40 protein-coding genes and 1 pseudogene (1 of these 41 cut by a window edge) are annotated in these 40,944 nt (G+C 72.0%); 8 read left to right on the top strand and 33 right to left on the bottom strand.

Annotated elements, in window-relative coordinates; all coding sequences use genetic code 11:
- Positions 1-48 precede the first annotated feature (48 nt).
- From ACFP3V_RS06450 to ACFP3V_RS06430, 5 genes are all read right to left on the bottom strand, one after another.
- The gene (locus tag ACFP3V_RS06450) at positions 49-1,371 is read right to left on the bottom strand and encodes a polysialyltransferase family glycosyltransferase (RefSeq protein WP_380580668.1); all 1,323 of its coding nucleotides are present in this window, start codon (positions 1,369-1,371) and stop codon (positions 49-51) included.
- A 55-nt stretch (positions 1,372-1,426) separates the two neighbouring features.
- Positions 1,427-2,392, bottom strand: a complete 966-nt coding sequence (locus tag ACFP3V_RS06445) for a glycosyltransferase family 2 protein (RefSeq protein WP_380580666.1) — start codon at positions 2,390-2,392, stop codon at positions 1,427-1,429.
- A gap of 103 nt (positions 2,393-2,495) precedes the next feature.
- Entirely contained in the window at positions 2,496-3,809 is a 1,314-nt protein-coding gene (locus ACFP3V_RS06440) for a polysialyltransferase family glycosyltransferase (protein ID WP_380580664.1), read from the bottom strand.
- A gap of 13 nt (positions 3,810-3,822) precedes the next feature.
- Complete coding sequence (locus ACFP3V_RS06435; RefSeq protein ID WP_380580662.1) at positions 3,823-4,788, bottom strand: glycosyltransferase family 2 protein; 966 nt, start codon at positions 4,786-4,788, stop codon at positions 3,823-3,825.
- Positions 4,789-4,940: 152 nt separating this feature from the next.
- Positions 4,941-6,374, bottom strand: a complete 1,434-nt coding sequence (locus ACFP3V_RS06430; RefSeq protein ID WP_380580660.1) for a gamma-aminobutyraldehyde dehydrogenase — start codon at positions 6,372-6,374, stop codon at positions 4,941-4,943.
- A 173-nt stretch (positions 6,375-6,547) separates the two neighbouring features.
- Between ACFP3V_RS06430 and ACFP3V_RS06425 the strand changes: the two genes are divergently transcribed.
- The 4 genes from ACFP3V_RS06425 to ACFP3V_RS06410 all read left to right on the top strand — a co-directional run bounded on the left by ACFP3V_RS06425 (position 6,548) and on the right by ACFP3V_RS06410 (position 10,557).
- Positions 6,548-7,021: an Lrp/AsnC family transcriptional regulator gene (locus ACFP3V_RS06425; RefSeq protein WP_380580658.1), complete on the top strand. Its 474-nt coding sequence runs from the start codon at positions 6,548-6,550 to the stop codon at positions 7,019-7,021.
- A complete protein-coding gene (locus tag ACFP3V_RS06420; protein ID WP_380580656.1) occupies positions 7,018-8,385 on the top strand; it encodes an aspartate aminotransferase family protein in 1,368 nt (455 codons plus the stop codon). The genes ACFP3V_RS06425 and ACFP3V_RS06420 overlap by 4 nt, the downstream gene beginning before the upstream one ends.
- A gap of 175 nt (positions 8,386-8,560) precedes the next feature.
- Entirely contained in the window at positions 8,561-9,454 is an 894-nt protein-coding gene (locus ACFP3V_RS06415) for an ABC transporter ATP-binding protein (RefSeq protein WP_380580654.1), read from the top strand.
- Positions 9,436-10,557, top strand: coding sequence for a hypothetical protein (locus ACFP3V_RS06410; protein ID WP_380580652.1), 1,122 nt, complete (start codon positions 9,436-9,438; stop codon positions 10,555-10,557). Before ACFP3V_RS06415 ends, ACFP3V_RS06410 begins: the two co-directional genes overlap by 19 nt.
- A gap of 164 nt (positions 10,558-10,721) precedes the next feature.
- On the opposite strand, the gene rlmN is transcribed toward ACFP3V_RS06410, so the two are convergent.
- From rlmN to rpsB, 6 genes are all read right to left on the bottom strand, one after another.
- Positions 10,722-11,855, bottom strand: a complete 1,134-nt coding sequence (rlmN, locus tag ACFP3V_RS06405) for a dual-specificity RNA methyltransferase RlmN (RefSeq protein ID WP_380580650.1) — start codon at positions 11,853-11,855, stop codon at positions 10,722-10,724.
- 185 nt (positions 11,856-12,040) lie between these two features.
- Entirely contained in the window at positions 12,041-12,961 is a 921-nt protein-coding gene (locus ACFP3V_RS06400; RefSeq protein ID WP_380580648.1) for a phosphatidate cytidylyltransferase, read from the bottom strand.
- Positions 12,962-13,053: 92 nt separating this feature from the next.
- Entirely contained in the window at positions 13,054-13,611 is a 558-nt protein-coding gene (gene frr / locus ACFP3V_RS06395; RefSeq protein WP_380580646.1) for a ribosome recycling factor, read from the bottom strand.
- 29 nt (positions 13,612-13,640) lie between these two features.
- Positions 13,641-14,387 carry a UMP kinase gene (pyrH, locus tag ACFP3V_RS06390; protein WP_380580644.1) on the bottom strand — a complete coding sequence of 249 codons (747 nt, stop codon included), beginning with the start codon at positions 14,385-14,387 and terminating at the stop codon, positions 13,641-13,643.
- A gap of 174 nt (positions 14,388-14,561) precedes the next feature.
- On the bottom strand, positions 14,562-15,398 hold the full coding sequence (tsf, locus tag ACFP3V_RS06385) for a translation elongation factor Ts (protein ID WP_380580642.1): 837 nt from the start codon (positions 15,396-15,398) through the stop codon (positions 14,562-14,564).
- Positions 15,399-15,539: 141 nt separating this feature from the next.
- Positions 15,540-16,397: a 30S ribosomal protein S2 gene (rpsB, locus tag ACFP3V_RS06380; RefSeq protein WP_380580640.1), complete on the bottom strand. Its 858-nt coding sequence runs from the start codon at positions 16,395-16,397 to the stop codon at positions 15,540-15,542.
- A 354-nt stretch (positions 16,398-16,751) separates the two neighbouring features.
- Between rpsB and ACFP3V_RS06375 the strand changes: the two are divergent.
- A pseudogene (locus ACFP3V_RS06375) lies at positions 16,752-17,348 on the top strand (peptidoglycan DD-metalloendopeptidase family protein); the annotation flags it as partial.
- A 71-nt stretch (positions 17,349-17,419) separates the two neighbouring features.
- Here ACFP3V_RS06375 and ACFP3V_RS06370 read toward each other — a convergent pair.
- The 18 genes from ACFP3V_RS06370 to proS form a co-directional block, all read right to left on the bottom strand.
- Positions 17,420-18,028 carry a TetR/AcrR family transcriptional regulator gene (locus tag ACFP3V_RS06370; RefSeq protein WP_380580638.1) on the bottom strand — a complete coding sequence of 203 codons (609 nt, stop codon included), beginning with the start codon at positions 18,026-18,028 and terminating at the stop codon, positions 17,420-17,422.
- A gap of 251 nt (positions 18,029-18,279) precedes the next feature.
- On the bottom strand, positions 18,280-19,152 hold the full coding sequence (whiG, locus tag ACFP3V_RS06365; RefSeq protein WP_380580636.1) for an RNA polymerase sigma factor WhiG: 873 nt from the start codon (positions 19,150-19,152) through the stop codon (positions 18,280-18,282).
- 84 nt (positions 19,153-19,236) lie between these two features.
- Entirely contained in the window at positions 19,237-20,328 is a 1,092-nt protein-coding gene (dprA, locus tag ACFP3V_RS06360; protein ID WP_380580634.1) for a DNA-processing protein DprA, read from the bottom strand.
- A 764-nt stretch (positions 20,329-21,092) separates the two neighbouring features.
- The gene (locus ACFP3V_RS06355; protein WP_380580632.1) at positions 21,093-22,703 is read right to left on the bottom strand and encodes a YifB family Mg chelatase-like AAA ATPase; all 1,611 of its coding nucleotides are present in this window, start codon (positions 22,701-22,703) and stop codon (positions 21,093-21,095) included.
- Complete coding sequence (locus tag ACFP3V_RS06350; protein ID WP_380580630.1) at positions 22,703-23,074, bottom strand: YraN family protein; 372 nt, start codon at positions 23,072-23,074, stop codon at positions 22,703-22,705. The genes ACFP3V_RS06355 and ACFP3V_RS06350 overlap by 1 nt, the downstream gene beginning before the upstream one ends.
- A 172-nt stretch (positions 23,075-23,246) precedes the next feature.
- Positions 23,247-23,570 carry a DUF2469 domain-containing protein gene (locus ACFP3V_RS06345; RefSeq protein ID WP_380580628.1) on the bottom strand — a complete coding sequence of 108 codons (324 nt, stop codon included), beginning with the start codon at positions 23,568-23,570 and terminating at the stop codon, positions 23,247-23,249.
- Between the two features lie 13 nt (positions 23,571-23,583).
- Entirely contained in the window at positions 23,584-24,102 is a 519-nt protein-coding gene (locus ACFP3V_RS06340) for an NUDIX hydrolase (protein WP_380580626.1), read from the bottom strand.
- Positions 24,103-24,121: 19 nt separating this feature from the next.
- Positions 24,122-24,853 carry a signal peptidase I gene (lepB, locus tag ACFP3V_RS06335; RefSeq protein WP_380580624.1) on the bottom strand — a complete coding sequence of 244 codons (732 nt, stop codon included), beginning with the start codon at positions 24,851-24,853 and terminating at the stop codon, positions 24,122-24,124.
- 130 nt (positions 24,854-24,983) lie between these two features.
- Entirely contained in the window at positions 24,984-25,991 is a 1,008-nt protein-coding gene (gene lepB, locus ACFP3V_RS06330; RefSeq protein ID WP_380580622.1) for a signal peptidase I, read from the bottom strand.
- A 74-nt stretch (positions 25,992-26,065) separates the two neighbouring features.
- A complete protein-coding gene (gene lepB / locus ACFP3V_RS06325) occupies positions 26,066-27,028 on the bottom strand; it encodes a signal peptidase I (RefSeq protein WP_380580620.1) in 963 nt (320 codons plus the stop codon).
- Positions 27,012-27,725: a signal peptidase I gene (gene lepB / locus ACFP3V_RS06320; protein WP_380580618.1), complete on the bottom strand. Its 714-nt coding sequence runs from the start codon at positions 27,723-27,725 to the stop codon at positions 27,012-27,014. Before lepB (ACFP3V_RS06320) ends, lepB (ACFP3V_RS06325) begins: the two co-directional genes overlap by 17 nt.
- A gap of 47 nt (positions 27,726-27,772) precedes the next feature.
- A complete protein-coding gene (gene rplS, locus ACFP3V_RS06315; protein WP_380580616.1) occupies positions 27,773-28,123 on the bottom strand; it encodes a 50S ribosomal protein L19 in 351 nt (116 codons plus the stop codon).
- Positions 28,124-28,260: 137 nt separating this feature from the next.
- On the bottom strand, positions 28,261-29,076 hold the full coding sequence (trmD, locus tag ACFP3V_RS06310; RefSeq protein WP_380580614.1) for a tRNA (guanosine(37)-N1)-methyltransferase TrmD: 816 nt from the start codon (positions 29,074-29,076) through the stop codon (positions 28,261-28,263).
- Positions 29,076-29,624, bottom strand: a complete 549-nt coding sequence (gene rimM, locus ACFP3V_RS06305) for a ribosome maturation factor RimM (protein ID WP_380580612.1) — start codon at positions 29,622-29,624, stop codon at positions 29,076-29,078. Before rimM ends, trmD begins: the two co-directional genes overlap by 1 nt.
- A gap of 246 nt (positions 29,625-29,870) precedes the next feature.
- A complete protein-coding gene (locus ACFP3V_RS06300) occupies positions 29,871-30,110 on the bottom strand; it encodes an RNA-binding protein (protein WP_380580610.1) in 240 nt (79 codons plus the stop codon).
- Between the two features lie 2 nt (positions 30,111-30,112).
- Positions 30,113-30,559, bottom strand: coding sequence for a 30S ribosomal protein S16 (gene rpsP / locus ACFP3V_RS06295; RefSeq protein ID WP_380580608.1), 447 nt, complete (start codon positions 30,557-30,559; stop codon positions 30,113-30,115).
- 208 nt (positions 30,560-30,767) lie between these two features.
- Positions 30,768-31,376: a hypothetical protein gene (locus tag ACFP3V_RS06290; protein WP_380580606.1), complete on the bottom strand. Its 609-nt coding sequence runs from the start codon at positions 31,374-31,376 to the stop codon at positions 30,768-30,770.
- Between the two features lie 240 nt (positions 31,377-31,616).
- Positions 31,617-33,029 (bottom strand): proline--tRNA ligase, encoded by a 1,413-nt coding sequence (proS, locus tag ACFP3V_RS06285; protein ID WP_380580604.1) that lies wholly within the window; start codon positions 33,027-33,029, stop codon positions 31,617-31,619.
- A 128-nt stretch (positions 33,030-33,157) separates the two neighbouring features.
- Between proS and ACFP3V_RS06280 the strand changes: the two genes are divergently transcribed.
- A complete protein-coding gene (locus ACFP3V_RS06280) occupies positions 33,158-33,943 on the top strand; it encodes a class I SAM-dependent methyltransferase (RefSeq protein ID WP_380580601.1) in 786 nt (261 codons plus the stop codon).
- 177 nt (positions 33,944-34,120) lie between these two features.
- Here ACFP3V_RS06280 and ftsH read toward each other — a convergent pair whose 3' ends face one another.
- Genes ftsH through ffh form a run of 3 tightly spaced genes read right to left on the bottom strand, consistent with a single transcriptional unit; the run spans position 34,121 to position 38,257 of the window.
- A complete protein-coding gene (gene ftsH / locus ACFP3V_RS06275; RefSeq protein WP_380580599.1) occupies positions 34,121-36,049 on the bottom strand; it encodes an ATP-dependent zinc metalloprotease FtsH in 1,929 nt (642 codons plus the stop codon).
- 58 nt (positions 36,050-36,107) lie between these two features.
- Positions 36,108-36,635 (bottom strand): GNAT family N-acetyltransferase, encoded by a 528-nt coding sequence (locus ACFP3V_RS06270; protein ID WP_380580597.1) that lies wholly within the window; start codon positions 36,633-36,635, stop codon positions 36,108-36,110.
- A gap of 59 nt (positions 36,636-36,694) precedes the next feature.
- A complete protein-coding gene (ffh, locus tag ACFP3V_RS06265) occupies positions 36,695-38,257 on the bottom strand; it encodes a signal recognition particle protein (protein ID WP_380580595.1) in 1,563 nt (520 codons plus the stop codon).
- A gap of 92 nt (positions 38,258-38,349) precedes the next feature.
- On the opposite strand from ffh, the gene ACFP3V_RS06260 reads away from it, so the two are divergent.
- On the top strand, positions 38,350-38,865 hold the full coding sequence (locus tag ACFP3V_RS06260; protein WP_380580674.1) for a GNAT family N-acetyltransferase: 516 nt from the start codon (positions 38,350-38,352) through the stop codon (positions 38,863-38,865).
- Positions 38,866-39,116: 251 nt separating this feature from the next.
- On the top strand, positions 39,117-39,647 hold the full coding sequence (locus ACFP3V_RS06255; RefSeq protein WP_380580593.1) for a serine O-acetyltransferase: 531 nt from the start codon (positions 39,117-39,119) through the stop codon (positions 39,645-39,647).
- Here ACFP3V_RS06255 and ACFP3V_RS06250 read toward each other — a convergent pair.
- On the bottom strand, positions 39,560-40,944 hold the 3' portion of the coding sequence (locus tag ACFP3V_RS06250) for a [protein-PII] uridylyltransferase (protein WP_380580591.1). 1,048 nt of this gene lie beyond the right edge of the window; the window shows 1,385 of its 2,433 coding nt (coding positions 1,049-2,433); its start codon lies beyond the right edge, outside the window — the gene reads right to left on this strand; the stop codon is at positions 39,560-39,562. The genes ACFP3V_RS06255 and ACFP3V_RS06250 overlap by 88 nt on opposite strands.

The raw sequence follows: 40,944 nt of genomic DNA, 5'->3' as shown, positions 1-40,944 counted from the left end.
TGGTGGGTTGCTCGCGCAGTTCCTCGCGCCCCTGGCGGGAAGGTGCAACTACTTCCCTGCGACCACCTTGCGGACCGTTCGTGCGCCGCGCGCCGCGCGGCGGACCGCCGCGCTCTGCTTGAGCAGCCGCACCGCGTTCTCCTTGCTCACCGGCTGTCCCCCGGGCAGCCCCAACCCGCTCAACCGCCGCTTCGTGAAGTACCGCGCCGTGTCCGGCCCCAGATGTCGGGTCAGCCACTCCACCGCCTCCCCCCGCAGCGGGGCGTACAGCTCGGGCTGCATGCAGTAGCCCACCGTCCGTACCAACTCCCCTGCGTCCAGCGGGGCTTCCCCCTCCCCCAGCAGCAGGTGGGCCAGCGTCACCGGCACCCGGTTGCTGTTCTCGTACGGCTGCAGCCTGCGCAGCACCAGCTCCGTGCCGACGCGGGCGACCGGAAGGCCGTACAGCGCGCGGGCGGTGAACAGGCCGGTCGAGAAGCAGCCGACGACCAGCTCCGGCTTGAACACCTCGAACGCCGTCTCCGCCAGCAGCGGCTCGTCCAGCACCCGGAGCCGGACGCCCTCCTGCTCGGCCGCCGCGAGGAGCGACCGGGTCAGCGGCAGCGGCGCGCTCGGGTGCGGCTTGAAGACGACCTGCCGGTGCCCGGCGGCCACCGCGGCCCGCAGCATGTCGCCGTGGAGTGCCTCCTCCTCGTCCTCCTCGATCAGCCCCAGCGCGGACAGGTACTGGCCGAGCAGCAGCGCCCCGCCGGGCTCGACCTCTCCCAAGTCCGGTCCGCAGGCGGCGAGTTCGGTGAGCACGGCGCGCAGTTCAGGCCCCGGCACGGCCTCCTGCGCCACGCCGTACTCGGTCAGCAGCAGGGGTGTGAGCCCGGGGACGAGATCCACGTAGAGCAGCCGCTCCAGCCGCCCGTGCAGCAGGTCGGGCAGCTTGTTGCGGGTCGGCCCGTAGGACATGACGCCGTCGGCATACACGTGCAGCAGTGCCTCGGAGAAGATCGAGGCCAGCGCGCGGGCCGGGTTGACCTGGATCGACTCCAGCACCAGCTCGACGGGCGCGTCGCCCAGCTCCCAGCCGCGCCGCAACTGCCGTTCCCAGAGCTGGACATCGGCCAGTCGCGGGCCCCAGTCGCTGGGGTGCTGCGGGTAGATCTCCGCGTTCCAGGACCGGACCTCGTCGAAGCGGGAGCGCAGCGCCGCGAAGGACGGGCTCTCGTCGAAGGCCGGGGTGGTCTCCGGGACCACGGCGTTGTTGCAGACGAGGAGGATCCGCCGCGCCGCCGGGCCGAAGCGGCCGGCGTCGATCGCGGCGCACACGGTGGCGGCGCCGTAGAGGGTGGAGGCGGCGAAGATCTGGACGGGCCGGGTCACGGCGGCGGAACTCCTCGGGTCGCGTCAGCAGTGGTACGGGGGACGGAGGTCGGGGTCAGGCCGCGACGGGCGTCCGGCGGCGGAGCCTGCGCACCGCGCGGGCACGGTCGTCGTCGATCTCGCCGAGAACCCGTTCGAGGTGGTCCTGCGGCATCCGGGCCAGCGCGTCCGCGGCCCCGGCCCGCAGTTCGGCCGCGACCTCGGGCAGCAGCCGGTCCTGTCGCGACAGGTGGTGGGCGATGATGGCGACGTAGGTGCGGACCGCTTTGGGGAGCATCGCCTCGGCGTCACGATCCGCCGCGACCTGCGCGAGGACGTCGTCGAAGGCGCGCAGGAAGGCGAGTTGGCGGGCGTCGCCGATCTGCGTGAGCGAGTTGCTGACGGCCCGTCGGTAGAACAGTCCGTGCAGGCCGGCGACGACGTAGGAGTCGGCGTTGAGGTGCAGCCGCCAGATCCAGGGCCGGTCCTCGGCGGTGCGCAGCTCGGGGTCGAAGTGGAGCAGCCCGCGGTCGCGCAGCCGGCTGTGGGCCACGCCGGCCCAGGCGTAGGGGTAGTCCACCATGGTGCGGGTGTTGGCGGGCAGGATGCCGTCCCGCGGGTCGAGGACGACGTTGCGACGTGCCTGGGGGGCCCGGTGGACCACCCGCTTGATCGCCGTGACCTGGACGTGGTCGGTGCGCACGAAGTCGGCGTCGTGGCGCTCGGCGACCGCCAGGAGCTGGGGGAGGTAGCCGGGGCCGAGCCAGTCGTCCCCGTCGAAGAACATGATCCACCGGCCCTCGGCGGCGTCCAGGCCGAGGTTGCGTGCCGCGGACAGGCCGCTGTTCTCCGGTGTGCGCAGCACCCGGGCGTCCCGGCGACCGCGGGCCCAGGCGTGCAGCAGGTCGGGTGTGCTGTCGGTCGAGCAGTCGTCCACCAGCAGGAACTCGATCCCGTCGGCGGCGTTCCGGTCCAGGCTGCGCAGCATGGTCGGCGCGAACGCCGCCACGCGGTAGCAGGGGACGACGACCGACAGCTTCACGGGCGCTCCTGAGGCCTCACCAGATCATTAACGGCAAGACCCTAGACAGGGCGGGCTTACGAACACGCAGCCCTCGTTGACGCGGGAGCGAAGTCCGCGTGAACTAGCGGAGTGCACGCGTCACCGCCCTGCGCACGGTGCGGGCCTCGCGGACCGCGCGCCGCAGCGTGGGGTTCTGCCGCAGCAGCCGGACCGCGTTCTCCTTGCTGAGTACCTGGCCGCCCGGGAGGCCGAGGGCGCTCAGGCGGGCGGTGCCGATGTAGGTACGAACCGTCTCCTCCGTACTCGCCAACAGCCAGGCCTCGGTCTCGGAGCGCAGCTCCGGGTACGCCTCGGGCTGCATGCAGTGGCCGACGGCGCGCAGCAACGGGCGCACGTCCTGCGGCGGCTGACCGCCCATCAGGGCGTGGGCCAGGGTCAGCGGCACCCGGTTGCTGTTGGCGAAGGGGGTGAGCCGCCGCAGCACGGTCGCGGCGCCGACGCTGACCACCGGCAGGCCGAACAGGGCGCGGGCGGTGAACAGTCCGGTCGAGAAGCACCCGACGACCAGCTCCGGGCGCAGCCGGGCGAAGGCCGTCTCGGCGAGGACCGGCTCGCGGAGCACGGTGACCCGGACGCAGGCCTCCTCCGCGGCCTGTTCGAGCGCCCGGGTGAGCGGCAGCGGGGCGCTCGGGTGGGGCTTGAAGACCACGTGCCGGTGCCCGGCGGCCACCGCGGCCCGCAGCATGTCGGCGTGCAGCCGCTCCTCCTCGGTGCGGCTCAGCAGCCCGAGCGGGGACAGGTACTGTCCGAGCAGCAGCGCGCCGCCCTGCGGGACGCCGCCGAAGCGGTCCAGCGCGGCCAACTCGTCGAGGACGGCCCGGAAGGCGGGCAGCGGCACCCCCTGCCGCGGGACGCCGTGCTCGGTCAGCAGCAGCGGTTCCAGGCCGGGGAGCAGGTCGGGGTGGAGCAGCCGCTCGATGCGGCCGGGGACCAGCTCCGGCAGGCGCTTGCGGGTGGGCCCGTAGCTCATCACGCCGTCGGCGTAGACGTGCACCAGCGCGTCGCCGAAGATCCGGACCAGCGCCTCGGCCGGGTTGGCCTGCAAGGACTCGACGACCAGCTCGACCGGCTCGTCCCCCAGACCCCAGCTCCGCCGCAACTGCCGCTCCCACAGCGGAAGATCGGCGTTGCGTGGGCTCCATTCGGAGGGGTGCTGCGGGGCGGTCTCCGCGTTCCAGGAGCGGACCTCGTCGAAGCGGGGCCGCAGCGCCGCGAAGCCGGGCGCCCGGTCGAGGGCGGGGGTGACCTCGGGTGCCGTGGCGTTGTTGCTGACCAGCAGGATGCGCCGGTGACCGGTGCCGAAGAGTCCGGCGTCCAGGGCCGCGCCGAGAGTGGCGGCGCCGTACAGGGTGGAGGCGACGAAGAACTGCACCATGACGTGACTCCGTTCAGGCGGCCGCGGACTGACGGGCCGCCAGACGGCGGATGAGTGTCCGGCGGGCGGGGTCGCTGGCGGCCAGGACGGTGTCGAGGTGGGCGCGCGGCATCCGTCCCACCGCGGCGGCCGCCTCGGTGCGCAGCCGCCGGGCCACGTCGCGGTGCAGGCGTCCCGCGTTGCGCCAGTGGAAGTCGATCATCGCGGTGTAGCTGCGCACGGCCTTGGGCAGCAGCCGGTCCGCCTCGCGGTCGGCGGCGGCATGGCGCAGGACGGCGTCGAAGGCGGGGATGAAGTCGAGCTGCCGGGCGTCGCCGACCTGGGTCAGCGACCCGGCGACGGCCCGCCGGTAGTGCACGCCGGCCAGGCTGCTGACGGCGTAGGAGTCGGCGCCGAGGTACAGGCGCCAGGTCCACTCGCGGTCCTCGCAGGTGCGCAGCGCCGGGTCGAAGTGGAGCAGGCCGCGGTCCAGCAGCCGGCGGTGGTGGATGCCGGCCCAGGGGAAGGGGTAGTCGACCATGGTCCTGCGGTCGGCGGGGCCGATGGCCGCGCGCGGGTCGAGGCGCACGCCCCGGCGCGCCTGCGGAGCGCGGACGAGTTCGCGAGTGCGGCCGGTGACCCGGACATGGTCGGTGCGCACGAAATCGCAGTCGAGTTCCTCGGCCTGCGCGAGGAGTTCGCGCAGATATCCGGGAGCGAGCCAGTCGTCGCCGTCGAGGAACACGATCCAGCGGCCTTTCGCCCGATCGAGTCCGGCATTGCGGGCGACGGACGGTCCGCCGTTCTCGGCGAGCCGGATCACCCGGGTGTCGGACCGGCCGGAGGCGAAGTCGTGCAGCAGTTGCCCGGTGCCGTCCCGGGAGGCGTCGTCGACCAGCAGGAACTCGGTGTCCGTGGCCGCCGCCGCGGCGAGGCCGTACAGCATGGCCGGGGCGTAGTCCTCGATGCCGTGGAAGATGGCGACCACCGACAGTTTCACGTGCGCTCCTGTTCCAACTCCCGTTCCTTTCGCGACTCTAGAGGCCGGAAAGAGAAAGTGGGAACTCCGCACGAGAACTCACAGAAAGGCCCCGCAGACTGTGTCCGCGGGGCCTTTCCTTAGGAATTGACTGAGCGTCGGCCCAGGGTGCTTCAGCCGATGTTGGTCATCACGTGCTTGATGCGGGTGTAGTCCTCGAAGCCGTAGGCGGACAGGTCCTTGCCGTAGCCGGACTTCTTGAAGCCGCCGTGGGGCATCTCGGCGACCAGCGGGATGTGGGTGTTGATCCACACGCAGCCGAAGTCGAGCTTCTTGGACATGCGCATCGCGCGGGCGTGGTCCTTGGTCCACACCGAGGAGGCCAGCGCGTACTCGACGCCGTTGGCGTTGGCCACGGCCTCGGCCTCGTCGGAGAACTTCTGCACCGTGATGACCGGGCCGAAGACCTCGTTCTGGACGATCTCGTCGTCCTGCTTGAGGCCGGAGACCACGGTGGGGGCGTAGAAGTAGCCCTTGTCGCCGACTCGGTGGCCGCCGGCCTCGACCTTGGCGTGGGCCGGCAGGCGGTCGATGAAGCCGGTGACCTGGGCCAGCTGGTTGGCGTTGTTGAGCGGGCCGAACAGCACGTCCTCGTCGTCCGGCTGCCCGGTCTTGGTGTCTTGGGCGGCCTTGGCCAGCGCGGCGACGAACTCGTCGTGGATCGACTCGTGGACCAGCACGCGGGTGGCCGCCGTACAGTCCTGGCCCGCGTTGAAGAAGCCGGCGACCGAGATGCCCTCGACGGCCTCGGCGATGTCGGCGTCCTCGAAGACCACGACCGGGGCCTTGCCGCCGAGCTCGAGGTGGACCCGCTTGACGTCCTTGGCCGCGGAGCCCGCGACCTGGATGCCGGCGCGGACCGAGCCGGTGATGGAGGCCATCGCCGGGGTGCGGTGCTCGACCATCAGCCGGCCGGTCTCCCGGTCGCCGCAGATGACGTTGAAGACGCCGGGCGGCAGGATCTCGCCGATGATCTCGGCCAGCAGCACGGTGGAGGCCGGGGTGGTGTCCGAGGGCTTGAGGACCACGGTGTTGCCCGCGGCGATGGCCGGGGCGAACTTCCACACGGCCATCATCATCGGGTAGTTCCAGGGGGCGACCTGGGCGCAGACGCCTACCGGCTCGCGGCGGATGATCGAGGTCATGCCGTCCATGTACTCGCCCGCGGACTTGCCCTCCAGCAGGCGGGCGGCGCCGGCGAAGAAGCGGATCTGGTCCACCATCGGGGGGATCTCCTCCGAGGCGGTCAGCGCGATCGGCTTGCCGGTGTTCTTGGACTCGACCGCGACCAGCTCCTCCGCGCGGGCCTCGATCGCGTCGGCGATCTTCAGCAGGGCGCGCTGCCGCTCCGAGGGCGTCGTGTCCCGCCAGCTCTCGAAGGCCGCGGCCGCGGCGGCCATGGCCGCGTCGACGTCGGCCTCGGCGGACAGCGGCGCGGTGGCGTAGGCCTCCCCCGTGGTGGGATCGATGACCTCGGTGGTGCGGCCGTCGGCCGCATCGGTGAACGCGCCGTTGATGTAGTTGCGCAGCTTCAGAAGCTCGCTCACGAGGGGACCTCTTCTCGAATCCGGGACGTCCTTGTCGGACCCTGCCCAGCGTAGCCCCACACCTACGGTTATCGGCAGGGCTGAGCTGGCAACACGATGGATTCAGTTCCTGAATCCAAGATCTGCGACGGAATCACTTGCGAACGGGCGATCGGATAGTGCATGGTGACGACGTGGCCAACCGTGACCGGAACGGCAGCGTTCCTCTCGACTCCGTCTCCAAGGCGATCATCGAGCAGCTGCAGGAGGACGGGCGGCGTCCCTACGCGACCATCGGCAAGGCAGTGGGCCTGTCGGAAGCGGCGGTTCGTCAGCGCGTCCAGAAGCTGCTCGACCAGGGCGTCATGCAGATCGTCGCCGTGACCGACCCGCTCACCGTCGGGTTCACCCGTCAGGCGATGATCGGGATCACCGTCGAGGGCGACATCGAGCCGGTCGCGGACGCGCTGGTGGCCATGGACGAGGTGGACTACGTCGTCGTCACCGCAGGCTCGTTCGACCTGATGGCCGAGCTGATCTGCGAGGACGACGAACATCTCCTCGAACTGATCAACAAGCGCATCCGCGCGCTGCCCGGCGTGCGGAGGACCGAGAGCTTCGTTTACCTGAAACTCCGGAAACAGACCTACACCTGGGGTACCCGATGAGCGCCGACGCGGACCTTTCCAAGAAGGCCTACGACCATCTGTGGATGCACTTCACCCGGATGTCCTCGTACGAGAACAGCCCGGTTCCCACCATCGTCCGTGGTGAGGGCAACTACATCTACGACAGCAACGGCCGCAAGTACCTGGACGGCCTCGCCGGCCTGTTCGTGGTGCAGGCCGGCCACGGCCGCACCGAGCTGGCCGAGGTCGCCCGGAAGCAGGCGGAGCAGCTCGCCTTCTTCCCGGTGTGGAGCTACGCCCACCCGAACGCGATCGAGCTGGCCGAGCGCCTGGCCGAGTACGCGCCGGGCGACCTGAACAAGGTCTTCTTCACCACCGGCGGCGGCGAGGCCGTCGAGACCGCGTGGAAGCTGGCCAAGCAGTACTTCAAGCTGACCGGGCACCCCACCAAGTACAAGGTCATCTCGCGAGCCGTCGCCTACCACGGCACCCCGCAGGGCGCCCTGTCCATCACCGGCCTGCCGGGCCTGAAGGCCCCGTTCGAGCCGCTGGTGCCGGGTGCGCACAAGGTCCCGAACACCAACTTCTACCGCGCGCCGCTCTTCGCGGACGACGAGGTCGCCTTCGGCCAGTGGGCCGCCGACCAGATCGAGCAGCAGATCCTGTTCGAGGGCCCGGACACCGTCGCCGCCGTCTTCCTGGAGCCGGTGCAGAACGCCGGCGGCTGCTTCCCGCCGCCGCCCGGGTACTTCCAGCGGGTCCGCGAGATCTGCGACAGGTACAACGTGCTGCTCGTCTCCGACGAGACCATCTGCGCCTTCGGCCGCCTCGGCACGACGTTCGCCTGCGACAAGTTCGACTACGTGCCGGACATCATCACCTGCGCCAAGGGCATGACCTCGGGCTACTCCCCGATCGGCGCCGCGATCATCTCCGACCGCATCGCCGAGCCGTTCTACAAGGGCGACAACACCTTCCTGCACGGCTACACCTTCGGCGGCCACCCGGTCTCCTCGGCCGTCGCGCTGGCCAACCTCGACCTGTTCGAGCGTGAGGGCCTGAACAAGCACGTGCTGGAGAACGAGGGCGCCTTCCTGCAGACGCTGCAGAAGCTGCACGACCTGCCGATCGTCGGCGACGTCCGCGGCAACGGCTTCTTCTACGGCATCGAACTGGTCGCCGACAAGGCCACCAAGGAGTCGCTGAGCGACGAGCAGTGCGAGCGCGTGCTCTACGGCTTCCTGTCCAAGGCCCTGTTCGACAACGGCCTGTACTGCCGCGCCGACGACCGTGGCGACCCGGTCATCCAGCTCTCCCCGCCGCTGACGGCGGACCAGTCCACCTTCGACGAGATCGAGCAGATCCTGCGCTCGGTCCTCACCGAGGCGTGGACCAAGCTCTGACGGTTCCCTGACGGTCCGTCACGAGTCGTCCGATGGGCGGCACCTGCTCCGTGCGGGTGCCGCCCATCGGCGTGTATTTTCGTGCTCTGTTCGAGTGATTATCGCGACACGAGGGAAGAAAGCGCACGCAACCGGCGTGAGGATGCCTCGTTCTAGTCTGTGAGCCACAACTCGCATGCAGCGGAGGTTCCCCGTGTCCGTCGCCCCAGCCGCCCCACCGGACAACGACGTCCTCTGGGCGCGGGCCCTGGTCAAGTTCCACCAGGGGACCCCCGCCCTGCGCAGCGTCTCCCTCGGCGTCCGCGAGGGCGAGGTGCTCGCCGTCACCGGCCCGCGCGGCGCCGGCAAGACCACCCTGCTCGACTGCCTCAGCGGCATACTGACCGCGGACGAGGGCGAGATCTGGTTCAACTCCTCCCCGGTGCACACGCTCAACCGCGCCGGACGGGAGCGGCTGCGCCGCGAGCGCTTCGGCTACGTCGGCCCCGAGCCGCACCTGGTCCCGGAACTGACGGCGCGTGAGAACGTCGCCCTGCCGCTGCTGCTGGCGGGCGCCCCGCGCCGGGACGCGTACACCGCCGCCGCCGAGTGGCTGGAGCGGCTGGACGTCGCCGCCTGCGCCAAGCTCCGCCCGGCGGAGCTGGTGCAGGACCAGCGCCAGCGTGTGGCCGTCGCCCGCGCCCTGGCCCCGCGCCCGGCCGTGCTCTTCGCCGACGAGCCCACCGCGCCGCTGCACCGCGAGTCCCAGGACCAGGTCATGCGGATACTGCTGGCCGCGTCCCGCTCGCACAAGATCACCCTTATCCTGGCGACGCACGATTCGAACGTGGCCCGCTACGCCGACCGGATCGCCGCGATGGCCGACGGTCGCCTGGCCGCCCCGGTGACGGCCCGTCAGGAGGCCGCCGCCCCGGCCGAGTCGGAGCCGCTGCCCGTGGCGGTGCCCGCCGCGACGGCGCTCGGGCCCGGGTCGGGCGGCGACTCGGAGCCACAGCCGGATCCACCCTTGGAACCACAGTTGGATTCACAGTCGGAAGAGGACGCAGCCAGGTGTTCTACCTCCGTGTAGCCCGCGGATACCGCACGCTCGACCTGCTGCGCTGGGCGCTGACGACGATCGCCGCCGGCATCGTCGCCGCCCTGCTGCTGCGGGCCCTCGGCCGGGCCCTCAGCGATCCGGCGGCCTCGCACGCCGCCGTGCTGCGCCTGCTGTGGTGCCTGCCGGCGCTGGCCGGCGTGGCATACCTGGCCGCGGCCTGGGCCCGGGCCATGCCGGTGCAGCAGCCCGAGCGGATCGCCGGCCTGCTGGCCGCCGGGCTGGGCAAGCTGCGGCTGCGGGTGCTGCTCGCCGGGGAGATCGCGGTGGCCTGCGCGGTCGGCGCGCTCACCGCGCTGGCCGGGTACCTGCTGCTGCGCGGCCACGTGCTCGAACTGGCGCCGGGCACCAAGCTCGACCGGGCGCTCGCCGTCCACGCGTCGCTGCCCCCGGCCGCGGCGATCACCCTGCTCGCCCTGGTCCCGCTCTGCGGCGGCCTCGCCGCCGCAGCGGCGGTCCGTCCGGAGGACGTACTGCCGGACGAGGACGCCCAACCGGCCGCGTCGACCCCCGGGCCGCTGCAACTGGCCGTGAGCGCCGGACTGTTGACGGGCGGCACGGCGATGGTGCTGGCCGCCGTGCACACCCGCGGGGCGGTGGCGGGAGCACTCGGCTGGATGCTGGCCGTCGTCGGCCTGGCCCTCGCCGTGCCGCTCCTGCTGCACGCCTCCGGCCTGGTGCTGACGTGGGGCGGCCCGCGGGCCGTGCGCCTGCTGGCCGGCCGCGGCCTGCAGTCCGAGGCCCGAAGGCTGGGCACCCCGCTGGCCGTGCTGGCCATCGTCGGCGCGGTGGGGGTGGTGGCGGTCCGCCACTACGCCGCCGAGGCGGGACCGGTCGGGCCCCTCCCCCGCATCGAGGGGGTGCTGCTGGCGCTGTGCGTGCTGGGCGCCCTGCTGACCCGCCTCGCCGAGCTGAGCGGCTTGCGCCGTGCGATCTACGCCCCGCTGGAGCGGATGGGCGCTCCCGCCTCGACGTTCCGCTCCGCGGTGGCCCTGCGGAGCGTGGCAGCCGTCGCGGTGGTGCTGGCGACGGGCACGGCCACGGGCCTCCTGGCCACCGCCGCACTTTCGATCTGAGGGTGAGCCCACCGCAGGGGCGCGAGGATCCCCCACCCTTCGGGCGGGAGGTGCCCCCACCGCGACCAGCCCACCACTGAGGGAGGTCCGTCCCCGATCAACGGGTCGGACCTCCGTGGGTGGTGGGCCGGTCGCGCAGCACCTCGCGCCCCTGGAGGGTGCAACTATCCCGCCGCGGCCAACTGGCCGCAGGCGCCGTCGATTTCCTGGCCCCGGGTGTCGCGGACGGTGACCGGCACGCCGTGGGACTGCAGCCGCCGCACGAACTCCGCCTCGTCCTCCGGACGGCTCGCCGTCCACTTCGAGCCGGGCGTCGGGTTCAGCGGGATGAGGTTCACGTGGGCCCGGTGGTTCTTCAGCAGGCGTCCCAGCAGATCCGCCCGCCATGCCTGGTCGTTGATGTCGCGGATCAGCGCGTACTCGATGGAGACCCGGCGCCCGGACTGCGCGGCGTAGTCCCACGCCGCGTCCAGCACCTCGGCCACCTTCCAGCGGGTGTTCACGGGCACCAGCTCGTCGCGCAGCTCGTCGTCCGGGGCGTGCAGCGACACCGCGAGGCGGACGCTGAGCTTCTCCTCCGCGAGCCGGTTGATCGCGGGGACCAGGCCGACGGTCGAGACGGTGATCCCGCGCTGTGAGAGGCCGAAGCCGCTGGGCGCCGGCTCGGTGAGGCGGCGGATGGCCGCGATGACGCGCTTGTAGTTCGCCAGCGGCTCGCCCATGCCCATGAAGACGACGTTGGACAGGCGCACGGCCCTCTCCTCGCCCTCGGCCCCGCCCGGCGTTCCACCGAAGTCGCCCGCCTTGATACTGCGCATGCCCGCGGCGATCTGCTCCACGATCTCGGCGGTGGAGAGGTTGCGGGTCAGCCCCGCCTGGCCCGTGGCGCAGAAGGGGCAGTTCATGCCGCAGCCCGCCTGGGAGCTGATGCACATGGTGATCCGGTCGGGGTACTTCATCAGCACCGACTCGACGAGGACACCGTCGAAGAGCTTCCACAGCGTCTTGCGCGTGGTGTCGTTGTCGCAGGAGACGTGCCGGACCTCGGTCATCAGGTTCGGCAGCAGCGCCTCGGCCAGCTTCGCGCGGGACGCGGCCGGGATGTCCGTCCACTCGTCCGGCCGGGCCGACAGGCGCGCGAAGTACTGACGCGAGAGCTGGTCCGCGCGGAAGGGCTTCTCGCCCAGGGCGGCCAGCGCCTCGCGGCGCTCGGCCGCGTCCATGTCGGCGAGGTGGCGCGGCGGCTTGGCGCCCCGGGGCGCGACGAACGTGAGCTGTCCAGGCAGTGGCTTAGGCATGATGCCTTCAAGTGTCGCAGATGCCCCGCCCCCTTACGGGCGCGAGGAATCCCCCGCCCTCCGGGCGCGAGGTGCCCCAGCCCGTCCAACACACCACTGGGGGAGGTCCGCCCCGTTGATCGAGGCCGGACCTCCCCCAGTGGTGTGTTGGACGCGCAGTTCCTCGCGCCCCTGTCGGGGCGCCGCTACATGTTGGTGCCGACCAGTCCGGCGAGGACGAGCCAGACGACGGGCGCGGTGGGCAGCAGGGAGTCGAGGCGGTCCATGATCCCGCCGTGGCCGGGGAGCAGGGTGCCCATGTCCTTGATGCCGAGATCCCGCTTGATCATCGACTCGCCGAGGTCGCCCAGCGTGGCGCTCACCGCGACGCACGCGCCCAGCACCAGGCCCTGCCACCACGAACCCTTGTCGATCATGAACTGCATGCCGAGGGCCCCGGCGATCATGCACAGCAGCACCCCGCCGACCAGACCTTCCCGGGTCTTGCCGGGACTGATCCTCGGGGCCAGCTTGTGCCGGCCGAAGCGCGAGCCCACCGCGTACGCGCCGGTGTCGCTGCACACCGTCAGCACGAGGAACAGCACGACGCGCTGCGGGCCGTCGTCCGCGGCCAGCATCAGCATCACGAACGTCGCCAGGTAGGGGACGTAGAACGCCGTGAACACGGCGGCGGTCACGTCCCGCAGGTAGTCCTCCGGCGGCTCGGACATCCGCCAGACCAGCAGCCCCAGGCAGGTCAGCGCGAAGGCGACCAGCGCCGCCTGGGCGCCGCCCAGGTACGCCGACACCTCCATCGCCGCGCCGCCCACCACCAGCGGCACGAGCGGCACCCGGATGCCCTTGGCCTCCAGCAGACGGCTCGTCAACTCCCAGGCCCCGACGGCGACCGCGGCCACCACGACACCGGTGAACAGCCACTTCACGAAGAACAGCGAAGCGACGATGACGACGCCCAGCCCGACGCCCACCCCTATGGCGGCGCGGAGGTCGCGTCCCGCCTTGGGCTGCTTGGGCGCCGCGGGGGCAGGGGGGATGTGCGGCTGTGGCATCTGCGGCGCCTGCTCGCTCACGGGGGGCACGGGGGGCATGTACTGAGTCTGTGCCATGGGGTCGGTGGGCGCACCGAACGGCAGTCCCTCCGGGGGCGCTGCGTGTCGGGCGGCGCCGGGCGCGGGCCCCCAGAGGGAGTCGTCGTTCATCAGACCTCGAGCAGCTCGGCTTCCTTGTGCTTCAGGAGCTCGTCCACCTGCGCGACGTAGCGCGCGGTCGTGTCCTCGAGCTCCTTCTCGGCGCGGCGCACCTCGTCCTCGCCGACCTCGCCGTCCTTGACGAGCTTGTCGAGGGTCTCCTTGGCCTTGCGGCGCACCGAGCGGATGGAGATCTTGGCGTCCTCGGCCTTGCCGCGGGCGACCTTGATGTACTCCTTGCGGCGCTCCTCGGTCAGCTGCGGGAACACCACCCGGATGATGGACCCATCGTTGCTCGGGTTGACGCCGAGGTCGGAGTTGCGGATCGCCTCCTCGATGACGCGCAGCGAACTCTTGTCGAAGGGCGAGACGACCGCCATCCGCGGCTCGGGCACCGAGAAGGAGGCCAGCTGGTTGATCGGGGTCATCGTCCCGTAGTACTCGGCGACGATCTTGGCGAACATCGCCGGGTGGGCGCGGCCGGTACGGATCGCGGCGAAGTCGTCCTTCGCCACGTTGACGGCCTTCTCCATCTTCTCCTCGGCCTCGAGGAGGGTCTCTTCGATCACAGTCTGCTCCCGCTAGGAGGTTCGGAGGGTCAGGAATGCGGTGCGTCGGTGCTGATCAGCGTGCCGATCTTCTCACCCTTCACGGCCCGGGCGATATTGCCCTCCTTGAGGAGTTCGAAGACGAGGATCGGGAGGTCGTTGTCCTTGCACAGGGTGATCGCCGTGAGGTCGGCGACCTTGAGGTCGCGCGCGATCACCTCGCTGTAGTCGAGCGCGTCGAAGCGGACCGCGCCGGGGTTGGTGCGCGGGTCGGAGTCGTAGACGCCGTCCACCCCGTTCTTGCCCATGAGCAGCACCTCGGCGTGGATCTCCAGCGCACGCTGCACGGCGGTGGTGTCGGTGGAGAAGTAGGGCATGCCCATACCGGCGCCGAAGATCACGACGCGGCCCTTCTCCAGGTGGCGCACGGCCCGCAGCGGCAGGTACGGCTCGGCGACCTGGCCCATGGTGATCGCGGTCTGCACCCGGGTCTCGACGCCCTCCTTGTTCAGGAAGTCCTGCAGCGCAAGGGAGTTCATCACGGTGCCGAGCATGCCCATGTAGTCGGACCGGGCCCGGTCCATGCCGCGCTGCTGCAGTTCGGCGCCGCGGAAGAAGTTTCCGCCGCCGATGACCACGGCCACCTCGGTGCCGCCGCGCACCACCGTGGCGATCTCGCGGGCGATGGCGTGGACGACGTCGGGGTCGACGCCGAGGCCGCCTCCGCCGGCGAACGCCTCGCCGGAAAGCTTGAGCAGCACGCGGCGACGCGTGCCCTGCTCGGCGGTGACCGTCATCAGACCCTCCTTGTACCGGCCACGCGGGTTTCCCGCGTGTACAAGAGGAGGCCACCGCCGCGGCGAGGTGTGGTTACCTCCACGGCAGTGGCCTCCTCGTCGTTCTCACGACTCACATCGTAGGGGCGTGTACCCCTGCTGCCCGCGTCGCGTACTGCTCGGAGTACGGGACGGTCAGGCGCCGACGCGGAAGCGCACGAAACGGGTCAGCTTGACGCCGGCCTCGTCGAGCACCTTCTGCACGGTCTTCTTGTTGTCCTTGGCGTAGGCCTGCTCCAGGACCGCGTTCTCCTTGACGAAGCCGGTGACGCGACCCTCGACGATCTTGGGCAGGGCGGCCTCGGGCTTGCCCTCCTCGCGAGCGGTGGCCTCGGCGATGCGGCGCTCGTTGTCGAGCACCTCGGCCGGGATCTCCTCGCGGGAGAGGAAGGACGGACCGAAGGCGGCGATGTGCTGCGCGACGCCCTTGGCCACCTCCTCGTTCTCGCCGTCCAGCTCGACCAGGACGCCGATCGCCGGCGGCAGGTCGGGGTCGGTGCGGTGCATGTAGGCGTAGACCGAGCCGCCGTCCTTGAACTGGGCGAAGCGACGGAAGACGATCTTCTCGCCCAGGTTGGCGTTGGCCTCGTCCACGAACTGCTGGACGGTCTTGCCAGGCTCGATCTCGGCGGCCAGCGCGGCCTCGATGTCGGCCGGGGACTGCTCGGCCACGAAGGCGGCCAGGCGGTCGGCGACGGCCACGAACTTGTCGCCCTTGGCCACGAAGTCGGTCTCGCAGTTCAGCTCGACCAGGACGCCGGACTTGGTGCCGTCCAGCAGGGAGACGACGGCGCCGTTGGAGGCGTCGCGGCCCTCGCGCTTGGCGACACCCTTCTGGCCCTTGATGCGGAGCAGCTCGACGGCCTTCTCCACGTTGCCCTCGGCCTCTTCGAGGGCCTTCTTGCAGTCCATCATCCCGGCGCCGGTGAGCTCACGGAGCTTCTTGACGTCCGCGGCGGTGAAGTTCGCCATGGTTCCTGAATCTCTTCTCGCGTGGTGTGATCGCGTGGTCTGGTGGGACCTGGTGGACCGGGGTCCACAGACGGGAGGGGTACAACGGCGGCCGCCGCCGTACCCCTCACCAGGTCAATCGATCGGTGCCGACCGGTCCGTTCAGGACTGCTCGGACTCGACGGCCTTCTCGGTCTCGGCGGAAGCCTGGACCTCGGCGGGAGCCTCGGCCTCGTCGGCCTTCTTCTCGCCCTCGAGGATCTCGCGCTCCCAGTCGGCCAGCGGCTGGTCGGCGCCGGACTCCGGCTTGGCGTCGCCCTTGCCGGCGCCCGAGCGGGCGATCAGGCCCTCGGCGACGGCGTCGGCGATCACGCGGGTGAGCAGGGTGACCGAGCGGATGGCGTCGTCGTTGCCCGGGATCTTGTAGTCGACCTCGTCGGGGTCGCAGTTGGTGTCGAGGATCGCGACGACCGGGATGTTGAGCTTGCGAGCCTCGCCGACGGCGATGTGCTCCTTCTTGGTGTCGACGATCCACACGGCGGACGGGACACGCTGCATGTCCTTGATGCCGCCGAGGGTCTTGTCCAGCTTCTCGTACTCGCGCTGCAGGACGAGGAGCTCCTTCTTGGTGAGGCCGGAGCCGGCCACGTCCGTGAAGTCGATCTCGCTGAGCTCCTTGAGGCGCTGCAGACGCTTGTAGACGGTGCTGAAGTTGGTCAGCATGCCGCCGAGCCAGCGCTGGTTCACGTAGGGCATGCCCACGCGGGTGGCCTGCTCGGCGATGGCCTCCTGGGCCTGCTTCTTGGTGCCGACGAAGAGGACGCTGCCGCCGTGGGCGACGGTCTCCTTGACGAACTCGTAGGCGCGGTCGATGTAGTTCAGCGACTGCAGGAGGTCGATGATGTAGATGCCGTTGCGCTCGGTGAAGATGAAGCGCTTCATCTTCGGGTTCCAGCGACGGGTCTGGTGACCGAAGTGGACGCCGCTCTCCAGCAGCTCCCGCATCGTGACGACGGCCATGGCCGTTCTCCTCTTGTGCTTCTTCCGGTTGTCCGCCGTGACGGTGTCGCGGCGCCTGACGCCCGTGGCGCGCCGCGCCTGGACGGGCCCGGAGAGGGTCGATGACCTGGACCGGGAACCTGTCGGGAGGACCGATGCGGCACTGCTCCGGATGACCGGAGGCGGGCGTGCGAAGTCGACCCGGGCAGGCCGGGCCGCGGTAAGAGTGTACGGGACGCGCCGAGCGCCGGGCGACCTGCGGCCGGGCGTCACCCTCACTCGAAGGAGTGAGCTGGTTGTCCACAGCCGGTGCGCTGTCCACAGCCTGCCCCGGAGCGCGCCGGCGGCGCCCCGGGGAGGGGCAGAGTGCGGCACATGACGAAGCTTCCGCTGGTCCCGTGCTCCTCTCCGCACAGCCCGTCGCCGCTGCCGGACGCCCGGCGGGTGCTGCTGGTGCTGGGCCTGCTGCTGTGGTTGGCCATGGAGCTGATCGGACCCGCCCGGGCGCTGCCACCGCCTGCGGGAGCTCCGGGTGCGGGCGCTCCGGGTGCGGCACGTCCGGCGGCGGCTGCCGGGGTGCCGTGGGCGCCGGCGGGGCGGCGGCCGATGGCCGGCGCGGTGCTGCCGGTCCCGCGGGTGCCGGACGTGGTCGTCCAGCGCTTCGCGCCTCCGGCGCAGCGGTGGCTGGCCGGCCACCGGGGCGTCGACCTCGCCGCGGCTGCGGGCACGCAGGTGCGGGCGGCGAGGGCGGGAGTGGTCGGCTTCGCCGGGCTGGTCGGCGGGAAGCCGGTGGTCACCGTGGTCCACCCGGACTCCGGGGATCCGCCGCTGCGGACGACGTACGAGCCGGTGGCCGCGTCGGTGCGGAAGGGTGACGCGGTGTCAGCAGGGCAGCCGCTCGGCGTGGTCAGCGGCCGGGAAGCGCACTGCCCGCGTAGTTGCCTGCACTGGGGCCTGCTGCGCGGCCGCCACTACCTCGACCCGCTGGCCCTGCTCTCGGTCGGCCGGGCCAGGCTGCTGCCCCTGCTGCCGCTGACGCCCCGTCAGGCGGTGCTGCTGCCCGGCACCGCGCGGCTCGCTCCGGTGAGCGCGAAGGAGACGGCCGCCGCGATCACGGCTTCGTGGCCCTCGGCGGCCGGGGCGAGATCGAGTCGCCGGACGGCGGCATCGATCGTGCCCTGCAGCAGAGCGGCCGTCAGGCGGGGGTGCGGGTGGCCGAGTTGGGCGAGCGCGTCCACGACCAGATCGACCAGCGCGCCGTGGGCGGCCCGGATGCGCTCGCGCGCCTCGGGCTCCAGCTCCGCCGCGGAGAGCGCCACGACGGCACGGTGCCGCGCGTCCCCGGCCAGCCGCAGCTGGGCCCGCACATAGGCGGCGACCCGCTCCTGCGCGGTCCCTCCGGCGGCGACCTCGGCCTCCACGTCCCGCGCCCAGGCGGGGAAGTCCACCGCGCACAGGTCCTCGACCACGGCGGCGCGGGAGCGGTAGTACTCGTAGACCGAGGAGCGGGCGAGCCCGGTGCGGGCCGCCAGGTTGGGGAAGGTCAGCGCGTCCATCCCGCCCTGGGCGAGCAGTTCGCGCGCGGCGCCGAGGAGGGCTTCTCGCTGAAGCCTTCGATGCTCGGCGACGGTGGCGGCTCTGATCCTTGGCACGCCCAGCACCCTACGCCTCCCCCGCGCGCCCCCGGCGTCCCAGGGGCCCGCGCCAACAGGCCCGGCCCGGGCGCGGGGGGCGGGTGAGATGGGGGCAGGCGCGCCGGCCGGGCGAGGCGGGGGCAGGCGCGCGGGCGGGGCGAGGCGGGGCAGGCGCGCCGGCGGGGCGAGGCGGGGGCAGCGCACGGGCAGGGCGAGGCGGAGGCAAGCGGCGGGGCAGCGGTGAGCGGGCCCGGCGGGCGGTTCTCGGGTCAGCGGGCGTCGGAGAGCTTGGCGCGGAGTTGGAGCACGGCCTTGGTGTGGATCTGGCTCACCCGGCTCTCGGTCACCCCGAGCACGTGGCCGATCTCGGCGAGGGTGAGGCCCTCGTAGTAGTAGAGGCTCACCACGGTCTTCTCGCGGTCGGGCAGCGTGTTGATGGCGCGGGCCAGCAGCCGGCGCACCTCGCGGGACTCCGCGACCTGCTCCGGGTCGTCCGCGGCCGGGTCCACCAGGGTGTCGCCCAGGCTGCCCCCGCGCTCCCCGCTCTCGCCCGAGGCGTGCATCAACTCGTCCAGCGCCACGACGTTGGCGAGGGACAACTGGCTGAAGATGCCGTGCAGTTCCTCCAGCGCGATGCCCATCTCCGCGGCCACCTCGGGATCGTTCGGGGTGCGCCGCAGCGTCGTCTCCAGCGTGGCGTAGGCGCGCTCGACAGCGCGCGCCTTCTGCCGGACGGAGCGCGGAATCCAGTCCAGCGCCCGCAGTTCGTCGATGATCGCGCCGCGGATCCGGCTGATGGCGTAGGTCTCGAACTTGATCGCGCGGTCCGGGTCGAACTTCTCGATGGCGTCGATGAGTCCGAAGACGCCCGAGGAGACGAAGTCCGCCTGCTCGACGTTGGCGGGCAGGCCGACGCCCACGCGGCCCGCGACGTACTTGACCAGCGGGGAGTAGTGGAGGATCAACTGCTCGCGCAGCACCGGGTCGTTGGTGGTCTTGTAGGCGTGCCAGAGGTCGTCGACGGTGCGGATCCGCGCAGGCGCCGCCGTGGCCGCGGGCACAGGCGCCTCCGCCGCGGCGCGGGCCCCGGGGAGGCGTGCGCCGCGGGGATCATCCGCGGGGAAGGTGCCGAAGCTGGGCATGCGTGGTTTGAGCCGTTCTACTGAACCATTGGGCCATTCAACGGAACGGTTGTGAGCGTAGCGTGACGGAGTGCGTTCCGAGCGCTATGGAGTAGCGATCCGCTCCGGATTCAACCTCCAGTGCGCTCCTTCGCGCTCGACCATTCCGAGTGCGCACAATTCGTGGAGCCGGGCCAGCACGGCGGGGGCCGGCAGCGCCAGCCGCCGGACCAGGTGCTCCACCGGCGCGCCCCGCCGGTCCAGGGGCAGCGCCTCGATCACGCGGAGCGCCACCGGTCCGAGGATGTCCCGCGGCAGCGCGGGCAGCTGCGGAGCGGGGGCGAGATCCGTGCCCACACCGCCCACAAGTTCGACCACCTCTGCGGCAGAGGTGACCAGAACCGCCCCGGTGCGGATCAACTCGTGTACTCCGGACGACAGTTCGCTGACCACGGGCCCCGGGACGCCCATCACGTGCCGGTTCAGCTCGGCCGCCCAGCGCGCGGTGTTGAGCGACCCGCTGCGCCGGGCCGCCTCCACCACGACGGTGCCCCGGGTGAGCGCGGCGATCAGGCGGTTGCGCTGCAGGAACCGCGGCCGGTTGGGATGCGCGCCCAGCGGCAGCTCACTGACGACGAGGCCCAACTCGGCGATGCGCTTCAGCAGTTGCTCGTTGCTGCGCGGGTAGACCTGGTCGACCCCGCAGGCCAGCACGGAGACCGTCAGGCCACCCACCACGAGCGCGCCCCGGTGGGCTGCGGCGTCGATGCCGCTCGCCCCACCAGACACGACCGGCCGGCCCCGGTCGGCCAGCGCGGCGGACAGTTCGGCGGCGACGCGGGCACCGTACTCGGTACAGGCCCGCGCGCCCACGACGGCGACCGAGTGGAGCGCCGCCAGGCGCAGGGACGCCGCCCCACGGACCCACAGTCCGGTGGGACGGATCGGCCCGAGGTCGTCGAGCTGGCTCGGCCACTCGCCCGCGCCCGGGCAGATGAAGCGCGCACCGATCAGGGCGGCGTGCGCCAACTCGCGCGCGCCGTCCGGAGGTTCCAACCTCAGCCGCTGCCGCGCCGCGCAGAGCCGCGCCAGCGCGTCCACGGGCCCCTCGTCGACGATCAGTGCGCCTGCCTCCTCATCCCCTGGCTCCACGATCCGATTCAGCGCCGCCCACGCGACCCGCTCCTCCTCGTCCACGCTCTCGTCCTCCTTCGCTCGCTCACTTACAGGACCCGCTCCCCACCGGGCAGGGCGTGCGGGCGACGAGCACGTGCTCCCCGAGCCGCGCGGGCTGTCGGGCCGCCCCGGGACGGCGGCCCGCGGCGGGGCCCCCGACCGGCCGACCGACCCGGCCGGCCCGGCACATTGCCCCGGCACACCGGCCCGGCCGACCGAGTCGGCCCACCGGCCCGGGAGGGCGAGCCCCGCGCCCCTCGGGGCAGCTCCGCCGCCAGCGCGCCGCACACGACGCGGAGGAACGCCCCGGCCGGCTCACAGAACCCCCGGGCCCCTCGCGGCTGATGGCTAGCGCCGTGTCCGGATAGGTGCGCCGGGTTGCGGTTTTCCGGTGGTGGGGGCACCCCCGGCCGAAGGCTGGGGGAAGATCGCAAGACGGAGGGTGGCCCTCGTACTGGATGTACTTGGGCGCGCCCGACAACGCGGCGTGGGGGCACCCCCGGCCGAAGGCTGGGGAGTGCCCTGCCGGGCCCCGCAACCCGGTGGACCTATCCCGACACGGCACTTGGCCGCCAGGTGCTCCGCGACCGGACGCGGAGGACGCCGGCTACCGGCCCCTCCCTGTCCGTCACGCCCCCGCCACCCGCCCTGGCGAGGGCGTGGAGGGCGCCGCCCACCCGCCCGCGCCCACAGCGCACGGCACCCGCACCCCTCCCCTGCGGGGGCGGCCCACCCGTCCTGCCCAACGGGCCCGCACGCCCCCGCACCTCCCGGCGTGGCCGGGGTCAGTACTCCGGGTCGGGCATCGGGCCGCTGCGGGCGTGCGCGCTGCGGAAGCCGAGCGCCGTGCGCACGTGCGCCCGCGTAGGGGCGTCCGCGCCGGCGAGGTCGGCCGTGGTCCAGGCGACGCGCAGCACGCGGTCCAGTCCACGGGCCGTCAGGAAGCCCCGCTCCATCTCCCGTTCGGCGTCCTTCAGCGCGTCGGGCGCCACCCGCCACCGCGTGCGCAGCTCATGGCCGGGCACCTCGCCGTTCAGCCGCCAGGGCGTGTCCGCGTACCGGGCCGCGGCCCGCTCCCGGGCCTCCGCGACGCGGGCCGCCACCACCGCCGTGGACTCGGACGCGCCCGCGTGCGACAGCAGCTCGACCCGGGACACGGCCTCGACCTCCACCCGCAGGTCCACCCGGTCCAGCAGCGGGCCGGACAGCCGGCTCTGGTACCGGCTGACCATCGTCGGCGTGCACTCGCAGCCGCCGCCCGCCTGCGACCAGCGGCCGCAGGGGCAGGGGTTGGCCGCGAGCATCAGGGTGAACCGGGCCGGGAGGCGGAGCGAGCCCGCCGAGCGCGCCACGACCACCTCGCCCGACTCCAGCGGCTGGCGCAGCGCGTCGAGCACCCTTATCGGAAACTCGGGCGCCTCGTCCAGGAACAGAACGCCGCGGTGCGCCAGCGAGACCGCCCCGGGTCGGGGCAGGCCGCTGCCGCCGCCGACGATGGCAGGCATGGTCGTGGAGTGGTGCGGGGCGCAGTAGGGCGCGCGCTGCAAGAGCGGGCGCCCGGGAGGGAGCAGGCCGGCCACCGAGTGGATGGCGGTGACCTCCAGCGCCTCCTTCTGCGTCAGCGGCGGCAGCACCCCCGGCAGCCGTTCGGCCAGCATGGTCTTGCCGGCCCCTGGCGGCCCCTTCAGGTACAGGTGGTGGCCCCCGGCGGCGGCGATCTCGAGGGCCTTGCGGGCCGCCGACTGGCCTGCGACATCCGCGAGGTCACGGCGCATCAGATCCGCACCGCCGACTCCGATGCCCGGAAGGGCCAGCCCGGCCAGGGCCGGGTCGGGGTTGCCGCCGTAGAGCTCGGCCGGGTTCTCCGGCTCCTCGGGTGGCGGCTCGTCGCACAGCAGCGCGATCAACTGCCGCAGGCTGGACACCCCGAGGACCTTGATGCCGGGGACCAGCTCCGCCTCCGCCTGCTCCGAGGCCGGGACGACCACCGCCTCGTAGCCGGCCTCGGCCGCCGCGAGCACCGCGGGCAGGATGCCCCGCACCGGACGGACCCGGCCGTCCAGACCGAGCTCACCGACCATCAGCAGCCCCGCCACGGACGACGGATGCAGCCGCTCCGCCGAGGCCAGCACGGCGGCCGCGATGGCCAGGTCGAATCCGCTGCCGCTCTTGGGCACCGAGGCCGGGGACAGACCCACCGTCAGCTTCTTCTGCGGCCACTCCTCCCCGGAGTTGACCACGGCTGCCCGCACCCGGTCCCGGGCCTCGCTGAGCGCCTTGTCGGGCAGCCCGACGATCGTGAACGCGGACACGCCCCGCTCCAGATCCGCCTGCACCTCCACCACCACGCCGTCGACGCCGAGCAGCGCCACCGCCCCCGTCCGCGCGAAGGCCATCAGCCCACCGCCCCGCGCAGGTGCCGCACCCGGGCGGCGCCACGACGCCCGTGCACGACGCCGACGACGTCGATCCGCACGCCGCCCGGCGGTGGCGGCCCAGTCCAGCGCTCCGCCAGCCAGCGGTGCGCCAGCTCCCGCAGCCGGTCCGCCTTGACGGCGTCCACCGCCTCCTCCGGGGCCTGCGCCCCGTGCTCGCTGCGGGTCTTCACCTCGCAGACGGCCAGCGTGTCCCCGTCCAGGCAGACGACGTCCAGCTCCCCGGAGCGGCAGCGCCAGTTGCGGTCCAGAACGGTCAGCCCGGCCGCCTCCAGCCACCGGACAGCGGCCTGTTCCCCGTACCGGCCGAGAGCCTGCGTGCGTGCGGTCATCGCGGTCACCTCCGCGACGCACTCTGCTCCGTGCCCGGCTGACGGGCCATCAGCTCCCTTGTTCCGTGGACGAGTCCGGGGATGTGGAAAACCCGCCCACCCTCACGGGTGAGCGGGCACGTACCGAGGTTGACGCGGCAGCCGAAGGAAGACCCGCCGACGATGCGCCCGGTCAGCGGCCGAAGGCGTTGTCCCCCGGCAGCTCCAGGTCGCTCTTGGCCAGCTCCTCCACGTTGACGTCCTTGAAGGTCAGTACCCGTACCTTCTTCACGAAGCGGGCCGGCCGGTACATGTCCCAGACCCAGGCGTCGGCCATGCTGACCTCGAAGAAAACCTCGCCCTGCAGCGAGTGCACGTTCAGCTCGTAGTCGTTGGTCAGGTAGAAGCGCCGCTCCGTCTCGATGACGTACTTGAACAGCCCGACGACGTCCCGATACTCCCGGTAGAGCTTGAGCTCCATCTCGGTCTCGTACTTCTCGAGATCCTCGGCACTCATACCCCGCGTCCCCTCAGCTGTGCGTACGTCCCACCATTGTGGCCCACGGGCGGGGCCGCGAGAGCCGGACCGGCCGCGTCGGCGGGCCGTGCCGCAGCACCTGGTCCAGCAGCGCCCCCAGTCCGCCGGGGTAGACGGTCTCCTCGGTGGCCAGCAGGTCCCGCACCGTCCACCAGCGCAGTTCGTCCGTGCTGCGCAGTTCCAGCTCGGTCTGGCCGGAGGCGTCCGTCTCCGTGGTCGGCGTCCAGGCCAGGAAGAACCACTCGTCCTGGTCGTAGTGGCGGCCGTCGAAGGAGAAGGCCGAGGACCGGCGGGCGACCAGCGGACCGATCCGGACCTCGCGGATCCCCGTCTCCTCGGCGATCTCGCGCAGCGCCGCGTCCTGCAGTTCCTCGCCCTCCTCGACGCCGCCGCCCGGGGTGAACCACCACTGGCGTCCGGGTTCCTGAGGGTCGAAGCCGTGGAGCAGCAGGATGCGGTCCGCCGGGTCGAGCAGCAGCACCCGGGCCGCCCGCCGGCGCCTGACCGTCATGAACGCCCTGCCGTCCGCCTCATGCCTGCGCGCTCCTCCGCTTCGCGATCCGTCCTCCGACCGTACCCAGCAGGGCTGTGAGCAACACCAGCGCACCGCCGCCGACACAGGCGACGGCCGCCGGGCCAAGCAGGCCGTGCGAGGTGGCGTCGCGGCCCGCGAGGGAGTCGAAGACGGCCGTCCGGGAGATGGTGCCGAGGCTGCCCAGCGGCAGCACCCGGCCCTCGACCCGGCCCTTGATGTCGGAGACGGGCACCGTGCCGCCGAGCTGGTCCAGGTGGACCCGGGAGTCCTCGGAGATCTCGCGGTTGTCGCCCATCAGGAAGACCCGGCCCGCCGGAACGGTCACCTTGAACTGGGAGACCGCCGCAGAGGTGAGGCTCTCCCGCCCGTTCGCGGCCTCCAGGTAGGTCTCGTCCAGCGGCTTGCCGTTGACGGTCACCCGGCCGTGCGCGTCGCAGCAGGCCACGGTGTCTCCGCCGACCCCGATGATCCGCTTGACCATCGGGCTGCTCCCCCACTGCGGGTCGGCGAAGACCACCACGTCACCGCGGCCCAGCCCGGCCCCGGAGACCCGGTCGGCGAGCACGGTGTCACCGGCCCGCACCGTGGGCTCCATCGAGCCCGTGGGCACCGAGTAGGGACGGTACTGCAGCGCGATCAGCAGGAAGCCGCCGACCAGGCCGACGACACCCGCCGCATACCCGACCGCCTGGAGGAATCCGCCCAGCGTGGGCCTGCGCGCTGCCATCCGCCTGCTCCTGTCACCGCCGTCCCGGGCCCGGAACGGCCACGGACGCCCTGCGTCCGCGCAGAGCGTCCGTGCAGATTACCCGCCGGTACCGTGTGCCTGGCAAGAGCCGTCCCGCGGTCCCGGACCGCTACTTCCGGCGTCGCCGCCGCACCACCAGGGTCAGCGGGACCGCGCCCAGCAGGGCGGCCGCCGCCGGGGCGTTGACCAGCAGGCCGGCGGCCGACTGGGTGCCGATGCCGGACTGGGAGAACGTCGACGGGATCGGCAGCGTCTTCCAGTTGGAGATCGGCCAGGCCACCACGATCGCGCGGCCCACCACGTACTTGTCCGCGACCGCGCCGCCGCCCGGCTCGTCCATGTGGTAGCGGGAGTCCAGCGAGTCGTTGCGGTGGTCGCCCATCACCCAGATCGAGTCCGCGGGCACCTTGAGCGGGCCGAAGTTGCGGTCGCCGCAGGGGGTGGCCCCGGGGTAGATGTAGGGCTCGACGAGGGCCTTGCCGTTGACGTAGACCGGGCCGTTGCCCTTGCAGCTGATGGTGTCCCCGCCGACTGCGATGACCCGCTTGATCAGGTCCTTCTCGTTGGCCGACGGCATCAGGCCGATCCAGCTCAGCACGTCCTGCACGCCGCGGACGAAGCCGTTGCTGCTCTGCGTCTGGGTGGTCTCGCCGGCCAGCCAGTTGCCCGGGTCGTGGAAGACGACGACCTCGCCGCGCGAGGGCTTGGAGCCGAAGTGCGGGGTCAGCTTGTCCACCAGCACCCGGTCGCCCACCTGCAGCGTGTTCTCCATCGAGCCGGAGGGGATGGAGAAGGCCTGCACCAGGAAGGTCTTGATCACCAGCGCCAGCACCAGGGCGATGACGATCAGGATCGGCAACTCCTTCCAGAAGGAGCGCGGCTTCTTCTCCTTCTTCCTCGGAGCGCGGGGCCCTCCCTCCGGGGCGGTCTCCGCCTCCGAGCCGATGTCGTTGTGCGAGTCGTCCACGCCGTCCTCGAGGGGATCCGCTACCGGGGGTGGGCTCTGATCGCGTGCGGCCTTGCCGCGCCCTGTGTCGTCCACGGGCTCCACGGTACGGCCGCCCGCACCCTCGGGCTCACCAGCCCCGGAGCGGGCACCGAACACCAGGTCCCCCACGTCGCCTCCTCGTCCACCGCGGGCGCCGCGCGCCCACGTCCATCTCTACCACCCGACGGGACCGTGATCCGTCATCAACAGGGCGGATGGCGCCGGGATTTCCGGCGCAGCCGGCTCCTCGGCACAGTCGCAGCCACACCCATAACGAGCGGGAGTTCCGAAGGAACCGGCTCCGTGCCCGCCGCGGGGGAAAATTGACGAACACTTTGCTGGGCGGCCCCACGGCCGGAGCCCGCCGCGGACCCCGGCCCGGCCCTCGCGACAACTCCCGCCGCCGACACCGACAGGGCCGGGTCCGAGTGCAGCGCGCGCCACCGCCCGACGGGCCAGACCACCGCGACCGCCCGACCCACGACATCGCTCTCGGGGACGAATCCCTGACTCGCCTCGCGCATGTGGAAGCGCGAGTCGGCCGAGACGTCCCGGTGGTCGCCCATCACCCACAGCTTCCCGGCCGGGACCGTGACCTTGAAGGCGATCAGCGAGGGCTTCTCCCCCGGGTACACGTAACTCTCGTCCAGTGGACGGTCGTTGACGGTGACTCGGCCCTGCGTGTCGCAGCAGGCCACGGTGTCCCCGGGCAGGCCGATGACGCGCTTGATCAGGTCCCGGTCCGAGGGCAGCAGCCCGAGGAAGGTGAAGGTGCGCTTGACGGCGGCCAGCACCGGGCCGTCCTTGGGCAGCGCGTCGTCCTTGAGCCAGTTGTCCGGGTCCTTGAAGACGACGACGTCCCCGCGCTGCGGCTGCCAGCCGAACCAGGGCGAGAGCTTGTCGACGGCGACCCGGTCGCCGGTCATGATCGTCTGCTCCATCGAACTCGACGGGATGGAGAAGACCTGCACCAGGAAGGTCTGCAGCAGCAGCGTGATGCCCAGCGCGACCACGACGACCAGCGGCACCTCACGGGCCAGCGAGCGGCGTCGGCGCTGCTTGGCGCGCTTGGCGGTGCGGCGGCGCTCCGCGCGCCCGCGCGCGGCCCGGTCCCCGGACGGCACTTCGGCGACAGGGGCGTGGCGGGGCCTACCCCTGGTGCCCATGCGTGCCGCCCTTCCCCCCGAGTCCGGACTCCAGCGCCGCGAACGCGGCCGGGCGGTCCACCGACCGCCAGTGTCCGACGGGAAGGATCACCCAGTCCACCCGGCCGACCACCTTGGACACCGGCACCATGCCGCCGCCGGGATCGCCCAGGTGGTCACGGGAGTCCTTGGAGACCGCGCGGTGGTCGCCCAGCACGAACAGCTTCCCCGGCGGTACCACCGCGTCGAAGCCGAAGTCGGACGGCTTCTCCCCGGAATAGAGGTAGGAGCTCTCGTCGAGCGCCACGCCGTTCACCGTGATCCGGCCGCTCGCGTCGCAGCAGACCACGCGGTCGCCGCCGACGCCGACGACGCGCTTCACGAAATCCTCGGCGGCGCCGTCCTCCTTGAAGGATCCGAGCCCGTCGAAGACGACCACGTCCCCCCGCCGCGGCGCGCCGCCGAACGCGTAGGCGAGCCGGTTCACCAGCACCCGGTCACCCGTCTTCAGCAGCGGCTCCATCGAGTCGCTCGGAATGCCGAACGGCTGCACGACGAATCGGTTCACCAGGACCAGCACCAGGCCGCAGACCACCACGAGCACCGCCAGGTCCCGCGCCCAGCGGGGCAGCCGCCCGCGGACAGCAGAGGACCGCGACGGCTGCTGCCCGTCTCCGGGTGAGCCGTCGCGGTCCTCGTGCACGTGCTGGGTTTCCATCGCCGCGCCAGCCTAGGCCATCAGCCTGGGAGGGCGGTCCGGAGACCTCAGTTCTCGCGCTTCTCCTTGATCTTCGCAGCCTTGCCGCGCAGGTCACGGAGGTAGTACAGCTTGGCGCGACGCACCGAGCCGCGGGTCACGACCTCGATCTTCTCGACGATCGGGGTGTGCACCGGGAAGGTGCGCTCGACACCGACGTTGAAGCTGACCTTGCGGACCGTGAAGGTCTCGCGCACGCCGGAGCCCTGGCGACGGATGACGACGCCCTTGAACTGCTGGATGCGGGAGCGGTTGCCCTCGATGACGCGAACGTGGACGTTCACGGTGTCGCCGGGGCGGAACGCCGGGACGTCGCTGCGCAGCGACTGGGCGTCGATGACATCGAGCAGGTTGCTCATGGTGTCTCCATCACAGGCGCCACAGGCCACCCGCGGAATTCGTGATCAATACGGACGCTGTGTGTCCTCCGGTTCCCGGGGTCTCCCCTGTGGCAGAGACGCCGGTCCTGGACCGGCCGGGGACAGGCAGCAATCGCCTATTCTTCCACAGCCTCGCTGCTCGGCAGAAATCGCCCGGCCCGCTCGTCCCACCACACGCCGAGGTCGGCCAGTGCCTTCAGGTCGTGCTTGTCCATGTCCTCGCGGCGCCACCGGGCCACCAGGTCGGGGCGGTTCCGCAGGGTGCGCGCGAAGGCCTGCTCGCGCCGCCAGCGGGCGATCTTCTGGTGGTTCCCGCTCAGCAGGACGTCCGGCACCTCGCGCCCGCGCCACTCGGCGGGCTTGGTGTAGACGGGACCCTCCAGCAGGTCGGCCATCCGGCCCGGCGCGAAGGAGTCGTCCTGGTGCGACTCGGCGTTGCCGAGCACGCCCGGCAGCAGCCGGGCCACCGCCTCGACGATCACCAGGACCGCGACCTCGCCGCCGGCCAGCACGTAGTCGCCGATGGACACCTCGATGACGGGCATCCGCTCTGCGGCGTCCTCGATCACCCGGCGGTCGATGCCCTCGTAACGGGCCGGCGCGAAGGCCAGCCAGGGCTCGGCGGCGAGCTGCTGCGCGAGTTCCTGGGTGAACGGCCGTCCGCTGGGTGTCGGCACGACCAGCGTCGGCACGCCGCCGTCACCGGAGGCGACGACCGCGTCCAGGGCCTCGGCCCACGGCTGCGGCTTCATCACCATGCCGGGCCCGCCGCCGTACGGGGTGTCGTCCACGGTGCGGTGCACGTCGTGCGTGAACTCGCGCAACTCGTGGACGCGGACGTCGAGTTGACCGCGCTGCCGGGCCTTGCCGACCAGCGAGAGGTCCAGCGGCGCCAGGTACTCGGGGAAGATCGAGACGACGTCGATCCGCATCAGGACGCGTCCTCGCGGCTGCTGGCGACCTCCGCCTCGTCCGGGTCGATCAGCCCGGGCGGCGGGGTGATCACCACGCGCTGCTCGGCCAGGTCGATCTCGGGCACGATCTCGGTGACGAAGGGGACCAGCACCTCCTTGCCGTCCGGCCGCTCGACGGTGAGCAGGTCCTGGTACGGCAGGTGGACCACCTCGGTCAGCTCGCCCACACGGGTGCCGTCCCGCAGGAAGACGTCGAGCCCGATCAGCTGGTGGTCGTAGTACTCGTCCGGGTCCTCGGGCGTCTCGTCGGGGTCGACCTCGGCGATCAGCATGACGTTGCGCAGCGCCTCGGCGGCGTTGCGGTCGTGGACGCCCTCGAACCGGAGCAGCAGGCGGCCGCTGTGGACCCGCCCGGACTGCACGGTGAGCGGACCGGCCGAGGCGGGGTCGGTGAGCAGGACCGCCCCGGGGCCGAGCCGCAGCTCGGGCTCGTCGGTGCGCACCTCGACGGAGACGTCCCCCTTGATCCCGTGAGCCCGCCCGATTCGGCCGACTACCAGCTGCACAGCTGAACCTTTCTCAGAAACCGAAAGTTGCACACCCTCAGGGGCGCGAGGGTCCCTCACCCTTAGGGCGGGAGGCGCCCCCACCGCGAGCGACCCACCAGTGGGGGAGGCCCGTCCCCGATCGACAGGCCGGACCTTCGGGAGCGACGGGTCGCTCAGCAAGCTCCCCGCGCCCCCTGAGGGCCGACTGCAACGAAAGGGCCGGTGGGGACGTCGTCCCACACCGGCCCTTCGAGGCTTGCCTCGTCAGCGGACGCCGTCCACGTCGACCAGGTCGACGCGGACACTACGGCCACCGAGCGCGGTCACCACGGTGCGCAGGGCACGCGCGGTCCGGCCACCACGGCCGATGACCTTGCCGAGGTCCTCGGGGTGCACCCGCACCTCGAGGATCCGGCCCCGGCGCAGCTCGCGCGAGCGGACCTGGACGTCGTCCGGGTTCTCGACGATGCCCTTCACCAGGTGCTCGAGGGCTTCCTCAAGCATGCTCAGGCCTCGGCGGAAGCGTCGGACTCGGCCGCGTCAGTGTCCTCGGAGGCCTTCTTGTCGGACTTCTTGGCCTTCGGCGTGATGGCGACGCCGGTGGTCTCGTCCTCGAAGCCGGCGACGGCCTTGGCGAAGAGGTGCGAGAAGTCCTGGGTCTTCGGCTCAGCGGTCTTCAGCGGAGCCGGGGCCTCGAGGCCCTTGAACTTCTGCCAGTCGCCGGTGAGCTTCAGGATGGCGAGCACGGCCTCGGTCGGCTGGGCGCCGACGCCGAGCCAGTACTGGGCACGCTCGGAGTCGACCTCGATGACCGAGGGCTCGTAGGTCGGCTGGTAGATGCCGATCTCCTCGATCGCACGGCCGTCGCGCTTCGTGCGCGAGTCGGCGACGACGATGCGGTAGTGCGGGGAGCGGATCTTGCCCAGACGCTTCAGCTTGATCTTGACTGCCACGGGAGTGGTTTCTCCTGGATTTGACGTGGGTGAGCAGCCACACGACCACGTGGGGTGCGGGCTGCCGGCTGCTCGACGGACACGTCAGCCGGAGGAGAGAGGGGTCCTGCTCGGCTGCCGAGTACTCAGCTGTCCATTCTGCCATAGTCCGGCTGTGGGTCCGGACACGGCGGTGGACAACGGACATCCCCCAGGCGGCCGCTCCTCGTCAGCCGCGGTCGCCGGCCTCCGCGATGCGGAACGGCTGGCCGCAGGCGCCGCAGACGATGGCGGCCTGGGCCAGGACGGACGGCACCACGCGGACGTTGCGGCCGCAGTCGCAGACGGCCTTGACGCGGACGCCGCCGCCGGAGGAGCCGTGGCGGGTGGCCGGGCCCCGGAAGCTGCGGGCACGGTCGCCCGCCGAGCTCGTGGCGTCGGCGTGGGCGCTGACCGCGCGCTCCAGGCGCTCGATCGTGTCGGCATACCGCTCACGCGTGTCCGGACGCATGGTGACCAGCGAGAAGCCGCTGCTCGGATGCGGGTCGGCGTGGTGGTCCAGGCCGAGCTCGTCGGCCAGGGCCAGGAAGCGGCGGTTGTGGTAGCGGCCGGCCCGGGAGGTGTCCCGGATGCCGCGGGCGGCGGCGAGGCCGTGCGCGGCCTCGTGCAGCAGCCGTTCGAACCCGAGCTCCGTGCCGCAGGCCGAGGAGGACTCCCCGATCAGCGACTCCGGGGCCGCGAGGTTCGGCAGGTCAGGATGGAAACGCTGGATGTCGCCCCAGGCGGACGCCAGCTCGGCGGCAAGTACCAGTGGCTGAGTTGGTTGTGTCGTGCTCACGCAACGCAAACGACACAGCTCGGCCCCTTGTTCCTGGTCCGACGTGTGGATTGGAAGCTTTACCAAACGGAAATCAACGGGGCCCCCCGGAACCACCCCAAGTCGGACCAGGAACACCCAAAACTGCCAAGGGAGTTGAGTGGCCCAACGCGACTGGTCCCCCGGCTCCTGCGGAGCCGGGGGACCAGAGGAACTACGCAGCGCGGCGGAGACAGGTCTCAACCACGCGAGCGGGCGCGCTCAGTAGGCGCGCGCAACGATCGCGATGTTGCCGGGCTGGTCGTCCGTCTCCGGCACCGAGCCGTCCTCGGCGACGATGCAGCGGACGGTGACGCCGTGCTCGCCGAGCTTGGCCTCGCCCTCCGGGCCCAGGTCGGCCCAGGAGATCCGGCCCCAGCCGGTGGCGGCCGCCTCGACGGCCTCGTCGATGGACTTCACGTCGACCGTGCGGGACTCGCGGCGCTCGCGGGACTGCTGCAGCAGCAGCGCCTGGTCCTGCTCCAGGAGCTGCGGGACCACGGCGGCCAGCGAGTCGGCCGCGACCGGCTCCTTGCCGCCCGCGATCCGGCGGACCAGCATCGCGGTGCCGTTCTCCAGGTCGCGCGGGCCGACCTCGATGCGCACCGGGACGCCCTTGAGCTCCCAGTCCACCGCGCGGCGGCCGAAGGGGGTGTCCGTCCGGTCGTCCACGACCACGCGGACCCCGGCGGCCTCCAGCGCCGCGCCGATCTCGCGGACCTTGGCCAGCACCGCGTCGTCGCCCTTGATCGCCAGGACCACGGCCTGCACCGCGGCCAGGCGCGGCGGGACGCGCAGGCCGTTGTCGTCGCCGTGGGTCATGATCAGGCCGCCGACCATGCGGGTGGAGCTGCCCCAGGACGTCTGCCAGACGTACTCGCGCTCGGCCTCGCCCTTGAGGTAGGTCGTGTTGAACGCCTTGGCGAAGTTCTGGCCCAGTTCGTGGCTGGTGCCCATCTGCAGCGCCTTGCCGTCGCCCATCATGCCCTCAAGGGTGAGGGTGTTGATCGCGCCGGCGAAGCGCTCCTTGGCGGTCTTGCGGCCGAGCACGGTGTCCACGGCCAGGACGTTGGTCATGAAGTCGCCGTAGACGTCCTTGTGGATCATCGCCGCGTAGTCGCGGGCCTCCTCGTAGGTGGCGTGGGCGGTGTGGCCCTCCTGCCAGAGGAACTCGGTGGTGCGCAGGAAGACGCGCGGCCGCAGCTCCCAACGGACCACGTTGGCCCACTGGTTGATGAGCAGCGGCAGGTCGCGGTGGCTCTGCACCCACTTGGAGAAGTACTCGTTGATGATCGTCTCGGACGTGGGCCGGACCACGACCGGCTCCTCCAGGTCCTTGCCGCCGCCGTGGGTGACCACCGCGAGCTCGGGGGCAAAGCCCTCGACGTGCTCGGCCTCACGGGTCAGGTAGGACTGCGGGATGAACATGGGGAAGTAGGCGTTCGACGCGCCCGCCTTCTTGATCCGCGCATCCATCTCCTGCTGCATCCGCTCCCACAGGCCGTAGCCGTACGGTCGGATGACCATGGTGCCGCGCACCGGACCGTTGTCGGCCAGCTCGGCCTTGGAGATCAGATCCTGGTACCAGCGCGGGAAGTCGTCCGCCTGGGGGGTGAGAACGGGAGCCTTTGCCATGGCCCGAATGGTACGGGGAAGAGGCGGGTGACCCGTAATCAGTAAAGGCTGGGCCCGAGCACTGGACGACGGGCCGAGTCGGGAGTTGTCTGGAGTCCTGCACAGGCTCACCCTCGCTAGGAGCCGCCATGACCCCTTCCTTGCAGTTGCCCGCCGCCGTCTCCGGGGACCGCACCCGGGCGCAGCAGCGGGCACGCGATTGGGCCGAGATCCAGGAGCGGATGCTGGTCCCCCTGTACGAGGCCGTCCACGCCCGGCTCGAAGTCGGTCCCGCCACCAGCGTGTTGGGCCTGGGCTGCGGTTCCGGGCTGTCCCTGCTGCTGGCCGCGGCGCGCGGCGCGCAGGTGGTCGGCCTGGAGCCGGTCCCGGAGCGCCGTGAGCTGGCCGAGGCCCGCGGCCTGCCGATGCTCGCCGCGCGGGACGCTTCGGCGCACGCGATCGTCACCGTTCTCGACGGCCTCGCCGCCTCTCCGGACCCGCTCGCGCTCGCCCAGTCGGCGGCACGGCTGACGGCCCGTGGCGGGCATGTGGTGCTGGCGACCTGGGGCCCGCGCGAACGCTGCGAGAGTGCGCCCGTGCTTGCGCTCGCGCGCCGGCTTGCGGATCCCCTGCTGCGCCAACTGCCGGACGCCTTCGCGCTCAGCGCGCCGGGGGCGCTCGAGCGGGTGGTGCTGGGCGCAGGCCTGCGCCCGGACGGGGGCGGCCTGGTGCCCTGTCCGTTCGCGTACCCGGACCTGGACAGCGCGGTCCGCGGCTTCCTCGCCTCCGGCTGGTTCGACGCCGCCCTGGCCTTCTCAGGCGAGAAGCAGCTCCGCAAGGAGCTGACGGAGGCTCTGTTCCCGTACCTGCGGGAGGACGGGACGCTGCGGATGCGCAACGTCTTCCGCTACGCGATCGGACAGAAGTTGCACTGAGCTCCTGGGGGCGCGAGGAATCCCCCGTCCTGCGGGCGGGGGAGGTGCCCTCAGCGCGACCAGCCCACCACTCGGGGAGGTCCGACCCGCTCAAGGGGACGAACCTCCCCGAGTGGTGTTGCTCGCGCTGGGGCACCTCCCGACCGCAAGGTGGGGATTCCTCGCGCCCCCGGGGGACTACGGCGTGCGTGGGACGCCGGCGACCTTGTAGGCGAGTTCCTCGTCCAGCGTCTCGTGCTCCATCAGTGCCTCGACCAGGGCGTCCAGCCTCTCGCGGTTCTCCGCGAGCTTGCGGCAGGCCTCCGCGTAGCACTCGGCGACGATGCGCCGGGCCTCGCCGTCCACCGCGTCCAGCGTCGCGGGGGCGGCCGCCAGGCCGTACGGGCTCTGGCCGTCGCCCGGGATCGCCGTCAGCCGGCCGACCCGCTCGCTCATGCCCCACCGACCGGCCATGCCCCGGGCGATGTTGGAGACCTGCTCCAGATCGCTCTCCGCGCCGGTCGTGATCTCCCCGTAGACCACCTGCTCCGCGGCCATGCCGCCGAGCGCGCCGATGATCCGGCCGCGCAGGTACTCCTCGGTGTAGGAGTAGCGGTCGGTCTCCGGGGTGGACAGCGTGACGCCCAGCGCCCGCCCGCGCGGCACGATGGTGATCTTCCGGACCGGGTCGGCGCCAGGCTGGAGCATGCCCAGCAGCGCGTGCCCGGACTCGTGGTACGCCGTCTTCCGCCGGTCCGCGTCCGGGATGACCACCGAGCGCTCCGCGCCCAGCTGCACCTTCTCCAGTGCGTCGGAGAAGTCCCGTGCGTCCAGCGCCTGCTGATTCCGTTTCACGGCGAGCAGCGCGGCCTCGTTGGCGAGGTTGGCGAGGTCCGCGCCGGTCATCCCCGGGGTGCTCTTCGCCACCTGGTGCAGGTCGACGTTGTCCGCCAGCGGCTTGTCGCGGGTGTGGATCTGCAGGATCTGCTCGCGGCCGGTCCGGTCCGGCGGGCTGACCTGCACCGTGCGGTCGAAGCGGCCGGGCCGCAGCAGCGCCGGATCGAGCACGTCGGCCCGGTTCGTCGCGGCGAGGACGACGACGCCCTCCGAGCCCGAGAAACCGTCCATCTCGGTGAGGATCTGATTGAGCGTCTGCTCCCGCTCGTCGTGCCCGCCCATCCCGGAGCCGCTGCCGCGGGCGCGGCCGATGGTGTCGATCTCGTCGATGAAGATGATCGACGGCGCCATCTTCCGCGCCTCGGTGAACAGTTCACGCACCCGGGAGGCGCCGACGCCGACGATCATCTCGATGAACTCGGAGGCCGAGGCCGAGAAGAAGGGCACGTCCGCCTCGCCCGCGACCGCCCGGGCCAGCAGCGTCTTCCCGGTACCGGGCGGCCCGGCCAGCAGCACGCCGCGCGGCATCTTGGCGCCCAGCCTGCGGTAGCGCTCGGGGTTCTTCAGGAAGTCGACGATCTCGGTCAGCTCCGCCTTGACCTCGTCGATGCCCGCCACGTCCGCGAACGTGGTCCGGTTGGCGGCCAGTTCGGGCTGGACGGGCTTGGGCGCGGCGCGGCGCAGGCCGCCCATGGCCGCGCCGCCCATCCGTCTCGCGATCAGCAGCCAGAGCCCGATCAGCAGCAGCATCGGCGCCAGCGACAGCAGCAGGTTGGACAGGAAGCTGCGCTCCTGCACGACGGGTTCGGCGTCGACCACCACGCCCTGCTTGGTCAGCGTGGACCACAGGCTGTCGTCGGCGAAGGTGGGCCGCTGGGTGGTGAAGTGCGTGTAGCTGCCCTTGCCGTTGTTCGGCTTGGGCTGGGCCTCCTTGAGCTTGCCCTGGATGGTGTCGCCCTTGGCGTAGATCTCGGAGACGTGCCCGGCGTTGAGCTGGTTGGTGAACTCGGTGTAGGTGATGCTGGTGCTGCCCCCGCCGCCGCCGAAGAAGTTGAGCACCAGGTTGGCCAGCAGGAAGACCACCAGGGCCGTGAGCACCAACCGCAGCCAGCCGCCGCGCGGCGGCGTGGGGGTGCCGCCGCCGGGCCGCTTCTGCGGCGGTGTCGGCGGCGCCCCTTCCGACCGCCAGGGCTTGTCGGTACTGTCGCGGGGCGGCTGAGGACTCGTCACACTCGCGACAATACGGACATAAGAGCTGACGGTCCACCAGATCCCCGCGGACAGGTGATCACTGCGGGGGCAGCCCCGGCCACTCCTCCACGGTCAGCGCGAAGCGCTCGTGGTCGCGCCAGGCGTTGTCCAGGAACAGCATCCGCGGCGAGAAGCCCTCGTGCCGGAAGCCGAGCCGCTCGACCATCGCCAGCGACCGCTTGTTCTCCGGGCGGACGTTGATCTCCAGCCGGTGCAGCCCCAGACCGCCGCGCTCGCGGGCCCGGAAGCAGGTGTCCACCACCAGCTGCAGTCCCTCGGTCATCCGGCCGGTGCCCGCGTAGGGCACGTAGGAGGTGTAGCCCAGGGCGCCGTTGCAGAACCGGCCGCGGACGATGTTGGCGACGTTGCAGGACCCCACCAGTCCGCCGTCCTCCCGGTCGAGGATCAGGAAGGTGCGCAGCGTCTCCCCCTGACGGTGCACCAGGTCCGGAAGCCCCTCCGGCTCGTAGGGGTTCCACTCCCCGATGTGCTCTCGGGACCGGGTCACGGCCGCCCGGTAGAGGTCGGCATCGGAATGACGGGGGGCACGGATCTCCACACGCATGGCGTGGAGGCTACCGCGCCCCCGTTCCCCGGGTGAGGGGATATCCGCTCGCCTCGAGCTCAGAACAGGTCCTTGAACTCCTTCGGGAGTTCGAAGTCGCTCGGACCGCCCTGCCCCGCGCCGAGGCCGAACGCGCCGCCCGGCTGCACCTGCTGCTGGCCGTCCGTCTTGCGCTGCTGCGCCTGGGCCTGCTGCTGGGCGCGCTTGAGCGGGTTGCCGGACTGCCGCTTGCCCTTGGCCGCCTTCTGCTGCTTGGGCTTGCGGGCCGCGCCGCCGCCCATGCCCGGCAGACCCGGCATCCCCGGAATACCCCGGCCGCCGGCCATCGCCGACATCATCTTGCGGGCCTCGAAGAACCGGGTGACCAGGTTACTGACCTCGGAGACGTGCACGCCGGAACCCTTGGCGATACGCGCGCGACGGGACCCGTTGATGATCTTCGGGTCCTGGCGCTCGGCCGGGGTCATCGACTTGATGATCGCGCCGACCCGGGCCACGTCCCGGTCGTCGATGCTGTTGATCTGGTCCCGCATCTGCTGCATGCCCGGGAGCATGCCGAGCAGCTTCGAGATCGAACCCATCTTGGAGACCTGCTCCAGCTGGGCCAGGAAGTCGTCGAGGCCGAACTCCTTGCCGCCCTTGCTGGCCAGCTTGGACGCGACCTTGGCGGCCTCCTCCTGGGAGAAGGTCTTCTCGGCCTGCTCGATCAGCGACAGCACATCGCCCATGCCCAGGATGCGCGAGGCCATCCGGTCCGGGTGGAAGGCGTCGAAGTCGTCGAGCTTCTCGCCGTTGGAGGCGAACATGATCTGACGGCCGGTCACGTGCGCCACGGACAGCGCGGCACCACCTCGGGCGTCGCCGTCCAGCTTGGACAGCACGACGCCGGTGAAGTCGACGCCCTCGAGGAAGGCCTGCGCGGTGGTGACCGCGTCCTGGCCGATCATCGCGTCGACGACGAAGAGGACCTCGTCCGGCTCGACCGCGGCGCGGATGTCCGCGGCCTGCTGCATCATCTCGGCGTCGATGCCCAGCCGGCCGGCAGTGTCGACGATCACGACGTCGTAGAGCTTGGACTTGGCGAACTCGATGGAGTCCTTGGCGACCTTGACCGGGTCGCCCACGCCGTTGCCCGGCTCGGGGGCGAAGATCGCGACGCCGGCGCGCTCGGCCATCACGCCGAGCTGGGTCACCGCGTTGGGGCGCTGGAGGTCGCAGGCGACCAGCAGCGGGGTGTGCTTCTGGTCCTTCAGCCACTTGGCGAGCTTGCCCGCGAGGGTGGTCTTACCGGCACCCTGCAGACCGGCCAGCATGATGACGGTCGGGCCGTTCTTGGCGAAGCGCAGGCGGCGCGTCTCGCCACCGAGGATGCTGATCAGCTCCTCGTTGACGATCTTGATGACCTGCTGGGCCGGGTTCAGCGCGGCGGAGACCTCCGCGCCGAGCGCCCGCTCCTTGACGCGCGAGATGAACGCACGCACCGCGGGAAGGGCGACGTCCGCCTCCAGCAGGGCGATGCGGATCTCCCGCGTGGTGGCGTCGATGTCCGCCTCGGAGAGGCGGCCCTTGCCCCGGAGGTTCTTGAACGTCGCTGCGAGGCGGTCGGAAAGGGTGTCGAACACGTCGGTCGCGGGTCCTCGTGGCTCGGGGGCGGGTAAGTTGGTCGCCCTCCAGGGTATCCGCACCACTTCACTGCGAAGGAACCCGTGTCTTGCTGAGCACGTCGGACGGCCTCACCCTGCGCCCCTGGCGCGAGGGCGACGCCCCTGCGGTGGTGGCGGCGTTCGCGGCCCCGCTGATGGAACGCCAGGCGCGCGGCCCGATCCGCACCGAGGAGGACGCGCTCGCGTGGATCGCGCAGTGGGCGCCGCTCGCCGAGGCGGACGCGGCGTACGCCTTCGCGGTGACGGACGGGGAGGGTGCCGCCGTGGGCCACGTCTGCGTCAGCGCGGTGGACCGGCGGCACGACACCGGGTGGGTGTCCTACTGGACGTCGTCCGCCGCCCGGGGCCGCGGCGTCGCCTCCCGGGCGACCCGAGCCCTGGCCGACTGGGCGCTCACCGAACTCGGCCTCCATCGCCTGGAGTTGGGCCACCGGACGGACAACCCGGCCTCCTGCGGAGTGGCCTTGGCGGCCGGCTTCCAGATCGAGGGCCTGGAACGCGCCAAGCTCAAGTACGACGGCCGACGCTTCGACGTCGAACTCCACGCCCGCCTGGCAGCCCCGTAGGGGGCGCGAGATGCCCCAGCGCACGCCCAGCCATGCACCCCCAGGGGCGCGACGCCCTCGGCGCCCGCAAGCCATGCACCCCCTCGGGGGCGCGAGGAACTGCACGAGCAACACACCACCCGGGGAGGTTCGTCCCGCAGATGGGCCCGGACCTCCCCGGGTGGTGGGCTGGTCGCGCGGTTCCTCGCGCCCCTGACGGGGCTGGGCGTGTCGAAGGGGCCACTCCCTGTCACGGGGAGAAGCATGACGCCATGTCACTCGTCGCATCGCTCATCTACCGCCGACGCAGCCGGGTCTGGGGCCGCGTCGTTCAGGAGTTGCTCGCCCTCTACGGCGTCGAAGTCCCCGCCGCCGTCGAGGTCGGACCGGGACTCACCGTGTTCCACCGGGGCTTCGGGCTGGTCATGCACCCCTACACGACTCTCGGCCGGGACGTCGTCCTCTACAACGGAGTGACCATCGGACGCGCCGATCCCTGGGTGCCCCAGGAGCGCAGCCCGATGGAGCGGGTGGTCATCGAGGACGGTGCGGTCATCTGCGCGGGTGCGCGCATCCTCTGCAAGCGGGGCGTGCTCACCGTCGGCCGCGGGACGATCGTCGGGGCCAACGCCGTGCTCACCCAGTCGACCGGCCCCGACGAGATCTGGGCCGGCGTCCCCGCCCGGCGGGTCGGCACCCGCACGGCCGTGCCGCCTCAGGACAGCAGCGCCCGCTCCAGCGACCGCGCCACCTCGGAGGCACGGGCGTCGTCCAAGGGGCGGCCCTCCGGGTCGGTGAGGTAGAAGGCGTCGACCGCGTCCGCGCCCAGGGTCGAGATCCTGGCCGTGCGCACCCGCACGCCGGTGCCCTCCAGTGCCCGACCGATCCGGTGCAGCAGTCCGGGGGCGTCGTGCGCGCGGACCTCCAGCACCGTCGCCGAGGCCGAACTCCCGCGCGCCACCGTCACCCTGGGCGGCGGAGCGGCGACCCCGCGGCGTCGCGGCGCGCCCGCGTCGCGCTCCGCGAGGCGGCGGGTGACGTCGAGGCCGCCGTCGAGGGCGCGGCGGATGTCGGCCCGCAGCCGGGCCGCCTCGGGCACCTCGCCGAACTCCGCGGCGACCTTCCAGGTGAGCACCAGGACCGGACCGGCCCCGATCGGGTCGAGCTCGCGGATGGACGCCGAACGGACCGTCAGGCGGTGCAGGGCCAGCACCCCGGCCACCACGGGCAGCACGCCGGGCCGGTCCGGCAGTGCCAACGTCAGCTCCACACCCATGGGTTCGGCCTCACCCGCCGTCTCCAGCTCCGCCTCGGCGCGGACGGACAGCGCGGGGCCCACCGTCCTGGCCGCCTCGACGGCCAACCGCTCCTCCTCCGCCGTGGGCTCGGGGCCGGTGTCCGGCGGCACGGCCGTGCCGGCCAGCACGGCGGCGGCGCGGCGCACCAACTCGCCCACCAGCGTGGCCCGCCAGCTGCTCCACGCGGCCGGGCCGGTGGCCAGCGCGTCCGCCTCGGTGAGCGCGTGCAGCAGTTCCAGGGTGCCGACGGTCCCCACCGCCTCGGTGACGGTCGCCACCGTCGCCGGGTCGTCCAGGTCGCGGCGCGTCGCCGTCTCGACCAGCAGCAGGTGGTGCCGGACCAGCAGGGAGAGGGTCTCGACATCCGCCTTGGGGAATCCGATCCGCGCGGCCACGTCCCGGGTGATCACCTCGCCCGCCTCGCTGTGGTCGCCCGGCCAGCCCTTGCCGATGTCGTGCAGCAGGGCGGCCACCAACAGCAGGTCGGGCCGGGCGACGCGCCGGGTGAGGGCCGCGGCCTGCACGGCCGTCTCGACCAGGTGGCGGTCCACGGTCCAGCGGTGCACGGCGTTGCGCTGCGGCCGGAAGCGCACCCGCTCCCAGTCCGGCAGCAGCCGTTCCACCAGGCCCTCGGCCTCCAGCGCCTCCCAGACGGGGACGGCACTCTCGCCCGCGCCGAGCAGGGTGACCAGCTGTTCCCGGGCCTCGTCCGGCCACGGCACGGGCAGCGGACGGGCCTCCTGGGCTAGCCGTTTGACGGTGCTGGGGGCGAGCGGCAGGTCCGCCTGGGCGGCGGCTGCCG

It is taken from the genome of Streptacidiphilus monticola (genome assembly GCF_042658505.1).
GTDB lineage: Bacteria > Actinomycetota > Actinomycetes > Streptomycetales > Streptomycetaceae > Streptacidiphilus > Streptacidiphilus monticola.
Note: the sequence above shows the minus strand (reverse complement) of the source record. Positions and strands in the feature narration are given on the sequence as shown.

Bases quoted from the DNA above. Each gene is read 5' to 3' on its own strand.
- ACFP3V_RS06440 (WP_380580664.1), bottom strand. From the start codon at position 3,809: ATGGTGCAGTTCTTCGTCGCCTCCACCCTGTACGGCGCCGCCACTCTC.
- ACFP3V_RS06420 (WP_380580656.1), top strand. From the start codon at position 7,018: ATGAGCGCCGACGCGGACCTTTCCAAGAAGGCCTACGACCATCTGTGG.
- ACFP3V_RS06415 (WP_380580654.1), top strand. From the start codon at position 8,561: ATGCAGCGGAGGTTCCCCGTGTCCGTCGCCCCAGCCGCCCCACCGGAC.
- rlmN (WP_380580650.1), bottom strand. From the start codon at position 11,855: ATGCCTAAGCCACTGCCTGGACAGCTCACGTTCGTCGCGCCCCGGGGC.
- ACFP3V_RS06400 (WP_380580648.1), bottom strand. From the start codon at position 12,961: ATGGCACAGACTCAGTACATGCCCCCCGTGCCCCCCGTGAGCGAGCAG.
- pyrH (WP_380580644.1), bottom strand. From the start codon at position 14,387: ATGACGGTCACCGCCGAGCAGGGCACGCGTCGCCGCGTGCTGCTCAAG.
- tsf (WP_380580642.1), bottom strand. From the start codon at position 15,398: ATGGCGAACTTCACCGCCGCGGACGTCAAGAAGCTCCGTGAGCTCACC.
- rpsB (WP_380580640.1), bottom strand. From the start codon at position 16,397: ATGGCCGTCGTCACGATGCGGGAGCTGCTGGAGAGCGGCGTCCACTTC.
- whiG (WP_380580636.1), bottom strand. From the start codon at position 19,152: ATGCCCAGCTTCGGCACCTTCCCCGCGGATGATCCCCGCGGCGCACGC.
- ACFP3V_RS06355 (WP_380580632.1), bottom strand. From the start codon at position 22,703: ATGGCCTTCGCGCGGACGGGGGCGGTGGCGCTGCTCGGCGTCGACGGC.
- ACFP3V_RS06350 (WP_380580630.1), bottom strand. From the start codon at position 23,074: ATGACCGCACGCACGCAGGCTCTCGGCCGGTACGGGGAACAGGCCGCT.
- ACFP3V_RS06345 (WP_380580628.1), bottom strand. From the start codon at position 23,570: ATGAGTGCCGAGGATCTCGAGAAGTACGAGACCGAGATGGAGCTCAAG.
- ACFP3V_RS06340 (WP_380580626.1), bottom strand. From the start codon at position 24,102: ATGACGGTCAGGCGCCGGCGGGCGGCCCGGGTGCTGCTGCTCGACCCG.
- lepB (WP_380580624.1), bottom strand. From the start codon at position 24,853: ATGGCAGCGCGCAGGCCCACGCTGGGCGGATTCCTCCAGGCGGTCGGG.
- lepB (WP_380580620.1), bottom strand. From the start codon at position 27,028: ATGGGCACCAGGGGTAGGCCCCGCCACGCCCCTGTCGCCGAAGTGCCG.
- lepB (WP_380580618.1), bottom strand. From the start codon at position 27,725: ATGGAAACCCAGCACGTGCACGAGGACCGCGACGGCTCACCCGGAGAC.
- rplS (WP_380580616.1), bottom strand. From the start codon at position 28,123: ATGAGCAACCTGCTCGATGTCATCGACGCCCAGTCGCTGCGCAGCGAC.
- trmD (WP_380580614.1), bottom strand. From the start codon at position 29,076: ATGCGGATCGACGTCGTCTCGATCTTCCCCGAGTACCTGGCGCCGCTG.
- ACFP3V_RS06300 (WP_380580610.1), bottom strand. From the start codon at position 30,110: ATGCTTGAGGAAGCCCTCGAGCACCTGGTGAAGGGCATCGTCGAGAAC.
- proS (WP_380580604.1), bottom strand. From the start codon at position 33,029: ATGGCAAAGGCTCCCGTTCTCACCCCCCAGGCGGACGACTTCCCGCGC.
- ACFP3V_RS06280 (WP_380580601.1), top strand. From the start codon at position 33,158: ATGACCCCTTCCTTGCAGTTGCCCGCCGCCGTCTCCGGGGACCGCACC.
- ACFP3V_RS06270 (WP_380580597.1), bottom strand. From the start codon at position 36,635: ATGCGTGTGGAGATCCGTGCCCCCCGTCATTCCGATGCCGACCTCTAC.
- ACFP3V_RS06255 (WP_380580593.1), top strand. From the start codon at position 39,117: ATGTCACTCGTCGCATCGCTCATCTACCGCCGACGCAGCCGGGTCTGG.